This window comes from Pseudonocardia yunnanensis, from assembly GCF_039534065.1.
Classification (GTDB): Bacteria; Actinomycetota; Actinomycetes; order Mycobacteriales; family Pseudonocardiaceae; genus Pseudonocardia; species Pseudonocardia yunnanensis.
In genome coordinates this window covers 495,138-540,105 of record NZ_BAAAUS010000024.1, presented here as the reverse complement: position 1 = coordinate 540,105, position 44,968 = coordinate 495,138, and the positions used below count along the sequence as shown (strand labels likewise).

48 protein-coding genes are annotated in these 44,968 nt (G+C 71.0%); 29 read left to right on the top strand and 19 right to left on the bottom strand.

Annotation, left to right across the window (positions count from 1 at the left end):
* Positions 1-211 precede the first annotated feature (211 nt).
* Together ABD743_RS24200 and ABD743_RS24195 are read right to left on the bottom strand one after the other, a co-directional pair.
* Complete coding sequence (locus ABD743_RS24200) at positions 212-442, bottom strand: hypothetical protein (protein WP_344724444.1); 231 nt, start codon at positions 440-442, stop codon at positions 212-214.
* A 196-nt stretch (positions 443-638) separates the two neighbouring features.
* Positions 639-872, bottom strand: a complete 234-nt coding sequence (locus ABD743_RS24195; protein ID WP_344724443.1) for a LapA family protein — start codon at positions 870-872, stop codon at positions 639-641.
* Between the two features lie 482 nt (positions 873-1,354).
* Between ABD743_RS24195 and ABD743_RS24190 the strand changes: the two genes are divergently transcribed.
* Positions 1,355-1,927, top strand: coding sequence for a TetR/AcrR family transcriptional regulator (locus ABD743_RS24190; RefSeq protein ID WP_344724442.1), 573 nt, complete (start codon positions 1,355-1,357; stop codon positions 1,925-1,927).
* A gap of 449 nt (positions 1,928-2,376) precedes the next feature.
* Here ABD743_RS24190 and ABD743_RS24185 read toward each other — a convergent pair whose 3' ends face one another.
* A complete protein-coding gene (locus tag ABD743_RS24185) occupies positions 2,377-2,538 on the bottom strand; it encodes a hypothetical protein (RefSeq protein ID WP_344724441.1) in 162 nt (53 codons plus the stop codon).
* Between ABD743_RS24185 and ABD743_RS24180 the strand changes: the two genes are divergently transcribed.
* A complete protein-coding gene (locus tag ABD743_RS24180) occupies positions 2,537-2,893 on the top strand; it encodes a hypothetical protein (RefSeq protein ID WP_344724440.1) in 357 nt (118 codons plus the stop codon). The genes ABD743_RS24185 and ABD743_RS24180 overlap by 2 nt on opposite strands.
* 22 nt (positions 2,894-2,915) lie before the next feature.
* On the opposite strand, the gene nhaA is transcribed toward ABD743_RS24180, so the two are convergent.
* Positions 2,916-4,226: a Na+/H+ antiporter NhaA gene (gene nhaA, locus ABD743_RS24175; protein ID WP_344724439.1), complete on the bottom strand. Its 1,311-nt coding sequence runs from the start codon at positions 4,224-4,226 to the stop codon at positions 2,916-2,918.
* Between the two features lie 434 nt (positions 4,227-4,660).
* On the opposite strand from nhaA, the gene ABD743_RS24170 reads away from it, so the two are divergent.
* The 4 genes from ABD743_RS24170 to ABD743_RS24155 all read left to right on the top strand — a co-directional run bounded on the left by ABD743_RS24170 (position 4,661) and on the right by ABD743_RS24155 (position 9,301).
* Positions 4,661-5,011 carry an STAS domain-containing protein gene (locus tag ABD743_RS24170; RefSeq protein ID WP_344724438.1) on the top strand — a complete coding sequence of 117 codons (351 nt, stop codon included), beginning with the start codon at positions 4,661-4,663 and terminating at the stop codon, positions 5,009-5,011.
* Positions 5,012-5,152: 141 nt separating this feature from the next.
* Positions 5,153-6,295 (top strand): amidohydrolase family protein, encoded by a 1,143-nt coding sequence (locus ABD743_RS24165; RefSeq protein WP_344724437.1) that lies wholly within the window; start codon positions 5,153-5,155, stop codon positions 6,293-6,295.
* Positions 6,292-7,650: a glutamine synthetase family protein gene (locus tag ABD743_RS24160; RefSeq protein ID WP_344724436.1), complete on the top strand. Its 1,359-nt coding sequence runs from the start codon at positions 6,292-6,294 to the stop codon at positions 7,648-7,650. Before ABD743_RS24165 ends, ABD743_RS24160 begins: the two co-directional genes overlap by 4 nt.
* Before the next feature lie 202 nt (positions 7,651-7,852).
* Entirely contained in the window at positions 7,853-9,301 is a 1,449-nt protein-coding gene (locus ABD743_RS24155) for an APC family permease (protein ID WP_344724435.1), read from the top strand.
* A gap of 30 nt (positions 9,302-9,331) precedes the next feature.
* On the opposite strand, the gene ABD743_RS24150 is transcribed toward ABD743_RS24155, so the two are convergent.
* A complete protein-coding gene (locus ABD743_RS24150) occupies positions 9,332-9,517 on the bottom strand; it encodes a DUF1918 domain-containing protein (protein WP_344724434.1) in 186 nt (61 codons plus the stop codon).
* Positions 9,518-9,605: 88 nt separating this feature from the next.
* Positions 9,606-10,397, bottom strand: coding sequence for a universal stress protein (locus ABD743_RS24145; protein ID WP_344724433.1), 792 nt, complete (start codon positions 10,395-10,397; stop codon positions 9,606-9,608).
* Between the two features lie 289 nt (positions 10,398-10,686).
* Between ABD743_RS24145 and ABD743_RS24140 the strand changes: the two genes are divergently transcribed.
* The 7 genes from ABD743_RS24140 to ABD743_RS24110 all read left to right on the top strand — a co-directional run bounded on the left by ABD743_RS24140 (position 10,687) and on the right by ABD743_RS24110 (position 16,420).
* Positions 10,687-11,604: a polysaccharide deacetylase family protein gene (locus ABD743_RS24140; protein WP_344724432.1), complete on the top strand. Its 918-nt coding sequence runs from the start codon at positions 10,687-10,689 to the stop codon at positions 11,602-11,604.
* A 144-nt stretch (positions 11,605-11,748) separates the two neighbouring features.
* Complete coding sequence (locus ABD743_RS24135) at positions 11,749-13,059, top strand: MFS transporter (protein ID WP_344724431.1); 1,311 nt, start codon at positions 11,749-11,751, stop codon at positions 13,057-13,059.
* 49 nt (positions 13,060-13,108) lie between these two features.
* Positions 13,109-14,113 (top strand): ketopantoate reductase family protein, encoded by a 1,005-nt coding sequence (locus tag ABD743_RS24130; RefSeq protein WP_344724430.1) that lies wholly within the window; start codon positions 13,109-13,111, stop codon positions 14,111-14,113.
* Positions 14,110-15,291 carry a M20/M25/M40 family metallo-hydrolase gene (locus ABD743_RS24125; protein ID WP_344724429.1) on the top strand — a complete coding sequence of 394 codons (1,182 nt, stop codon included), beginning with the start codon at positions 14,110-14,112 and terminating at the stop codon, positions 15,289-15,291. The genes ABD743_RS24130 and ABD743_RS24125 overlap by 4 nt, the downstream gene beginning before the upstream one ends.
* A 42-nt stretch (positions 15,292-15,333) precedes the next feature.
* Entirely contained in the window at positions 15,334-15,621 is a 288-nt protein-coding gene (locus ABD743_RS24120; RefSeq protein WP_344724428.1) for a type II toxin-antitoxin system Phd/YefM family antitoxin, read from the top strand.
* The gene (locus ABD743_RS24115) at positions 15,621-16,031 is read left to right on the top strand and encodes a type II toxin-antitoxin system VapC family toxin (RefSeq protein WP_344724427.1); all 411 of its coding nucleotides are present in this window, start codon (positions 15,621-15,623) and stop codon (positions 16,029-16,031) included. The genes ABD743_RS24120 and ABD743_RS24115 overlap by 1 nt, the downstream gene beginning before the upstream one ends.
* Positions 16,032-16,078: 47 nt before the next feature.
* A complete protein-coding gene (locus ABD743_RS24110; protein ID WP_344724426.1) occupies positions 16,079-16,420 on the top strand; it encodes a hypothetical protein in 342 nt (113 codons plus the stop codon).
* Positions 16,421-16,440: 20 nt separating this feature from the next.
* Here ABD743_RS24110 and pdxR read toward each other — a convergent pair whose 3' ends face one another.
* A complete protein-coding gene (gene pdxR / locus ABD743_RS24105) occupies positions 16,441-17,853 on the bottom strand; it encodes a MocR-like pyridoxine biosynthesis transcription factor PdxR (RefSeq protein WP_344724425.1) in 1,413 nt (470 codons plus the stop codon).
* Positions 17,854-18,174: 321 nt separating this feature from the next.
* Here pdxR and ABD743_RS24100 point away from each other — a divergent pair, with 321 nt between their 5' ends.
* Positions 18,175-18,297, top strand: coding sequence for a hypothetical protein (locus tag ABD743_RS24100; RefSeq protein WP_344724424.1), 123 nt, complete (start codon positions 18,175-18,177; stop codon positions 18,295-18,297).
* Between the two features lie 22 nt (positions 18,298-18,319).
* Here the strand turns inward: ABD743_RS24100 and ABD743_RS24095 are convergent, their stop codons facing one another.
* Complete coding sequence (locus ABD743_RS24095) at positions 18,320-19,810, bottom strand: carboxyl transferase domain-containing protein (RefSeq protein WP_344724423.1); 1,491 nt, start codon at positions 19,808-19,810, stop codon at positions 18,320-18,322.
* Between the two features lie 5 nt (positions 19,811-19,815).
* Positions 19,816-21,108 (bottom strand): CaiB/BaiF CoA transferase family protein, encoded by a 1,293-nt coding sequence (locus ABD743_RS24090; RefSeq protein WP_344724422.1) that lies wholly within the window; start codon positions 21,106-21,108, stop codon positions 19,816-19,818.
* A gap of 47 nt (positions 21,109-21,155) precedes the next feature.
* Here ABD743_RS24090 and ABD743_RS24085 point away from each other — a divergent pair, with 47 nt between their 5' ends.
* The 7 genes from ABD743_RS24085 to ABD743_RS24055 all read left to right on the top strand — a co-directional run bounded on the left by ABD743_RS24085 (position 21,156) and on the right by ABD743_RS24055 (position 27,924).
* Positions 21,156-21,869 (top strand): FadR/GntR family transcriptional regulator, encoded by a 714-nt coding sequence (locus ABD743_RS24085; RefSeq protein WP_344724421.1) that lies wholly within the window; start codon positions 21,156-21,158, stop codon positions 21,867-21,869.
* A 79-nt stretch (positions 21,870-21,948) separates the two neighbouring features.
* Entirely contained in the window at positions 21,949-22,407 is a 459-nt protein-coding gene (locus ABD743_RS24080) for a DUF5709 domain-containing protein (RefSeq protein ID WP_344724420.1), read from the top strand.
* 73 nt (positions 22,408-22,480) lie between these two features.
* Complete coding sequence (locus ABD743_RS24075; protein ID WP_344724419.1) at positions 22,481-23,422, top strand: LysR family transcriptional regulator; 942 nt, start codon at positions 22,481-22,483, stop codon at positions 23,420-23,422.
* A gap of 84 nt (positions 23,423-23,506) precedes the next feature.
* Positions 23,507-24,799: an FAD-dependent oxidoreductase gene (locus ABD743_RS24070; RefSeq protein ID WP_344724418.1), complete on the top strand. Its 1,293-nt coding sequence runs from the start codon at positions 23,507-23,509 to the stop codon at positions 24,797-24,799.
* Positions 24,800-24,872: 73 nt separating this feature from the next.
* Entirely contained in the window at positions 24,873-26,219 is a 1,347-nt protein-coding gene (locus ABD743_RS24065) for an MFS transporter (RefSeq protein WP_344724417.1), read from the top strand.
* A complete protein-coding gene (locus tag ABD743_RS24060) occupies positions 26,216-27,496 on the top strand; it encodes an aconitase X (RefSeq protein WP_344724416.1) in 1,281 nt (426 codons plus the stop codon). Before ABD743_RS24065 ends, ABD743_RS24060 begins: the two co-directional genes overlap by 4 nt.
* Positions 27,493-27,924 (top strand): aconitase X swivel domain-containing protein, encoded by a 432-nt coding sequence (locus ABD743_RS24055; protein WP_344724415.1) that lies wholly within the window; start codon positions 27,493-27,495, stop codon positions 27,922-27,924. The genes ABD743_RS24060 and ABD743_RS24055 overlap by 4 nt, the downstream gene beginning before the upstream one ends.
* 14 nt (positions 27,925-27,938) lie before the next feature.
* Here ABD743_RS24055 and ABD743_RS24050 read toward each other — a convergent pair whose 3' ends face one another.
* Positions 27,939-28,511 carry a TetR/AcrR family transcriptional regulator gene (locus ABD743_RS24050; protein WP_344724414.1) on the bottom strand — a complete coding sequence of 191 codons (573 nt, stop codon included), beginning with the start codon at positions 28,509-28,511 and terminating at the stop codon, positions 27,939-27,941.
* Between the two features lie 100 nt (positions 28,512-28,611).
* Between ABD743_RS24050 and ABD743_RS24045 the strand changes: the two genes are divergently transcribed.
* A complete protein-coding gene (locus ABD743_RS24045) occupies positions 28,612-29,349 on the top strand; it encodes an SDR family NAD(P)-dependent oxidoreductase (RefSeq protein WP_344724413.1) in 738 nt (245 codons plus the stop codon).
* 43 nt (positions 29,350-29,392) lie between these two features.
* Here the strand turns inward: ABD743_RS24045 and ABD743_RS24040 are convergent, their stop codons facing one another.
* The 3 genes from ABD743_RS24040 to ABD743_RS24030 form a co-directional block, all read right to left on the bottom strand.
* Positions 29,393-29,641 carry a non-oxidative hydroxyarylic acid decarboxylases subunit D gene (locus tag ABD743_RS24040; RefSeq protein WP_344724412.1) on the bottom strand — a complete coding sequence of 83 codons (249 nt, stop codon included), beginning with the start codon at positions 29,639-29,641 and terminating at the stop codon, positions 29,393-29,395.
* Positions 29,642-29,702: 61 nt separating this feature from the next.
* A complete protein-coding gene (locus ABD743_RS24035; RefSeq protein ID WP_344724411.1) occupies positions 29,703-31,127 on the bottom strand; it encodes a non-oxidative hydroxyarylic acid decarboxylases subunit C in 1,425 nt (474 codons plus the stop codon).
* Between the two features lie 48 nt (positions 31,128-31,175).
* Positions 31,176-31,766 (bottom strand): non-oxidative hydroxyarylic acid decarboxylases subunit B, encoded by a 591-nt coding sequence (locus ABD743_RS24030; RefSeq protein ID WP_344724410.1) that lies wholly within the window; start codon positions 31,764-31,766, stop codon positions 31,176-31,178.
* Between the two features lie 180 nt (positions 31,767-31,946).
* On the opposite strand from ABD743_RS24030, the gene ABD743_RS24025 reads away from it, so the two are divergent.
* The 3 genes from ABD743_RS24025 (at position 31,947) to ABD743_RS24015 (ending at position 34,842) form a co-directional block, all read left to right on the top strand.
* Positions 31,947-32,840 (top strand): helix-turn-helix domain-containing protein, encoded by an 894-nt coding sequence (locus tag ABD743_RS24025; protein ID WP_344724409.1) that lies wholly within the window; start codon positions 31,947-31,949, stop codon positions 32,838-32,840.
* A 165-nt stretch (positions 32,841-33,005) separates the two neighbouring features.
* Positions 33,006-33,512 carry a MarR family winged helix-turn-helix transcriptional regulator gene (locus ABD743_RS24020; protein WP_344724408.1) on the top strand — a complete coding sequence of 169 codons (507 nt, stop codon included), beginning with the start codon at positions 33,006-33,008 and terminating at the stop codon, positions 33,510-33,512.
* A 367-nt stretch (positions 33,513-33,879) separates the two neighbouring features.
* Entirely contained in the window at positions 33,880-34,842 is a 963-nt protein-coding gene (locus tag ABD743_RS24015; RefSeq protein ID WP_344724407.1) for an NmrA family NAD(P)-binding protein, read from the top strand.
* Here ABD743_RS24015 and ABD743_RS24010 read toward each other — a convergent pair.
* The 6 genes from ABD743_RS24010 to ABD743_RS23985 all read right to left on the bottom strand — a co-directional run bounded on the left by ABD743_RS24010 (position 34,830) and on the right by ABD743_RS23985 (position 40,732).
* Complete coding sequence (locus ABD743_RS24010) at positions 34,830-36,008, bottom strand: hypothetical protein (protein ID WP_344724406.1); 1,179 nt, start codon at positions 36,006-36,008, stop codon at positions 34,830-34,832. The two genes, ABD743_RS24015 and ABD743_RS24010, sit on opposite strands and share 13 nt — an antisense overlap.
* A 94-nt stretch (positions 36,009-36,102) precedes the next feature.
* Positions 36,103-37,770, bottom strand: a complete 1,668-nt coding sequence (locus ABD743_RS24005; RefSeq protein WP_344724405.1) for a thiamine pyrophosphate-requiring protein — start codon at positions 37,768-37,770, stop codon at positions 36,103-36,105.
* Positions 37,771-37,840: 70 nt separating this feature from the next.
* Positions 37,841-38,545, bottom strand: a complete 705-nt coding sequence (locus tag ABD743_RS24000) for an alpha/beta fold hydrolase (RefSeq protein ID WP_344724404.1) — start codon at positions 38,543-38,545, stop codon at positions 37,841-37,843.
* 2 nt (positions 38,546-38,547) lie between these two features.
* Positions 38,548-38,823 carry a muconolactone Delta-isomerase gene (locus tag ABD743_RS23995; RefSeq protein WP_344724403.1) on the bottom strand — a complete coding sequence of 92 codons (276 nt, stop codon included), beginning with the start codon at positions 38,821-38,823 and terminating at the stop codon, positions 38,548-38,550.
* A 47-nt stretch (positions 38,824-38,870) separates the two neighbouring features.
* Positions 38,871-40,007 carry a cobalamin-independent methionine synthase II family protein gene (locus tag ABD743_RS23990; RefSeq protein ID WP_344724402.1) on the bottom strand — a complete coding sequence of 379 codons (1,137 nt, stop codon included), beginning with the start codon at positions 40,005-40,007 and terminating at the stop codon, positions 38,871-38,873.
* A gap of 53 nt (positions 40,008-40,060) precedes the next feature.
* The gene (locus ABD743_RS23985; RefSeq protein ID WP_344724401.1) at positions 40,061-40,732 is read right to left on the bottom strand and encodes a GntR family transcriptional regulator; all 672 of its coding nucleotides are present in this window, start codon (positions 40,730-40,732) and stop codon (positions 40,061-40,063) included.
* A gap of 150 nt (positions 40,733-40,882) precedes the next feature.
* Here ABD743_RS23985 and ABD743_RS23980 point away from each other — a divergent pair, with 150 nt between their 5' ends.
* The 4 genes from ABD743_RS23980 to ABD743_RS23965 all read left to right on the top strand — a co-directional run bounded on the left by ABD743_RS23980 (position 40,883) and on the right by ABD743_RS23965 (position 44,949).
* A complete protein-coding gene (locus ABD743_RS23980) occupies positions 40,883-41,626 on the top strand; it encodes a PIG-L deacetylase family protein (RefSeq protein WP_344724400.1) in 744 nt (247 codons plus the stop codon).
* Entirely contained in the window at positions 41,620-42,372 is a 753-nt protein-coding gene (locus ABD743_RS23975) for a 4-carboxy-4-hydroxy-2-oxoadipate aldolase/oxaloacetate decarboxylase (protein ID WP_379659202.1), read from the top strand. Before ABD743_RS23980 ends, ABD743_RS23975 begins: the two co-directional genes overlap by 7 nt.
* Positions 42,365-43,537 (top strand): DODA-type extradiol aromatic ring-opening family dioxygenase, encoded by a 1,173-nt coding sequence (locus ABD743_RS23970; protein ID WP_344724399.1) that lies wholly within the window; start codon positions 42,365-42,367, stop codon positions 43,535-43,537. The genes ABD743_RS23975 and ABD743_RS23970 overlap by 8 nt, the downstream gene beginning before the upstream one ends.
* A gap of 68 nt (positions 43,538-43,605) precedes the next feature.
* Positions 43,606-44,949 carry a Rieske 2Fe-2S domain-containing protein gene (locus ABD743_RS23965; protein WP_344724398.1) on the top strand — a complete coding sequence of 448 codons (1,344 nt, stop codon included), beginning with the start codon at positions 43,606-43,608 and terminating at the stop codon, positions 44,947-44,949.
* Positions 44,950-44,968 lie beyond the last annotated feature (19 nt).

The following is a 44,968-nucleotide window of genomic DNA, read 5'->3' as shown; positions in this document are numbered from 1 at the left end:
GGCGAGCACTCTGATCGTGTCGACCGCCCTCCTGTCGAGATCGGTCCAGTCGCTGGGCACGTCGGCTCGGGTCAACGCCTCGATGTCGATATCGGTCACAGAAGTCCTTACAAGTGAGTGGCAGGAGGGCCGCGCGCGCGTGGCCTCACTTGGACGGGAACGCTCACCGCGCCCCTCGGGGCGCGGGACGGACGGCGGACGTTCAGGCGCCCTAGGCGCCGAGATCGATCGGGCTCGGCTCGGGCGGGCTCCCCGGGACATCGCCGGACGAGATGCGGCTCCTCGTGCTGCTCAGCTGTCGGGCGATCACGCCGGTGATGCGATGGGCGTCGGCAGCCCAGCGCTGCGGGCGCTCGCTCTCGGGCAGCGCCTGGTAGGTGATCAGCAGACCCTCGAGGGTCGCGAAGAGTTCTGCGATCGCATCTGCGCGACGCGTATTCATCTGGTCACTCGATTCCGTTCAGGTCCGGCGGATGCGCAGCGGTCCCGTTCCAGCGGGGTGCCTCGAATCCACCGTCACCCCGGCACCAGCGCGTCGCACCCGTGAAAGTCCCCGGCCCTGAGACGAGCGATCGGACCCCGAGTTCCGTGGAGGCGTCGGTCCGCGTGGTTACCCGCGGCACCGGCGACCGGAATGATCAGCGGCGCCTGAACCACAGCGCACCGACGGCGAAACCGACGACCAACATGCTGGTGAGCGCCGCCCACAGCGGCATGACCACGAGCGGGATGATCACCCGGATCGTCGTCGGCTCGCGGTTCTCGATGATGAAGATGAACGCGAGTACCACCAGCACCGCACCGACGATCACCCGCGTCGTGGGTCGCCGTCGGCTCGACCGCACCGTCTTGCCCGTTCCGGTGTCGCTCATCGTCGACCTCCTCGGCGTCCGTCGCCGTTCCGTGCGTCTGCCCCGGCGTGCTCCGCCGGGGTGTGGTGACACCATCTCCCCATGGCGGGGACGCCGGATCACCCGTGGCGTGTGATCCGATGTCGTGAGCCGGCTTCTGCTGAGTCGGTGTGGGCGGCAGCGCCGGGTTCTGCAAGTGACTGCGACGATCGGGAAAATGAATCCTCGGGCGAGAAGTTCCGTCGATCTCCTGGGTTCGGGTGACCCTGCGGGGCCACGAATGCACTCTCACCTCCTGCGGGTGAGACGCGAGGAGTGGTGTCGCATGAACTCTCCGTCATTCGGACGTCGCTGAATGTCGCCGGTTGCACCCGGCCGCGGCGCGGCCCCTGCCCGTCGTGATTCGGACACTCGCGCCTGATCGAGGGCATGCGCACCGAACTGAATGTGTGGAAGTCGTGCTTGTCTTGACGTCGCCGAGACGACTGGTCATGTTCAGTGGCATGCCACGCGTCGGAGTCCGGGAGGTGCTCGTGGAGGCGGCCGTCACGGAGTTCCACCGCCACGGCTACGCGGCCTGCTCCGTGGACACCATCACCAAAGCTGCCGGCGTTCCGAAGGGTTCGTTCTACAACCATTTCGCGAGCAAGGAGCACCTCGGTGCGGAGGTGGTCGCCCGCTACGCCGCCGGCTCGGCGTGGTGGCAAGAGGTGGATCCCGGCCTCTCCCCGCTCCAGCAACTGCGCGCCCGGTTCCGAGCGGTCGTCGACGTGCTGGCCGAGAGCCGGTTCACCCGTGGCTGCCTGCTGGGCAACATGGGTACGGAGGTGGCGGACCGCAGCGACGTGATCCGGGAGCAGGTCGGCACCAGTCTCTGCCAGTGGTCGGAGGACATCGTGGCGATCCTGCGGGCGGCCCGGGCGGCGGGTGAGATCAGTGCTGGTCCTGACGTGGAGCGCCTCGGCCCCTTCCTCCTCGACGCTTTCCAGGGCGCGATCATGCACAGCAAGGTCGTGAAAGACGTTGAACCGCTCGAAGATTTCCTCAGTGTCGTTTTCGACACCGTCCTTCGCTGACCAGCGGGTGCGCCCGCTGCCGGATCGTCCCGGACATGGCGGCTGAGCTCGCCGCCCGCGATGAGCCCGGGCTGCCTACCCCTCGGGCAGCCCGGGCTCGCTACATTCCCGACCCGGACCGGTGAAGGCGGTTATCAGCGGGATCCGGTTGCGGCCGCGCAATCTCAGGGGCTCGTGCAAATCCTAGGAATAGTCACCGCTTTGGTCAGTGTTGTCCCATTAACCCGATAATTGCCGGGTTGTTCCGCGGCTTCTTCGTCATGTTTTCAACCGTAGGTGGGCGACGGTAGAGCGACCAATGAATGTTTTGCATGACGCGCCGCGGGGCCTGCATGGGTGGCCTCGTCGCCCTGTCACGCGCGTTCGCCGGCGATCGACAGGCCCCGTGTGGCGGCCTGGGCTGGGTTTTCTGCGGACAGTGCCTGATCGTGAGCCGAGGGTGAACCCGCTCACACCCGAAACGTTTCCGCAGGTCCGGAGCTCTTCTGCTTCGGGCTGGGCATGGCTATAGTTTCTCTGCGGTTTTCTTTGTCTTTGCTGGAGTTGTCATGGCTGACGATCTCGCCGAGCTGTGGATGATCGCAACCATTCACGCGCCGGGAGAAGATCATGGATAGTCCTACCCACCTGCGTGAGCGTTCTGTGCTAACCGCACAGATTGCTGAGCTGCAGGTCCGGAAGGATGTCGCAAGCCCCGAGTTCCGCCACGGCGCTGTCGACGCCTTGCACTGGCTGTGCGTCGGAGGGCCGGGTCCGTTGAGTGGCGTGCTCGCGGGCCTGCCGGTGCGGTCTCAGGCGATCGTCCGTGAGCTGGCCGCCGCCGAGGCGATCATCTACGGGGAGCCGTCGGCGTGCCGGGACTACGCCTGCGGGCTGGAGCACGCGCTGATGTGGGCCGAGTGCGCCACCCCGGCGCCTCCCGTGCCCGAACGGCGTAGGCCCGCCGGGGCGGGCACAGGTTTCTGACCCCGGCCGGAACCGTGCGCCCTCAGGTGGGCGGAGGATCCGCCTGGTACACGTCAGGCACGCCGTCAGCGTCGGCGTCACGCTCCTCCTCCGCGCACATCCGCCGGTAGTGGGAATTGCGGATTCGCAGCACCACAGTGGCGAGGAGGGCTGCGAGCAGCGAGCCGAGCAGCACCCCGACCTTGACGTGGTCGTCGCGCTCGGTGCCCGCGCCGAACCCGAGCTCGCCGATGAGCAGGGAGACGGTGAACCCGATCCCGGCGAGCAGCGCGAGCCCGAGCACGTCCCACCAGGACAGGTCCTCCGCGAGGTCGGCGCGGGTGAACCGCTGCACGGCCCAGGTCGCGCCGAGAACCCCACACGGTTTGCCCACCAGCAGGGCGGCGATGACGCCGATGGTGACGGTGTCGGTGAGGCCGGACCCGAACCCGCCCGACCCGGTCACGGACACACCTGCTGCGAAGAAGGCGAACACCGGCACGGCGAAACCCGCCGAGATCGGGCGGAACCGGTGCTCGAAGTGCTCCGCGAGCCCGGGGCCCGGACCTTCGGCGCGCCGGCGCACCGGAACGGCGAACCCGAGCAGTACCCCGGCGACGGTGGCGTGCACGCCGGAGGCGTGGACGAGCGCCCAGGTGGCCGCGGCAAGGGGCAGGAGCAGCCACCACGACCGCACGCGGCGCTGCACCAGCAGCGTGAAGAGCCCGAGCGGGAGCAGCGCCAGCGCAAGGGGGACGAAGTGCAGCGAGCGCGTGTAGAAGACGGCGATGATCGTGATGGCGAGGAGGTCGTCGACCACGGCCAGCGTGAGCAGGAACGTGCGCAGCGCCGCCGGCAGATGGGTGGCGATGACGGCGAGCACGGCGAGGGCGAACGCGATGTCGGTGGCGGTCGGTACGGCCCAGCCGGCCAGTGCTCCCTCGGCTGCGCGGGCGTTGACGGCGACATAGATCAGAGCGGGTGCCACCATGCCGCCGACGGCGGCCGCGACCGGCAGGGCGGCGAGCCGGGGATCGCGCAGGTCACCGGCGACGAACTCGCGTTTGAGCTCCAGCCCGGCCACGAAGAAGAAGATCGCCAGCAGGCCGTCGCCCGCCCACTGCGCCAACGTCAGGTCGAGATGCAGCGCGGCCGGACCGACCTGCAGCTCGCTGAGACCCTCGTAGATGCCCGACCAGGGGGAGTTCGCCCAGACCAGCGCGATCGCCGCGGCACCGACCAGCAGCGCGCCACCCACGGTCTCGGTGCGCAGGATGTCGGCTATCCGGCTGACCTCCGGCCAGCTGCCCCGGCCGAACAGGCGAGGTGCGGAGCGGCCGGGCGGCACGGTCACAGTTCCTCCGCAAAGGTCGGGGACGACATCGCCGACCAGACTTCCCGGCACACCGGGCGTCATCTTACCGGTCGCCCCATGTCCGACACCGTCCCGCGCGGCCCGCTGCGCCCTGTTCAGGCCGCCCCGTCGCCGTTAGAGTTCGACACGACGCAGGCCCGGTCCCTGCTCCGCGTCCACACGGCAAGGCCCCCGGACCAGCACGTTCGGGGCGCTCGCCCGGCACAGAGCTCGCCGGTGACACGCAGTCCCGGCTCGCCACCGCTGATGCTGGCGACAGCTTCTGGCCTTCTCGCGTAGGACGACGGCCTCCATGGCGGGGCGGGAAGTGCGGGTATTGCATGGATGGGTCCCCTGGCGCGCAGGACGCGCCGTCATCGGAGCTGGCGCGCTTCAGGCTCACCCGCCGGGGTGGGTCTCCGACGGAGGTCACCGTGCACGTCATCGGAGAGATCGACCTCCTCACCGAGCCTGCGCTGACCCGTTGCCTCGCCGAGCAGCTGCGGCCCCCGCGCGAGATCGGAAGCCTGGTCGTCGACCTGACGTCGGTGACCTTCGTCGGCGCCCGCGGCCTCTCGGCGCTGCTTGCGTTCGCGAACAGCGCCACGAGCCGCGACGTCGAGTTCCGGGTGGCGGGTTGCAGCCCGCAGGTTCTCCGGTGCCTGGACATCATCGACCCCCATGACACCTTGCCGAGGCAGGCCAGGCCGCGCCGCTCCGGCAGCCCCCGGCAGTGCCTCGACGGCGTCCGCGGCCGTCTGCGCGCGGAGAACCGGGGATGGTGACGGCCCGCCCGCGCGACCTCGGGAGCGCGAACAGGCCCGGCCACAGGGGGTAGTCGTCCCGGCGCGTCCTTGACGTGATCGGCGCCTCCCTGTCTGCTGAATCCCCGGGTCGTCGATTCAGGGGACATCAGGGGGAGTGGCATGACCGAGCCGGTGGCGGCGGCCGTGGAGTCGTTGCGGCTCGTGGACCATCACGTCCACGGCGCTGCGCGAGGTGACCTCGACGCCGAGGGGTTCGCCGCCGGCCTCTCGGAGTCGCCCTTCCCCGCGCCGCCGGGCACCTCCCAGCTGGACTCTCAGGTCGGTTTCGCGGTGCGCCGCTGGTGCGCCCCGGTGCTCGACCTGCCTCCGCACACCGACGTGCCGACGTACCTGCGGCGGCGCCGCGAGCTGGGCGCGGACGAGGTGGCACGCCGGTTCCTGGCCGCGAGCGGCATCGGCTGCTTCCTCGTGGAGACGGGCTACCGCGCCGACGAGATCCTCTCGCCCGCGGAGATGGCCAGGTCGGCGGCCACGCCCGCCCACCCCGCGTCGGCGGAGGAGGTGGTCCGGCTGGAGTCGGTGGCCGAGGACGTGGCGGCCACGGGGCCCGACGCGAGCGGCTTCGCCGAGGCGTTCGCCGCCGCTCTGGGCAAGCAGGTGCAGGGGGCTGTGGGGCTCAAGTCGGTGATCGCCTACCGGTACGGCCTCGACTTCGACCCGGAGCCACCGGATGCCGGCGAGGTGCGCCGCGCGGCCGGGCAGTGGCTGCGCGACGGGGGGCGGCTGTCCGATCCGGTGCTGCTGCGCCACCTGCTCTGGGCGGGCGTGGAACACGGGCTCCCACTGCAGTTCCACGTGGGGTTCGGCGACACCGACCTCACGATGCACCGCTGCGACCCCTCGAAGATGACGGGGTTCCTGCGACGGGTGCAGGACCGCGGTGTGCCGATCATGCTGCTGCACTGCTACCCCTACCACCGCACCGCGGGCTACCTGGCCGCCGTGTTCCCGCACGTGTACTTCGATGTCGGGCTGGCGGTGAACTACAGCGGTGCACGCAGCGCGGCGGTGATCGCCGAGTCGCTCGAGGTGGCCCCGTTCGCCAAGGTGCTCTTCTCCTCCGACGCGTGGGGACCTCCTGAGCTGCACCACCTCGGGGCGCTGCTGTGGCGCCGCGCCATGACCGCGCTGCTCGGCGAGTGGGTGGAATCCGGGGACTGGTCGCAGGCCGACGCGCTGCGCGTCGCCGAGCTCATCGGGGCGGGCAACGCGCGTCGCGTCTACCGGCTGGAGGAGCGATGAGCGATGACCTGGCCGCGCTGCTCGAGCGCATCGAGTCCGACGACGTGCGGTTGCTGCGGTTCCTGTACTGCGATCCGAGCGGTGTCATCCGCGGCAAACAGGCGCACGTCGGGCGCCTCGGCGGCGCACTGCGCTCGGGTCTCGGGCTGACCAGGGCGCAGAACGCGGTCAACGTGCTGGACGACCTGGTGCCGGTGGCCGACATGGAACCGGTCGGCGAGATCCGCATCGTCCCGGACCTCGCCACGTACGTCCGGCTGCCCTGGCTCGACGGGGTGGGCAGCGTGCTGTGCGACCAGGTCGGCCACGACGGGCGCGACTGGGGCTGCTGCCCGCGGGCGTTCCTGCAGCGCGCTGTGGCGGCGGCGGCCGACGCGGGGCTGCGGGTGCGTGCGTCCTTCGAGAACGAGTTCTACCTGGCCGAACGCACGCCCGACGGGCCACGGCCGTGGGGCGACGGCCCGGTGTACTCCTCGGCGGGGCTGGACCGGGCCGCCCCTGTGCTCAACGACATCGTCGACGCTCTGACCGAGCAGGGCCTCGTGGTCGAGCAGGCGATCAACGAGTACGGGCCGGGACAGCAGGAGATCTCCGTCCGCTACGCCGACGCGCTCACCGCCGCCGACAACCAGCTGCGGCTGCGCGACACCGTCCGGGGCGTCGCCGAGTGCTCGCACGGCCTGCTGGCCTCGTTCGCGCCCCGGCCGTGGCCGGACGGGATCGGCAGCGGTACGCACATCCACTTCTCCTTGTGGGACGCCGACGGCGCCACGAACCTGATGCCCGATGCGGCCGACCCGTTCGCGGTGTCGGAGAAGGGCGGCGCGTTCCTCGCGGGCGTGCTCGACCACCTGCCCGCGCTGGTCGCGCTTACCTGCCCGTCCTACCTGTCCTACGACCGGCTGCGGCCGAGTGCCTGGGCGGGGTCGACGGTGTCCTGGGGCTACGACAACCGGGAGGCCGCGCTGCGCGTCGCGTCGCCGTTCCGGGGCCGGGAGCGGGAGAGCGCCAACGCGGAGCTGAAGGCATGCGACGCCAGTAGCAACCCCTACCTGGCGCTCGGTGGGCTCATCCTCGCCGGGCTCGACGGCGTGGAGCGTGGGCTCGACCTGCCCGAGCCCGCCACGGTGGACCCGGCGACACTCGGCCCGGAAGAGGCCCGCCGGTGCGGCGTGCGCCCGCTGCCGGCGGACCAGCGGGAGGCGCTCGCGCGGCTGGAGGCCGACCCGGTCCTGATGAAGGGACTCGGTGACCTGCTCGGCCGGTGCATCCTCGCCACCCGGCGCGCGGAGTACGACCGGTGCGTCCGCATGGGCGACGCCGCGGTGCGGGAGGCCACTTTCAGCGTGTTCTAGCGGCCCCATGCCGCGCGACTGCGCACTCGTCTCTTACCCGATCAGGATCGAGGACGGGACGATCTGGGTTGCCGTGCCCGGTTGGGGCCACAACAGCCGCGCCTGGGGGCCTCTGCTGCGTCCGGACGGGCGACGTCTGCGCATGTTCGGTGACATCGGACCGGTTGTGACCGACCATCTCCTGATCAACCGAGGAGGCGCCATGGCGCAGAGGTCGATCTCCGGTACCCGGCTCCGTCGTGAACTGAGCGTGTGGGAGGCGATCGGCCTCTCGCTGGCGCTGATGGCGCCGTCCATGGCCGCCAACATCAACCCTCAGGGCACCGCGGGCACGGTGGGCCGTGCCGTGCCGCTCGCGTTCGCGCTGGCCACCGTCGGGGTGCTGCTCATCGCGTACACGTTCGTGCGGCTCAGCCAGCGGTTCAACCACGCCGGCAGCGTCTACGGCTTCGTCGGGGCGACGCTGGGCCCGCGCGCCGGCGTGGTGGCCGGGTGGTCGCTGCTCGGCACCTACATCTTCTATGGCGTCGTGACGTCCACGGCGGCCGGGATCTTCGGCGCCGCCGCTCTGGACACGTTGGGCATCTGGCCGAACCAGCCCTCGTGGGCCGGCTTCGCCGTCGGTGCCGTCGCCCTGCTCGGGGTGCTGGCGCTCGCCGTGGCACCCGTGCGCGGGGGCACGCGGGTGCTGCTGACGATCGAGGTTGCCACCGTGGCGCTGATCCTCGTGGTCTCCGTGATCATCCTCGCCCGGTTGGCCACGGGCACGGCGCCGGGCGGGCGGGGCGTCGACTTCTCGGTGTTCACGGTGGCGCCCGGCACCGAGGTCTCGGCGGTGTTCCTCGGCGTCGTCTTCGGGTTCCTGTCCTTCGCCGGTTTCGAGGCCGCCGCGACCCTGGGCGAGGAGGCCAAGGACCCACGCCGGAGCATCCCGCGCGCGATCCTCGGCACGGCCATCTTCGGTGGGGTCTACTTCGTGTTCGTCACGGCCGTGGAGGTGATGGGCTTCGGCACCGACGACGCGGGTGTCGCTGCCTTCATCTCGTCGTCGTCACTGCTCGGGGACCTCGGGTCCCAGTACGTGGCCGCCTGGGTGGGCGACCTCATCACGGTGGGCGCAGCGATCAGCGCGTTCGGGTGCGCGCTGGCCTGCGCGGTGGGTGCCGCCCGCATGCTCTTCGCCCTCTCCCGCGACGGCATCGGCCCCGCTGCGTTCGCGGAGATCTCCCCGGCGCGCGCCACTCCCACCCGGGCGACGGCCGCGGTCGTCGCCGTGATGTACGTGATCATCGCCATCACGTGGTTCGTGCTCGGTGGGGAACCGTTCGCTCTGTTCGTGGCCTCCGGGACGATCGGCACGCTGATCCTGCTGGTCGTGTACGCGCTGGCGACGATCGGTGCGGCCCGCCTGCTGTTCTTCTCCGGACGGCGCGAGGTAGCCGTGTGGGAGGTGGTCGTACCGGCGCTCGCCCTGGTGCTGATCGGGTACACGCTCTTCCGCAACGGGGCGCCGTACCCGGAGGGCGCCGCGGGCGTGTACCCGCTCGTGTCGGCCGCCTGGATCCTGGTCGGCGTCGTCGCGGTGCTGGTGCTGCCGGGCGCCGCCCGCCGGGCAGGGCAGCGGCTCACCGCGAACGAGGGCCTGGGCTGAGATCACGCCCCCAGGAATCAGCTCCAGCGGTCAGCCGCGGGGGAGCACCCGCGCGTCCGGGCCGGGAAAGTAAACCGACTCGTGGCCGTCCTGCCAGCGGACCCGGTAGTGCTCCCGCTCGCCCTGGCCGATCACCTCGATCACCTCGCCCCGGCGGCGTGGCGTGTCCAGAGTGGCGGTTTCGATGACGATCTGGTCACCGGTGCAGCAGCGCATGGCTCGTCCTCCTCCGCTCCTCGCGTGTCAAGTCTGTAGCCGTGCCCGGTTGCCGACAAGGCCCGCCAGGGCCACCGTGCGGTGGAAATCAGGAGTAGACGTCCGGGAGGAACTCCGGCCGGGGCGCCCGCGGGGTGAGCAGCACCGAGCACGGGGCGTGGTGAAGAGCGCTGTGGGCGACGAGCCCGAGCGGGCCGGGTGGGAACGTGCGTGGGCCGCCGATGACGAGGAGGTCGGCGTCCAGTCCCTCACCGACCATCTCGTACGGGCGGACCCGCAGCAGGAGAGGCACCACGGTGAGGTCCGGGGCCGTCGCGTGCGCGGCCGCGACGGAGGTGCCGAGCAGCCGGTGCGCGTGGTCGAGCGCGGCGTCGAGCCCGACGCTGCGCTCCGCGAACGACGTGGGCACGCCGTGGGCGACGACCAGGTCGGCGTGCCTGTGCAGGGCGGCCGTCGCGGCCGCGGCCAGCACCGGCCCGTCGTCGGGGAGGGCCTGTACCGCCGCGACCACCTGCGGCCGCCCGGAGCGCGGCGGCGACACCGTCGATGACACGACGAGGACGGAACTGTCCTGGCGGGCGGCGGCCGAGGCGATCTCGGCGATGGTGCCGACCCGCTGCGCCGCGGCCGTGAAGTCGTCGGCGGAGGCGGCAGGCAACTCGTGGCGACGCAGCCACCGTCCGGACCGCCGGCACCAGTCCACCACCCAGTCGGGTGCACCTTCGCTTTCGCAGACCACGACGACGCCGCCGCGTTCCACCGGATCGGGGCGTCGGATCGAGAGTGTCGTGCCATGGACGGTCACCACCCCGACCCAACTCCGGAGGATGCCGCCGGTCCAGTACATGATGGTGGGAAATCCCCTGGACGGGGCGGTCACCGGCCGCAGCAACGGACGCCGTTCGGGCGGGCCGATCGGGTGAACCCGAGTGGTGCGGCCACGTTGTGCCCAGCGGCGTGACCGCAGGGTGTGACGCCCGGCCTTCGGGCGCGTCCCGGGTGGGTGGGTTAGGGGCGGCCAGGTCGTCGTGGCATTCACCTCGCACGGGTGAGGTGTGCGGGGGTACGCGGACCGGCGCGCAATCGGCCCGCCGGTCGTGGTCGGCACACCGATCGCGGACCGCGCGAGAACCCTGTCCGACGCGCGGATCGCCAGTAGGGTGATCAGGATGGGTGGCCCCATCGAGCTTCAGCCGTGGCAATGGGACGAGCCGACCTGGCGCGGACACGTCGAACGTGTGCGCGCCGGAGACCGGCTGGTACCGGACAGCTGGCCGGGGGGTGCCACGGTCGCGGTGGCGATCTCCTTCGACCCCGACCACGAGACGATCCCGCTACGTGACGCCGAGACCCGTCCGGGGAAGCTGTCACAGGGCGAGTACGGCGCGCGGGTCGCGGTTCCGAAGGTGCTCGCGCTGCTCGCCGAGTTCGGCGTCCCGGCCAGCTTCTTCATGCCCGCGGTGTCCGCGCTGCTGCACCCCGACGAGGTCACGGCCTACGTCGCCGGCGGCCACGAGGTGGCGGTGCACGGCTGGATCCACGAGCGCAACATGCTGCTGGAAGGCGCCGCCGAGCTCGACCTCACCGGCCGCGCGGTCGAGGTGCTGGAGAAGCTCAGCGGCGTGCGCCCGGTCGGCATCCGCACCCCGAGCTGGGATTTCTCCGACCACACCCTCGCGATCATCGAGCAGCTCGGGCTGCGCTACGACTCGTCGCTGATGGCCGACGACGAGCCCTACGAGCTCGTGGCCGCCGGCCGGCCCACCGGGATCGTGGAGATCCCGGTGGAGTGGATCCGCGACGACGCGCCCTACCTGATGATGGAGCGCTACTCCTCGCTCCGGCCCTACACGCCACCGCGCGCCCTGCTGGAGATCTGGCGCGACGAGTTCGACGCCGCGTACGCCGAGGGCGGGCTCTTCCAGCTCACCCTGCATCCGCACGTCATCGGCCACCGCTCCCGGCTGGTGGTCCTGCGCGAGCTGCTCGCGCACATCGCGGGACACTCCGGGGTCTGGTTCGCCACGCATGCCCAGCTGGCCGAGGTGGCTCGCACGCTGCTCAGGCCGGGCCCAGAGCGGTCATGAGCGAGCTTGCGAGCGAATCATCGGTACAGCGCTTTCGCGCAGCGCTGACCGAGCGCAGCGAGGGATTGCGATGAGCGAGCTTGCGAGCGAATCATCGGTACAGCGCTTTCGCGCAGCGCTGACCGAGCGCAGCGAGGGATTGCGATGAGCGGGGTGGCGGCGTCGGCGGACGCCCCGTCCGGCACCCGGCTCACCCGCGGTCAGCGCAAGGCGATCGTCGCCGGTTCGATCGGCAACACCGTCGAGTGGGTCGACTGGGCGGTCTACGGCACGCTCGCGCCGATCTTCGCGTCCCAGTTCTTCCCGAGCGGCAACCCCACCGCCGCCCTCCTCTCGACGCTCGCGGTGTTCGCCGTCGGGTTCGTCATGCGGCCGATCGGCGGTGCCCTGCTCGGCGCCTACGCCGACCGGCACGGCCGCAAGAAGGGCCTCACGCTGACGATCGGGCTGATGGCGGGCGCGGGTTTCGTGATCGCGATCTGCCCCACCTACGAGGCGATCGGGATCGCCGCGCCGGTGGTACTGCTGCTCGCCCGGCTCGTGCAGGGCTTCTCGGCGGGTGGGGAGTTCGGATCGTCCTCGTCGTTCCTCGTGGAGTCGGCCGCGCCGCGCCGACGGGCCTTCGCGGGCTCGTGGCAGCAGGTGTCGGTGGGCGCGGGCGCGTTGATCGCCTCGCTCATGGGGTTCGTGCTCACCTCGGCGCTCAGTGACGCCGCGATGCAGGCCTGGGGCTGGCGGATCGCCTTCGGGATCGGGGGCGTGCTCGGGCTGGTGGGGCTCTGGCTGCGGGTCACCGTGGAGGAGACCGAGAGCTTCCGGCGTGCCAGCGACGAGGGCCGCACGCGGCGGCGCAACCCGATCGTCGGGATGCTCACCGATCACCCGGCGGCCGCGCTGCGCGTCATTGGCATCACGATCGCCGGCACGCTCACGTACTACGTGTGGATCAGCTACATGCCCGGATACGCCCACGCGGCCGTCGGCATCCCGCTGTCGGAGGCACTGCTCGCCAACACGATCGCGATCGCGTACTTCCTCTGCCTGCTGCCGTTCGTCGCGCTGCTGTCGGACCACTACGGGCGCAAGCCCACACTGCTCGCCTTCGCGATCGGCTTCGTCGTGCTCGCCTACCCGGCGTTCCGGCTGCTCGAAGTCGGTGGGTTCTGGCCGCTGCTGGTGGTCGAACTGGTCGGCGTCACGTTCCTGGCCGGCTACTCGGCCAACTGCGCCGTGGTGATGGCCGAGCAGTTCCCCGCCGAGGTGCGCAGCACGGGCATCGGGCTGCCGTACGCGCTCGCCGTGGCCGTCTTCGGCGGCACCGCCCCGTACATCACCACGTGGATGAGCGCGAGCGGGCTGCGCGGCTGGGTCTGGCTGTACGTGGCGGTCGCCGCACTGATCGGCGTGGTCGTCTACGCCACGATGCCCGAGACGAAGGGCCGGGAGCTCACGTGAGACACGGCCGTCGACGACGGTTCGGCGGGGCGGAGAGGAGCTGTCAGCAGTGGGCTATGTGATCGTGGGGGCCGGTGCCATCGGTGGCACCCTCGGCCATCACCTCGCGCGTGCCGGGCACGAGATCACCGTCGTCGACGCCGATGCCGAGCACGTGCGCAGCATCCGTGAGCGGGGGATCGTGGTGCGACGGGGTGACGAGCACACCGCCGCTCCCGTGGCGGCGGCGTTCACGCCGGACGAGGGCGGGCCGCAGGAGGTCTCCCGTGTCCTGCTGGCGGTCAAGGCCCAGGCCACGGGGCGGGCGCTGGACTGGATCGCGCCACGGCTGGCGGCCGACGGGTTCGTCGTCTCCGTGCAGAACGGGTTGAACGAGCCGGAGATCGCCGCACGCGTCGGCGCGGCCCGCACCGTCGGCGCCTTCGTCAACCTGTTCGCCGATGTCGTGGCGCCGGGCGAGATCCGCGACGGCGGGCTCGGCGCCCTCGTGGTCGGCGAGGTGGACGGGCGGGAGTCGGCGCGGGTGCGGGAGGTCGTCGCCGACCTGCAGGCGTGGGGCCCGGCGCGTGCCACCGCGAACGTCAACGGGTACCTGTGGTCCAAGCTGGGCTTCGGCGCGATGCTCGTGGCCACCGCGCTCGCCGACGCGTCCATGGCGGACCTCATCCACCGGCATCGCGCGGTGATGCACGCGCTCGCGGCGGAGGTGTATGGGGTGGCGGCCGCTGACGGGATCACGCTGGAGCCGTTCGACGCGTTCGATCCCGCGCCCTACGCGAGCGGCGACGGGGCGGCGGCGGATGCGGCCACCGACGCGCTGGTGGCGTGGCTGCGCACCCAGACGAAGGACCGCAGCGGCATCTGGCGTGACATCGCGGTACGCCGCAGGCCCACCGAGGTACCCACGCACTACGGACCGGTGCTCCATCGGGCCGCGCAGCTCGGGATAGCTGTCCCGGGCCTCGAGCGGCTGGTGGCGCAGATCGGGGAACTGGAGGGTGGAGCGCCGATGACCGAACAGCGGATCGACGACCTTGCGGGAGCCCTGCGATGACCGTGCCCACGCCCGCCGTCCTCGACGGGGTCGATGTCGCGGCGCTGCACGGCCGGCTGGCCGGCCACCGCGACGATCTCGTCGCCGACCTCGTGGCCTACGCCGAGCAGGAGACCCCGAGCGACGACGTCGCATTGCTCGCGGCCGGATTGGCGCACCTCGAGTCCTGGGTGGGTGAGCGGCTCGGTGCACCGCGCTCCCGAGCGCTGCACCGGTCGGACGAGTACGGAGACGTCCTCGAACTCGAGTACGACGGCACGGGCGACCGGCTCCTCACCTTCCTCGCGCACTACGACACGGTCTGGAGCGCGGGCACCCTCGCCGACTGGCCCGTGCAGATCGACGGCGACCGGCTCAGCGGGCCGGGCGTGTTCGACATGAAGGCCGGGCTGGTCCAGGCCGTCTGGGCGGTCCGGGCGCTGCGCGAGGCCGGCCTGCCGCATCCGCCGCTGCGCCTGCTACTCAATGGCGACGAGGAGATCGGCAGCCCGTTCTCGCGGCCGCTGATCGAGAAGGCCGCCGTGGACGCCGCGGCCGTGCTGGTGTTCGAGGCGAGCGCGGACGGCGCGCTGAAGACATCGCGCAAGGGTGTGGGCCTGTTCGACGTGCACGTGCGGGGCGTCGAAGCGCATGCCGGACTCGACCCGACGGCGGGGGCGAGCGCGATCGACGAGATCGCCCGCATCGTGCGCACGCTGCACGCGGCCACGGACCTCGCGGAGGGCACCACCGTGAACGTCGGGGTGCTCCACGGCGGCACCCGCCGCAACGTCACGGCCGCAGCCGCGACGGCCGGCGTCGACGTACGGGTCGCCAGGCTGGCGGCGCAGGACAGGATCGACGAGCTGCTGGGGTCGCTGCGGCCGCACGACCCGCGGGTCGAGGTGACGGTGGAGGGCGGGTGGAACCGGCCGGTGATGGAACGCAGCGCCGCGGTCGCCGCCATGTACGCCCTGGCCCGCCGGGCAGGCGAGCATCTGGGCGTCGACTTGCGGGAGACCTCGGTGGGCGGAGCGAGCGACGGCAACTTCGTCGCGGCCATGGGCCGCCCGGTGCTCGACGGCCTCGGCGCCGTCGGCGATGGCGCCCACGCGCGCCACGAGCACGTCAGCATCGCCGGGTTGGTCGAGCGGGCGGCGGTGGCGGCCGCGGTGATCAGCGCCTTCGCCCACCGATGACGGCATGCCCAGCATTTTGTACATAGACGTACACTCGTGTACGTGGCGGAGTTGAGTGTCAGCGAGGCCCGGGCGAGGCTGCCCGAGGTGCTCGATCGCGTGGAGGCCGGTGAGGAGATCACGATCACCCGTCATGGCAGGGCAGTGGCCGTGCTCCTGCGTCCTGAAGCGGTAAGGGCGCGCCGAGCGGAACGAACGATTGAACGCGGGCGCGAGATCGGGGCACTGTTGGCGAGCGCGCGGGAGCGGCCGCTGGATCCGGCCGCGGTCTCCGCGGACCGGGCGGAAGAACTGATCGACGCCGTGCGCGCTGATCGCGACCGGTCCTGATGGATGCCTTCGACGCGGACGTCCTGATCTATGCCGGAGTCGGGGGGCACCCGCTGGGGCGGCGGGTGCGCGCGTTGTTCGAGGTGAAGGCGGGAACCACGGCAGGCATCGGCTCGGTTCTGCTCCTCCCCGAAGTCCTCGCGAAGCCGATGCGCGACGGCGCGACCGACGAAGTCGGCGCGCTCGTCGGTCTGCTCAGTCGGTTGGAGCTGCGTCCGGTCGATCCGGCGACAGCCGAGGTGGCCACGTCGCTCGCAGCGTCCCATCGTCTGCGTGCGGCCGATGCTGTGCATCTGGCCACCGCGGTGATGGCCGGTGCCGACCGGTTCATCACCAACAACCGCCGGGACTTCCCGGAGGCCATCTCCGAGATCGACGTCACCTATCCGGACGCCCTCGGCGACCCCTGATCGGGCGTCGGCCGGTTCCCGGGGTCGCCGAGGGGGTACGCGGCGCCATGAGCGACCCCGTCGAGCACGACCTCGAGCTCACGACCAGCGCGTTGCAGTCCGGTCCGCTGGCGCTCGGCATCGCAGGCGGGCTCGTGGAGATCCGGCGCTGGCAGGACCGGATCGACGGCACCGGTGCCGCCGCGCTGGAGGAGATCGGGGCGGCGCTGGCCGAGCTGCGCGGCGAGCTGGAGAGCGACGCACCGGACCCCGCTGTCCTCGCCGACCTGATGCGCCGCCTCGGCGAGCGCACTCTCGCCGTCGCCCAGGACCAGCCCGAGGGCAACGTGCGATCCCGGCTCGAGGAGCTCGGCCACCTGCTGCAGCAGGGTGGCGCCGAGGCCGACTGAGCCGGGGCGCACGTGACGTGTCAGGTGTGGTCGGCCAGCACCCGGCACAACGCGTCGAGCGCCGGACCGTACGCGTGGTCGGACGGCGCGGCGTAACCGACGACGAGACCGTCCGTCGGGGCCACCGTGGCGTCCGGGTGGCGGAACGCCGCCAAGCCGTCGAGGGCGATGCCCGCCGCGGTGGCGCTCTCGACGAGCGTCTGCTCCGTGCCCGGAGGCAGCCGCAAGGCGACGTGCAGGCCCGCGGCGATGCCGGTGGGCTGCAGGTCCCGCTCCGCGACGGCCGTGACCAGCTGGTCACGGCGTCGGCGGTAGCGCTGCCGCATCCGGCGGATGTGGCGGTCGTAGGCCCCCGACGAGATGAAATGCGCGAGCGTGAGCTGGGCCAGGACGTTCGCCCATCCCTCACGCTCACCCTTGACGGCGAGGACGGGATCCACGAGCTGATCAGGGAGCGCCATCCAGCCCAGGCGCAGGGCGGGGGAGAGACTCGTGCTCACCGACCCGACGTAGACGACGTGGTCGGGATCGAGGCCCTGCAGCGCCCCGATCGGCTGGCGGTCGTAGCGGAACTCGCCGTCGTAGTCGTCCTCCACGAGCATGCCGCCGCGGGACCGGGCCCAGTCGAGCACGGCAGGCCGCCGGGCCGGTGCCAGCGGGCCACCGGTGGGGAACTGGTGCGCCGGCGTGAGCAGCACGGCCCGCACCTGGTCGTAGCGGGCGAGCTCGTCGATCCGCGCGCCGTTCTCGTCGAGGGTCAGTGGGACGGTGCGCACCGAGGCTGCGGCCAGCACGGCGCGGTGGTGCGCGAGCCCGTAGGACTCCACGGCCAGCGGGCCGCTCAACACCCCGTCGAACAATAGGCGCAGGGCGTGGGAGAACCCCGAGCACACCACGAGCCGTTCCGGCGTGGTGCGTACGCCTCGTGCGCGGGCGAGGTACTCGGCAAGGGCCTCTCGAAGCTCGATGCGACCGCGTGGGTCACCAGGACCGAAAGCGTCGTTCGGTGCGTCCATCAACGCCCGTCGAGCCGACGCGAGCCAGGCCCGGCGCGGGAACGAGGACGCGTCCGGCTGCCCCTGTTCGAGGTTGTGCACCGGGAGCGCTCGTACTGTCCGTGCGGGCGGGTGGACCGGAGGTGGTCCGACCGCCTGGGCGCGGTGTGCAACCTGGGTACCCGCCCCCTGGCGGGCGGTGAGCCAGCCCTCGGCCACGAGTTCGGCGTAGGCGTCGGCGACAGTGTTACGGGCCAGGCCGAGTTCGGCCGCGACGGCGCGATACGGCGGAAGCCGCGTACCTGGAGCCAGCCGGCCCGAGCGAACGGCCTCCCGGAGAGCCCGGATGAGTGCCGCGCGCCGGCTCCCCGGCCTGGCCAGCTCCACATGCACCGCCGCGCCGAGCTCTTCGGCAAGATTGACCCACGAATTCCCCACAGAATTGCACCTACAAAAGGTCGATTCATCCCCCACGTTTATGACATGACGAACGCCAAGCCATTTCGGTTCAATGCCGAGACCTAGTAAGGGCTGCGCGGAGACCCGAGCTTGCTCCGAGTGGCGGGCCCAGGTGGTCCCGGCAGAGCATCGCGGCGAAGGCGGCCGGCCGGATCCACCTGGTGCACGAGACCTCCGGTGACGCCCAGCAGGGGTGGTTCGTGCCCACCTACGCGCTCCAGCCGCCAGCCGCTCGCCGGGGTGCGCCGCGCGATCCTCGTTCACCTCTACCACCCGCATTGGGTGTTCGAGGAGTGCGACATGACCGGGCTTGAAGAACCCGAGCCCTACCGGCCCGACTGCTTCACGACCGGGAACGGGGGCCTGCGCCCTGCCGGCCTACTCCGCGTGGACCGCGGTCGGCGGGGCGCTGCAGAGTCCTGAGTCGGCTCCCAGCGGCCCGATGTCAGCTCGGCAGCCCGAGCCGCCGCAGCCGGTCCACGCGGGCCGTGAGACGGGCGTCATCGGTCTGGCGTAGTCGGTGTAGCTCGTACTCGACCGCAGCGGCGATCCGCCGGCTGAACGCGCCGGGCTCGACCGCGGCGTCGGGATGTTCGAGGACGACGGCGTCGACGGCGCCCGCGCGATGGAGGTCACCGGCCCGGACGCCCTGCAGCTCCGCCACCTCGGGGGCGCGCTCGGGGTCGCCGTGCAGGATCGCGGCAGCGCCTTCCGGGGGCAACGGCGAGAGCCACGCGTTGCCCGCGGCGAGCACCCGGTCGGCAGGCAGCAGGGCCAGCGCCGCGCCGCCGGTGCCCTGCCCCAGCAGCAGCGACAGCGTGGGCACCGGCAGGGCGATGAGATCGGCGAGGCAGCGGGCGATCTCGCCGGCGAGACCGCCTTCCTCCGCCTCCGGGTGCAGAGCGGCACCGGGGGTGTCGATCATGGTGACGAGGGGCAGCCGCAGCTCGGTGGCGAGGCGCATTCCGCGGCGGGCGATACGCAGGTCGGCGGGCCCCAGCGGAGTGCGGGCCTGAGCGCGGCGGTCCTGCCCGATCAGCACGCAGGACTGCGTGCCGAACCGGGTGAGCGCGAGCAGCAGCCCGTCACTCGCCTCGCCTTCGCCGGTGCCGGCCAGCGTGACGTGGTCGACCGCGGCGAGCCGCAGCACGTCGTGCACGCCGGGGCGGCCCGGCCTGCGGGTGGCGGTGATCGCCTGCCAGGCCGGGGGGTCGGACGCCACCGGCCCCTGCGAGGGGACGGGGGCCGGTGGCGATCCGGGCTGGGGAGGGTCCAGTAACGAGAGGACGTGCGAGGTGACTCTCGCGAGGTCGCCGGTCGGCAGCACCGCATCGACGAGCCCGTGGGCGTGCAGGTTCTCCGCGGTCTGCACGCCGGACGGGAACGGTTCCCCGTGCAGCGCGGCGTAGACCTTGGGACCGAGGAAGCCGATCAGCGCGCCGGGTTCGGCGAGCGTGATCTGGCCGAGCGAGCCCCACGACGCGAACACCCCGCCGGTCGTGGGGTGGCGCAGGTGGACCAGGTAGGACAGGCCTGCCGCCTTGTGAGCGGTCACGGCAGCGGTGATGGCGGCCATGCGCAGGAACGCGAGGGTGCCTTCCTGCATGCGCGTGCCGCCGGACGCGGTGACGGCGAGCAGCGGGAGCCGTTCTGCCGTGGCCCGCTCGACGGCCCGGACGATCCGATCCGAGGCGGCCACCCCGATGGAGCCACCGAGGAAGGCGAACTCGCTGCACACCACCGCGACCCGGCGCCCGTCGACGCGGCCCTCGCCGGTGATCACGGACTCGTCCGCGCCGCTGCGGGCCGCGGCGGCAGCCAGCGCGGCGCGGTAGCTCGGGTCGGCGGGCACGGCGACCGGCGCCGAGTCCCAGCTGCGGAACGACCCGGCGTCGAACACGGTGGCGATCACGGCGGCCGCCCCGGTCGAGGTCATGGCAGTCACTGTGCCGCCCCCTCGGCCGAGGTGCTCCGGTCCAGCCTGAGCTCGGCGCGCAGCGCGGGGCCGTGCTGGTCGAGGGTCGGCGGGGCGCTGTGGCTCCTGCGCGGCCGTTCCTGGTCGTCGCCGTCGAAGAACCGCAGCGGCGGACCGGGCAGGGTGAGCGTGCCGAGCGTGGCGTGCTCGACGTCGACCAGCAGACCCTGGCTGGCGGTCTGCTCCCACGCATAGACCTCGTCGATCGTGCGGAGCCGGCCTGCGGGCACGCCTGCCCGGGAAAGGCGAACGAGCAACGTGTCGGGCTCGTCGACGGCGAAGGCGTCCTCGACGACCGTGCGGACCAGGTCGGGATGGCGGACGCGCTCCTCGTTGGTCCGCAGCCCGTCGGCAGCAGGGTCGAGCCCGAACTCCGCGCACAGCCGGCGCCAGAGGCCCTCGCTGCCGCACGAGATCTGGACCGCGCCCCCCTTGCAGCGGAAGAGGCCGTAGGGAGAGATCGACGGGTGGTGGTTGCCGCGGGCATGGCCCACCTCACCGGCGACGGTCCAGGCCGTGCCCTGGAACCCGTGGACTCCGACCACGGCCGCGAGCAGCGAGGTGCGCACCACGGTGCCTACGCCGGTGCGGTCGCGCTCGCGCAACGCGGCGAGCACCCCGTATGCCCCGTACATGCCCGCGAGGATGTCGGCGATCGGGACCCCGACGCGCTGCGGGTCGTCGGGACCCGACCCGGTGACGGACATCAGCCCGGCCTCGCCCTGCGCGATCTGGTCGTAGCCGGCGCGCCCGCCCTCGGGCCCGTCGTGGCCGAAGCCGGAGATCGACAGGACGACCAGCCGTGGGTTGAGCCGGTGCAGCTCGGGGACTCCGAAGCCGAGGCGGTCCAGCACGCCGGTGCGGAAGTTCTCCACCAGCACGTCGGCGCGGCGGACGAGGGAGACGAGCGCGGCGTGCCCCTCGTCGGACTTGAGGTCGAGCGCGACCGACTCCTTGTTGCGGTTGGCCGACAGGAAGTAGGTCGACTCGACGCCGTGCTCGGGATCACCGACGAAGGGCGGCCCCCAGCCTCGGGTGTCGTCGCCGCCGTGCGGCGTCTCGATCTTGATGACGCGGGCGCCCAGGTCGCCCAGCATCATCGTCGCGTGCGGGCCCGCGAGGGCCCGGCTGAGGTCGACGACGAGTAGGCCGTCGAGCGGGGCGGACATGCGTTGCGCCTCCCGTCGATGCAGAACGCTCCGGCCGGCCACGCCGAGAGTGCGGCGCTCGAACCCGAGGTGGCTCAGTGGACTAGCCAATAAGAGGACTATAGTCCCGGCGAGCTGTCAGTGGAGGTGTGATTCCTGTGTCCGCTGCGCCGAAGCGCGGTCCCCGGCCCCTGCGGCCCTTCAACCGGCCCCGTCTCTACGAGCAGTTGGTGGAGCGCCTGCTCGACCACATGCAGGTCGAAGGCCTGGCGGCAGGCGACCGCCTGCCCCCGGAGCGGGAGCTCGCGTCGCAGCTCGGGGTGAGCCGAGCTTCGGTGAGCCAGGCTCTCATCGCGCTCGAGGTGCAGGGCATCATCGACGTCCGCCACGGCGACGGTGCGGTGATCCTCGACGTGCCGCCGCAGCAGCAGGTGCTCGCCGCCCTCGACGCCCGGCGCAACCAGCTCCGCGAGGTGATCGAGGCCCGGGAGGCGCTGGAGGTGCAGCTCGCCGCGCTGGCGGCGAAGCGGCGCACGGAGGACGACCTCGCCGCGATCGACGACGCCCTCGACGGGATGGCCCTCGAGATCTCGCGTGGTGGTCGCGGGGTCACCGGCGACGAGCGCTTCCACGCCGCCGTCACCGCCGCCGCACACTCCGGCCTGCTCGCGGACCTCATGACCAAGATCTCGGAGCTGGTCCGCGAGAGCCGCATCGAGTCGCTCTCCCAGCCCGGCCGTCCCGACCAGTCGCTGGCCGGGCACCGCAAGGTGGCCGAGGCGATCCGTTCGGGCGACGCGGGCGCAGCGGCAGCCGCGATGGGCGAGCACATCGCGGCGGTGTCGGACGTCGCCCTGCTGCGCAAGAGCTGACACACGACCGGACCCTCCGCCCGGCGAGCGCCACGACCTGGCAGGCTGGAGTCGTCGACGAGCGACCAGGAGGGGTGACGTGAGCAGCGACGACGACCGCACTGACGGCTACGACAACGACTCCGGGCTCCTCGAGCCCGAGGACAGCCTCGAGGACCGCGGGGTGGAGGACGTCCTCGACGAGGGCTACTCGCCTCCCGAGCGGCCGCTCGGACTCGACGAGTGGGGCACCACGCCGCGTGAGGAGCACGACGGCGAGACCCTCGACCACCTGCTCGCCCGTGAGGTGCCCGAGCGCGAGGACCCCCCGTGGGACGGGCTGGGCGACACCTCCGACACCGACGGGGAGCTGCTCGATGACGAGGTCGGCGACGCCCGCTCGGGGCGGCTCGTGGCCTTCGACGACGGTGGCCTGTCCAACTTCGACGAGGAGCTCTTCGCGGAGGACGCGGGGATCGACGGCGGCGCCGCGTCGGCGGAGGAGGCGGCCGTGCACATCGTCGGCGATCGGGATCGCGTCCTCGACGACGAGCGCTGACGACCACGAGCCGACCACGCACCAGGGCCACCGCGGCGCGTCCGCGGACCCGATGCGGGTTATCGTCCGAAGTGTGGCGAGGCCCCCCTCTGCCCGACTGGCGAACCTGGACCTGAACCTGCTGGTCGCGCTTCGTGAGCTGATCCGCGAGCGAAACGTCACCCGCGCCGCGGCCCGGATCGGCGTCTCCCAGCCCGCGGCGAGCGCTGCACTCTCCCGGCTGCGCCGCCACTTCGACGACGAGCTGCTCGCCCGCGGCCGGGGCGGGTACGTGCTCACCCCGCTGGCGATGCAGCTCGCCGACCAGGTCGAGGCGGTGTGCGCCGCCGCCGAGCGGCTCTTCGCCACCGGCACGTCCTTCGAACCGGGATCCACCCGGCGCGAGTTCACGCTCCTCATGGCCGACTACACCGTCGCGGTGCTGGGCAGGCGGCTGGCGGCCGAGCTGGCCACCCGTGCTCCCGGTGTCGATCTGCACGTGCGGCTGGTGCGCGAGCACTTCTCGACGGACGCCGCGACGATCGTCCGGCTCGTCGACGGCATGATCGCGCCGCCGGTGCGCGGGTTCGACCTGCCTGGTGTGCGGTCGGTGGAGCTGTTCACCGACCGCTGGGTGTGCGTGGTCGACGCGGCCAACCCGCACGTAGGCCACACCCTGAGCCTCGACCAGCTCGCCGCGATGTGCTGGGTGGCACCCTTCCAACCCGACCGCGGCTTCCCCGGCGCCGCGCCCATGAGCCGGCAGCTGACCCGCTTCGGAATCCAGCCGCGGATCCGCGTGCGGGTGGAGAGCTACCAGGCGGTGCCGTACTTCGTGGCCGGCACCGACCACGTGGCGTTGCTGCAGGAGCGGCTCGCCGGGCAGGTGGCCGAGCGCCTCGGCCTGCGGGTGCTGCCCTGCCCGGGGGAGCCCGAGCCGATCGTGGAGAAGTTCTGGTGGCACGCCGACCTCGACGGCGACCCGGCCCACCGCTGGTTCCGCGAGGCGCTCGTCACGCTGGCGGCAAAGCCCTGACCTAGGCCTATAGGTCCGATTGATGGTCCGGCAGGCTGAATCTCTATTTCCGGCGCCCGTCGCCTGCTGCCTAGCGTGTGATCCATGCCGCACGCGCTCACCGACCTGAAGGTCCGGACCGTCACCAAGCCTGCCGGGTCCGTCGGGCACGACGTCGACGCGGACGTCTGCATCATCGGCGCGGGCATCGCGGGGCTCTCCGCGGCCGTCGAGTCGGCCCGGCTGGGGCGGCGTGTGGTGCTCGTCGACGCGCTGCCCGTGCTCGGCGGCCAGATGGTCAACTCGCTGATCGGGCTGTTCTGCGGCGTGTTCGGCAACGCACCGGAGCACCGCAGGCTCACCCACGGGATCTTCGACGACATCTTCCGGGACCTGGAGGCCACCGGCGACCTCTACTACCGCCGCCACCACACCACCGTCGTGGGATACGACGAGGTGGCGCTCGGCCGCTGGGTGGAGAACACGGTGGCGGGGCTGGGCATCACCGTCATCACCGGCGCGGTGCTGGCCGGCGTCACCCGCGACGACGAGCGCGTCCGGGCCGTCCGGCTCGGCACCCGGTACGGCACGGTCGAAGTCACGGCCACCGGGTTCGTCGACGCCAGCGGTGACGCCTCGCTGGCCTGGGAAGCCGGGCTGCCGTGCCGGCTGCCCGAGCGGGAGATCTACGGCTCACAGCAGCTCGTCGTCGAGAACCTGGACGAGGGCCAGCGGCCCGACCCGCAGGACCTGGCCGCCCGTGTCTCGGAGAAGGCCGAGCAGTACGGGCTGCTGCGCCGCGACGGGCTCGCCTTCTTCTTCCCCGGCCGCGGCATCGCGGTGCTCAACATGACCCACATCGAGGCGCCGCTGGACCCGATGGGCGCGTCGCGGGCGCAGCTGCAGGGCAAGGTGCAGGCCGACCGGGCGGTGGAGCTCCTGCGCGCCGAGTACCCGGAGGTGTTCGGCAAGGCCCGGGTGCGCGCCTACGGCTTCCCGGGCAGGCGGCAGACGCGCTGGGTGCAGGCCGTGCACCAGCTGACGCTCGAGGAGGTGCGGGCGGGCACGCGCTTCCCCGACGCGGTCGCGCGCACGGCGTGGCCGATCGAGCTGCACGACAGCCCACAGGGCTACGTCTGGGAGACCTTCGGCCCCGACCACGTCCACTACGTGCCACTGCGCTCGATGACGCCGCCCGGCGTGCACAACCTGGTCGTCGCAGGCCGTTGCGTCGACGGGGACGCCGCCGCGCTCTCGAGCATCCGCGTGATGGGCCCCTGCGCGGCGATGGGCGCCGGAGCGGCCCACGCACTGGCGCTCGCCGGCGTGCACGGCAGCGTCCACGAGGTCGACCACGCCGAGCTCGCCGGCCGGCTGTCCCACAACCTCGACGGCTGAACCGACTCACGGACGGTCCGAAGCTCGAGAGCTTCCCGTCCTGACGCTCCCACCACTTCCCAGGAGGCCGGCGATGACGCTGTCCGAAGTCCGACGCACCACCATCACCGAGGCCGACGAACGGAGATCCGCCCGCGGCGGAGCGTTCTCGATGTTCGTCGACAGCTTCGACGTCTATCTGCCAGCGCTGGTGCTGCCAGCGGCGATGGCCTACTTCATGCCGGCAGGCCTACCGGCGGAGATCCGCGCGACGATCACCACGCTGCTCTTCACGGTCGGGCTCCTGGGCCGTCCGATCGGCAGCGTGCTGCTGGGCAACCTGTCCGACCGGATCGGGCGCAAGCGCGTCACGATGATCAGCGGCTGGGCCTTCACGATCCTCACCCTGCTCATGGGGCTGATGCCCGGCTACGCGCAGTGGGGCTACGGCGCGATCGTCGTGTTCGCCGTGCTGCGGCTGGTGGGCGGCATCTTCCTGGCGGGCGGCTACGCGGCGCCGATCCCGCTGGCGCTGGAGCAGGCCCAGGTGTCGCGCCGGGGCCGCGTCGGCGGCCTCATCGCCATCGGGGCACCGGCGGCCCTGCTCGTCATGAACGCCCTGCTGCTCGGGGTGCTCGACGGGGTGCCGGAGGAGGGCTTCCTGACCTGGGGCTGGCGGATCCCGTTCTTCCTCGGGTTCGTGCTCGGCCTGGTGTACCTGTGGCACTACCGCAAGGTCGTCGAGGACGAGTCGGTGTACGAGGAGCGCCGGGCCACGGCCCGGCGCCAGCCCGTGGCCGAGCTGTTCATCGAACACCGCGCCCTGATCACCAGTGTCTTCCTGTTCACCTGCGGCTACTGGTTCGCGACGCAGATGTCGGTGTCCTTCCTCCCCACGCTGCTCGTGCAGGTGCTGGGTCGCAGCGCGCAACTGAGCTCCACGCTGGAGATCGTCTCCTCCGTCGTGACGATCGGGATGATCATGCTGCTCGCCGCGGTGGGGCAGCGGATCGGGCGCCGCGCACTGCTGATGCGCTGGGCGCTCGTGATGACCGTCGTCGTCGCCGGGGCGTTCCTGCTGCTCGCCGTCACCGGGCGCGCCGGTGCGCCGGACTGGGTGGTGGGGCTGCTGTACGTGATCGCCAAGGTGATCCCCTCGGCGCCGCTCGGGGTGATCCTGGTCTACCTCAACGAGCGGTTCCCGGCGTCGGTGCGAGCAAGCGGCTACGGCATCGGCTACATGTTCGGCCTGGTGCTGCCGGGGCTCTACAGCTTCTGGCTGCTGGGGCTCAGCGCGATCATGCCGTACGAGTACGGGCCGATCGTGCTGATCGTCGGGGGCGGGTTGCTGATGTTCGCCGCGGTGCGCAAGGGCCCGGAGACGAACCCCGTGGCAGGCCCGGCCGCCGTGGCGTCCGCGCCGAAGGAGACCACCGGATGATCCTCACCGACGACGAGAAGGCCATGCGCGACGGCGCGGAGGGCCCGGCCGTCGCGGCGGCGATGGACCTGCTGATCCGCTACGGCGAGGCGCTGGACGCCGAGCGGTTCTGCGACACGCGCAACGTGGCCGGCACCACCACCCAGCCCTCTCCCGCCAAGGCACGGCTGGTGGCCGAAGGCGGCTGGAACAAGGCGTTCGCGGTGATCAACCTCGACTGCGACGAGCCGCTCGAGATCCCGGACATGAAGGTGCCGACCTGCCAGCTGCAGCACGGCTTCGGGCCGGACTCGGTGGGCACGGTGCCCTACCCGAAGGAGTTCGTGGAGCTGCAGACCGACGCCGAGGCGTTCTACGGGCGGCGTGGGGTCAACATCCTCGCCACCTGCACGCCGTACCAGGTGGGGAACCTGCCGGTGCGTGGCGAGCACATCGCCTGGATGGAGTCCTCCGCGGTCGTCTACGCCAACTCCGTGATCGGCGCGCGCACCAACTGCGAAGGCGGCGCCTCCACCGGGGCCGCGAGCCTCACGGGCAAGATCCCGTGCTGGGGCAACCACCTCACCGAGAACCGGCACGGCACGCATCTCGTGCACGTCGACGGGCCGGTGCGCGACTTCATGGACTGGGGGATGCTCGGCTACTTCGCGGGCGGCCTCGTGCAGGACCAGCGCCCCGTGGTCGTCGGCGAGTACGCCCACCCGGACCTCGTCGACCTCAAGCACTTCGGCGCCGCGGCCGCGTCGTCGGGCGGGGTGGAGCTCTACCACCTGCCGGGCATCACCCCGGAGGCCCCGACCGTCGAGGCCGCATTCGGCGCTGGACCCGTGCCCGAGGCCGTGCATTACGGGCCGGCGGAGCGCCGCGCGATGTACGAGACGCTCAACGACCAGGGCTCGTCCACGGACGTCGACTTCGTCCTGCTCGGCTGCCCGCACGCCTCGATCGACCAGATCAGGGCAGCGGCCCGGGCGCTCGACGGGAAGCGGCTGCACTCCGGGACGCAGCTGTGGATCATGGCGCCCCGCGCGCTCAAGGACGTGGCCGACCGCAGCGGCTACACCGCCGTGATCGAGGCGGCCGGAGGGAAGATCCTCGCCGACTCCTGTCCTGCCATGTCCCGCACCGCGCCTGCCGGCACCAAGGTGTTCGCCACCGACTCGGCGAAGCAGGCGCACTACCTGCCCGCGATCCTCGGCATCGAGGCCTGGTTCGGGACGCTCGACGACTGCGTGGACGCGGCCGTCACCGGGCGCTGGAGGGGAGAGCTGCGATGACCCAGGAGACGCGCGCGCCGTTCGTGCTGCGTGGGCGCACGGTCGTGCCGGGCGTGGTGGAGGGGGAGGCGCTGGTCTCGCACGAGACGATCTCCGGCTGGGGCGGGATCGACCCCGCCACCGGCACCATCGTCGAGCGCCGCCACGAACTCCACGGCGTCTGCTTCACCGGCAAGATCCTGGTGTTCCCGGGAGCCAAGGGCTCCTCGGGCTGGTCCGGGTTCTTCCAGACCACCCGCCTGCTCGGCACGGCGCCGATCGGGATGATCTTCACGGTGACCACCACCAAGGCCGCGCTGGGCGCGGTGGTCACGCGCGTCCCGGCGGTGACGGACCTGGATCAGGACCCGGTCACGGTGATCCGCACCGGCGACCATGTCCGGATCGACGCCGGACGCGGCATCGTCGAGGTGACGCCCGCGTCCTGACGCCGAGCGGCGTGTCAGCCGCCCGCTGTGGCAGGAGCGGCGCGCAGCCCGGCGAGAGCGAGTTCGAAGACCCGCTTGCGTTGGGCGTCATCGACGTATTCGACGGCGCTGATGCCGGAGATCATGCGCAGGATGTCGTCGATCGACGGCACCGGGGACGCGACGCCGGCTCGCTGCGCGCGTTCGAGCAGGGGGCCACCGGCGTCGCGCATCGCCTTGCGGCATGCCTGAAAGCTGTCGGTGGTGCGATTGAGTGCGTCGGCCAAGGCGAGCTTGGTGCCGATGTAGTCGACGAAGCGGCGCAGCCACGTGACGAGTGCGTCCCACGGCTCGAGGTCGTCGAGCCGGCCGGCCGTGCGGCACAGCGCGTCGACCTCGTCGCGGTGGACCTCCTCCACGAGGTCCTCGCGGGTGGGGAAGTTGCGGTAGAGAGTGGCGATGCTCACCCCGGACCGCCGGGCGATGTCCTCCAGGGAGGCGTGCGCGCCGTTCTCGGCGAACGAGTCCCGGGCCGCCGTGAGCAGGGCGTCGAAGTTGCGGCGGGCGTCCGCACGCCTCGGGCGCCGCGACGGGAGGGCGGGCTCCATCTCACCTTCCAGGATTGACAAGCGTAGGACCCCTACGGTTAAAGTCGAGGGGCACTCTCAGTTCGGAGTCTACGTGTCATGACACAGGGAAACGGGGAGAATGTCCGCCGAAACGATCGCTCTGGTCACGGGTGCCAACAAGGGCGTAGGCCTGGCCACGGCCCGTCAGCTGGCCGAGCGTGGCCTCACCGTGCTCCTCGGGAGCCGGGATGCCGAGCGCGGCGCCGGGGCGGCCGGGGAGCTCGCCGAAGCCGGGATAGTGGTGCGGCCCGTGGAGATCGATGTCAGCGACGACGCGTCGGTCGACAGGGCGGCCGAGTTCGTCGGCCGGGAGTACGGCCGCCTGGACGTCCTGGTGAACAACGCCGGGGCTCTCGTCCGCAAGCAGGCGACCGCGGTGTCGGCCGATGACATGCGTCTGGAGTTCGAGACGAACGTGTTCGGATTGGTCCGGGTCGTCCACGCGATGCTGCCGCTGCTGCGCAGGTCCCCGGCGGCGCGGGTCGTCAACGTCTCCAGCGATTCCGCCATGTTCGCCAAGGCCACCGAGAAGGGCTCGATGTTCGCCCGCTCGCACGAGTCGTTCGCCTACTCCGCAACGAAAACTGCGGTGAACATGCTGACCGTCAAGTACGCCAACGCGTTCCTCGACGATCCGGAGCTGGCCCATGTGAAGATCAACGCGGTGACACCGGGCTACGTCGCCACCGATCTGAACGGCTTTCGTGGCGTGCGCAGCACGGACGAGGGCGCCCGATCCTCGGTGTACTGGGCCACTGTCGGCGACGACGGCGAGACCGGCGGATTCTTCGACGACAACGGCCCGGTGCCGTGGTGAGGCGGCGGGCCTTCGGCCGACGGCTTCCACGGAATCGCGGTGATCATCGGCCGGTGGTGCTTCGCAACGGCGCGACGGTGGGCATCGCGGGCGCGTTCTCCATGTCCTCGGCAGTCATCCTGAAGGCCTCGGGATACGCGTCGCGCCGGGTGCGGCGGGCGGGTTCGCTGGTGCGCCACATGTAGAGGCACTGTCGGCACTGCAGGACGTCCCAGGCGCCGGCGACTGGTGAGGAGAACACCGTCTCGACGGTCTCGTGTGCGCAGCGCGGGCAGATCGTGGTGTCCGCCATGGCGGCACTTCCTTCCGTGAAGGCGGGTCGGTGAGAGCGGAGCCGGGTCCGGCCGGCCGGGTCAGCGTCGCGCGGCCAGCTGTTGCAGCTTGGTGACCCACGTACCCATCTCCGGCAGGTCGCTGACCTGGGTGCTGTAGTGGCCGCGGTCGTCAGGAGCGATCGGCGCGGTGGCGTCGATGACGAGCTTGTCGATGATGCCGGGCGTCCGGGCAGCCGGGTCCAGCGCCACCACCGACAGGTTGGGGATGCGGATCAGGTCGTCGGCCGGGTTCATCCGGACGGACAGCGCCCACATCACCTGGGGCAGGTCGAAGGGGTTGACGTCCTCGTCCACCACGATCACGGTGGCGGCGTACCCGAGGCCGTGCGGTGTGGTCAGCACGCGCATGCCGACGGCCTTGGCGAAGCCGCCGTACCGCTTCTTCGTGGAGACGATGACCACGAGGCCGTGGGTGTACATCGCGTTCACGGCCTGGACTTCGGGGAAGTCGGCCGTGAGCTGCTTGTACAGAGGTACGCACGTGTTGGCGGCCATCAGGTAGTCGATCTCGGTCCACGGCATACCGAGGTAGAGGTGCTCGAAGATGGGATTCGTGCGATAGGAGATCTTGTCGATGCGGATGACGGGCATCCTCCGGCCGCCGGAGTAGTGGCCCGTGAACTCGCCGAACGGGCCCTCGATCTCGCGCTTGCGGCCCTCGATGACGCCCTCGATGACGACCTCGGATCCCCACGGCACCGGCAACCCGGTGAGCGGAGCAGCCGTGACCGGGGCGGGCGCGCCGCGTAAGGCACCGGCCAGGCCGTACTCGTTCTCCTCGTACCTCAAGGGGGTGGAGGCGACGATGGAGATCACCGGGTCGTTGCCGAGGGTGATGGCGACGGGCAGGTCCTCGCCCCTCTCCTCAGCCTTACGCAGGTGCTGGGCGATGTCGTGCATCGGCACGGGCTGCAGAGACAGCCTCGCCTTGCCCATGACCTGGATGCGGTAGATGCCGACGTTCTGCTTGGCGCTGTCGTCCGGGTCGTCGGGGTCCTTCGAGACGGTCGCCGCCTTGTCGATGTAGAAGCCGCCGTCGCCGTCGTTGAGGCGGACCAGCGGGAGCACCTCGAAGATGTCGACGTCGTCGCCGTCCATGGTGTTCTCGGCCCACGGCGGGTTCTCGCGCCACTCGGGCTCCACCGGGAAGTCCGTCCAGCGCCGGATGAACTCCTCGATCTGCTCCCTGGTGCCCGTCTCCTTGGGCAGGCCCAGCGCCAGCGCGTGGTTGGCCCACGAGCCGTGAACGTTCATCGCGATCTTCGCGTCGGTGAAGCCGGTGACGTTGTCGAAGAGGAGGGCGGGGGCCGCCTCGCCCAGGCGCGGGGCGGCGTTCGCGGCGGCGGCGATGTCCGGCTCCGGCATCACCTGCTCGGTGATCCGCAGGAGCTGGCCTTCCTTGTCGAGGGTGTCGAGGAAGCTTCGCAGGTCGTCGTATGCCATGGGGGGTCCTTTCACAGGTCATCCGGCTCGCACCGGCACACGCAGCGGCTATGCGGTGGGACGGAGTTTGCGAGCGGGCCGCATGCCCTCCCACCGCTTGGCGGCGGGCGCGGGCAGATCGAACTGGTCGAGGATCCGGGCGGTGATGTGGTCGACGATGTCGTCCACCGACCGAGGGTGGTTGTAGAAGGCCGGCATGGGTGGCAGCAGCTGTACGCCCCGGCGGCTGAGCGCGAGCATGTTCTCCAGGTGGATCTCGCTCAGTGGGGTCTCGCGCGGTACGAGAACGAGCTTGCGCCGTTCCTTGAGGACCACGTCAGCGGCGCGGACCACCAGTCCGTCGGCGTATCCGGTGCGAATCCCGGCGAGCGTCTTCATCGAGCACGGCACGATCACCATGCCGTCCGTTGTGAAGGAGCCCGAGGAGATGGCTGCGCCCTGGTCCTCGGGTTGGTAGGTGGCGTCGGCGAGCGCGTTGACCTCGGCGAGGCTGCGACCGGTCTCCAGCTCGATCGTGGCCCGGGCCCAGCGGCTGACCACCAGGTGCGTTTCCACCTCCGGTATCTCGGCCAGGTTCTCCAACAGCCGGACGCCGAACACGGCGCCCGTCGCGCCTGTCATGCCCACGATCAGTCGCACGGTTCACGACCCCCTCGGTTTCGTCGGATGAGGCGAGCAGGCAGATGACGCGGACAGTTTCGGTCATCGTGCTGTCGCGGCGGACCGTGATCACGGCGATCTGTGCGCGCCGTGGCCGCTTCCGTCGCTCTTGACGCTAGATGCCGGCCGGCGTCAGAGGTCGTAGGCTGGAGACAGATCATGGACAGAAACGGACACGCCGACGTCACGAAAGTCCCTTATCGGACTTCCGCGGGCGCCCCGCCGGGTGTGGAGGTTCTCGACTTCACCGGCCTGGCCGAGCGCGCCCGTGGTCATGACGTGGACCCGTACGCCCCCAAGCGGCTGGCCTTCCACGAGCTCATCACGGTGCGCTCGGGCACCCTGCGCTGCTCCGTGGACTTCACCGAGCACGAGCTGAGCGAGGGTGCCTGGATGTGGGTGCGTCCCGGCCAGATCTACCAGCTCTGCTCGCACCTTCACTCGGCCGAGGGCGCGGTCGTGCTCTTCGAGCCCGGTTTCCTGAGCCGCGCCACCGTGGACATCGCCCGCGTCGACCAGCCGGCCGGGCAGCAACCACTGATCCCCACTGGCGCAGATCAGGACAAGGTTCGGCGCGTGCTGGATCTGCTGGAGAGCGAGTTCCGCGGGCTGGCGGATCTGTCTCTCGAGTCCCACATCGAGGTCGTCCGCCATCTGCTCGCCGTCCTCGTCCTGCGCCTGGCTCATGTCCAGGGCGTCCAGGCTGGGGACGACGCGAGCGGCAACGAGGCATTCCGCCGCTTCCAGAAGGCGGTGGAGCGAGACTTCTCGCGAACTCATCGCGTGGCGGACTACGCGAGGGGCCTGGGCTACAGCGTCCGCACCCTCACCCGAGCGACACGTACGGCCACGGGGCGCGGCGCCAAGAGCTTCATCGACGACCGGGTCCTTCTCGAGGCCAAGCGTCAGCTCGTGCATACCGATGCGGCCGCCGGCGCGATCGGCGAGCGACTCGGTTTTCCCGACGCCGTCGTGTTCACCAAGTTCTTCCGACAGCGCGCCGGAGAGACCCCGACCGCCTTCCGTAACCGCGCCAGGGGTGCGCCGGCATAACGGTGGATTTGCCTGTGCGGGCCGGCATCGGCCAGAAGGGCGCAACCGTCGCGGACGGCCATAGCGTCATCACAGTGGCGCACCGTCTATTCGCGACGTACCCACTAAACTTCCCGCGAAGGGTGGCTGTGTTCGGCCCCTGAGTGGAGCCTGAGGAGGCATCAGATGGTCGCCCGGGCCGAACGGAACAGCATCGACACCACCATCACCCCCGACCTCGGGGTGCTGGCTGGGCGCCTGTTGTTCGCCGTGCAGAACGAACTCTTCTCGACACTGGCGGCGAAAGGCTTCGGCGACCTGCATCCCCGGCACGGCGCGGTGATGGCCTATGTAGAAGCTGCCGGTGTCCGGGCGACGGAGCTGGCCCGGCTCTCCGGTCAGCACAAGCAAGTGGTCGGCACCGTGATCGACGAACTGGAGGCACTCGGCTACGTCGAGCGCAAGCCCGACCCTGCCGACCGCAGAGCCAAACTGGTCTGCCCCACGGAGCGTGGGCTGGAGCAGATGCGTACCGCCGAGAAGATCATGACGTCGATCCAGGAGCGGCACGCGCTCCGCCTCGGACACGACGCGTTCACCCGGTTCAAGGAAGCGCTGATCGACGTCACCGAGCATCAGCGCCGGCATCAGGCTCGTCAGCGCGACGGAGATTCTGCGGCACATTCGGATTAACTGCCCGTCGTGATCTTTTCGGCCAGATTGACTGTAAACGGTCGTTCATATGATGATCGCCGTTTTCGATCGGGCGGTCGGCTTCGAAAACTTGCCCTCGTCGCGGGCATTGGGCTACCGTGGATTCAGTAATAAACTGTGACTATCAAGATATGTGATCGCTCGCGCACCGCCGCCGATGGCGTCGCGGAGCGCATGGCAGAGCCGCCCAGTTTCGCGAGACCACGTCGCACAGCATCCGTACCGCACGGCGAGGAGAACCCCATGGCTCTGAACCTGATCGAGGAGCGATGAAGAACTGCCGGAACGTGGATTGCCGAAGCTCGCGCGATTCAGTCACTTCACCTGAGGCGCAGGAGCTCGCTCAATGTCAGTCCTGGTAATCGGTTCGACCGGAATCGTCGGACCGCATGTGGTCCGGGCGCTGCGTGCTCGTGGCGTGTGCACCCGCGTCTTCACCAGAGACCCGCAGCGCGCACTGCGGCTGTTCCCTGACGGGGTCGATATCCGCTGCTGTACGCCACATCTGCAGTCCTCGCTGCTCGACGCGGCCGACGGGCTCGACGCGGCCTTTCTCCTCACACCCCATGATCCCCGATCGGCCGACATCCAGTTGGAAATGATCCGGGTGCTACGCCGAACCGGCGTCCGGATCGTCAAGGTCTCCGGCACCACCGCGGCCGTGACGCCGGACGGGCCCGAGGCGACGCGCAGGCACTGGGAGGTCGAGCAGGTGCTGACGCACTCCGGTCAGCCTTTTGTGATCCTGCAGCCTTGCACGTTCATGCAGTTCCTGATCGACCGGATAGTGTTGCCGATCCTTCGCGACACCGGGAAGATCATCGATCCTCTCGGGCCTGCCGGCATCAATTACGTCGACGTCCGGGACATCGGCGAATGCGGTGCGGAAGCGCTCACGGATCCCCGGTGGGCGGGTCAGACCCTGGCGCTCACCGGTCCCCGTGCCGTGACCTTCGACGAGATCGCGGAGCAGGTCGGCGCCCGGATCGGGCGAACAGTGGAGACCGTGCAGCTCAACCCGTGGGAGGTGCGCCGGCAGTTCCAGAAGCGAGGCATGGCGTGGTGGGAGGCGGACCATTTCCGGGAGCTCTTCGGCCTGTTCCGGCAAGGGCTTGCCGAATCCGTCAGCCCCGACGTGGACCGCCTGATCGGACGGCAACCCATCGGACTCGACGATTACCTGCGGACGCACCCGGCGTTCGAATCGGCCGACACGATCGCCGCATGGAGGGACGCGGAGGCCTGGCCGACGGACGGTGGCGCAATCCATTCGGTGGGCCGCGAACACGGGCGCGGTCAGATGGCGTAGGGCCAGATCGTGAGGGCGTACGCGCCGAACCACGCCGACGCGAAGGCTGCCGCCACGACGACCGCCACGGCTGTGGCCCTCCGGCGCCCGGCGAGACCGATCGCGACCGGGAGCAGCAGCACGAACGCGGGGAGCAGCACCCGGAGCTTGGAGTTCATCAGGCCGTCCGTGCCCCACGTGGTGACGAGCACGAGCCCGCCGTACACGAGCAGCGGCCACGGCATCCGCATGACCACGGCCACCACGAACAGCACGACGCTGCCCACCAGGCTGAGCACGGTGAGCAGGTCGAACACGTTCTGGCTCGACGTCAGGACCTCGGCGAGCCAGCGGACGGTCGCGACGCCGCCATCGAGGTGCCAGCCCCATCCCTCCCGCTGGATCACGAACCAGCCGCCGAGGACGCCCGTGCGGACGGCGACGTAGCCGACGTAGCCGAGGGCGCCCGTGGCGGCCAGCGCCCCCGCGACCCACGGCCGCCACCCGCCGCGCCGCTGGATCACGGCGGCCAGCGCCGCCAACCCGACCGCAGCCACGACCGAGCTGCCGGTGGGCCGCACCAGCCCCGCGCCCGCTGCGCACAGCCCTGCGAGCATCCACTGCTCGCGCAGTACGCCGACCAGCGCCCACACCGCGAGCGCACAGAACAGCGCCTCGGTGTAGGTCATCGAGAGGGCGACGGCCATCGGCGAGGCGGCGAACAGGCAGGTGAGAAGCAGCCCGGCCCGCCGCGATCCGCCGGGCACCGACTCGCCGAGACGGGTGAGGCCGAACGCCGCTGCCACGCCCGCGACCGTGCTGACGAGCAGACCGGCGGCCACGAGGTTGCCGCCGGTCAGCAGGCGGGCCGCGGCGACGAGGCCCGGGTACCCCGGGAAGAAACCAAGTGGCGTCTCGGGGGTGCGGTGGCCGGTGGCGTCGACCATGTCGGCCGGGACGGCCGCGTAGCCGTGCTCGGCGATGGCGAGCAGCCAGTGGCCGTCCCAGCTCGTCAGCGCGCCGAGCAGCGATGCCCCGTCGTGTGCGGCCATCGCGGCGAGCACGCCGACCCCGGCGAGACGCACCAGCAGGTAGACGACCGCAGGGGCCAACGCGTCGAGAACCCGGCGGGCGCGCGCCACGTCGATCGAGATGGCGGCAGAGCCCGCCCCGCGCGCGACGGCCATCGTCGGGCTCCTTGATCCTCTACGGACTGCGGCGTCATTCTCGCGGATCTCGCGATCCGCGTTACCCGGCGCGCCGAGGATCGAGCCGATCAGGTCAGGCGCACTCCACATCGACAAGTACGTGCCGGCGTTCGTCCTGCACGGTGCGCAGTGCGCGCTGCAGGGCGGGCACCAGCTCCGCGCGCTCGGTGACGTGCAGGCCGAGGCCACCGGATGCCTCCGCGTAGGCGGCGAACCGGGGCGCCGGGTCCAGCCGGGCGAGCGGGGACAGCTCGGGGGCACCCGCCGCATGACCGTCCGGGTACATCCGCAGGGCCGACGACTGCACCGCGCCCCAGTGCGCGTTGGTGCACACCACCGTGAGGACCGGCAGGTGGTGCATGGCCATCGCCTGGTGGCACGCGGCCGGGTTGGCGAACATGTAGGCGCCGTCGCCGAGCGTGGCGATCACGGTGGCCGTCGGGCGCGCGAGCTGCACACCCATGGCCGCGGGAAGCCCCCAGCCGAGCCCACCGGCGGGCGGCGTGCCGAAGTACGTGCCGGGCACGGTCGAGCCGAGGATCTCGGGGGAGGCCCAGTACTCGTTGACGACGACCGCGTCGGACGGACGCACCTGTGCGAGCGCCGTGTTGAGGAACGCCTTGGTGATGGGCCCGCCGGCGGCGGACTCCGTGTCGAGCAGCCGGGCCCGCCGCTCCCGCCAGCCGCCCACGCGGGCGGCGAGGCGATCGGCCCGGCCGGGGTCGACCGCGCGCTCGGCCAGCGCTTCGGTGAGCGCAGGCAGCAGGGCCGTGACGTTCGCGGTGATCGTCAGATCCGTGCGGTGGGTGCGCATCGGGTATCGCGAGAAGCTGGGGTCGGGCCCGCACTGCACGACCACGGCGTCGGCGCGGGGAGTCGTGGATCCGGGCAGCCACGGCACGTCGAGGTCGAGGACGCAGACGACGTCGGCCTCGGCGAGCACCTCGCCGACGGCGTAACCGGCGTGCAGCGGATGGTCGGCGGGGATGTTGACGTGGCGCACCCCGCTCTCGACCACGGCGATGCCGAACCGCTCGCAGAGCTCGGCGAGAAGCGGTACCGCCCGCCGGTCGGCGCCGGCGTCGCCGGTGACGATCACGGGGAACGTGGCCGAGGCCAGGTGGTCGGCCAGCCGGGCGACGGCAGCGGGGTCCGGGTGCGCGGTGGTCGGCACGGCGGGCGCGGCGGCGTCCTGGGGGCCGAAGACCGGACCGGCCAGCACCTCCCGCGGGAGCGACAGGTAGACCGGACCGCGCGGTTCCGTGGTGGCGATGTCGAGCGCCCGGTCGACGACGTCCTGTACGTGGGCGCCGTCGCGCAGCTCGTAGTCCCACTTCACGAGCTCGCGCAGCATCCCGGCCTGGTCGAACATCTCCTGCGCCCAGTGGATCGGGGCGTCGCGGGAGCCGAGCATCGAGTGCTCGAACAGCGGTGTGCGGCCCGCGGTCAGCAGCACGGGCACCCGGCTGCGGGCGGCGTTGAACACCGCGCACACCGCGTTGGCGGTGCCGACGCTCGTGTGCAGCATGACCGCCTGCACCCGCCCGTCGCCGAGGTAGGAACCGTGGGCCATCGACACGGCGAGGTTCTCGTGGGCGCAGACGACCACGTCGGGCAGGTCGAGGCCGGAGTCCTTACGCCGGGCGTAGGCCTCCACGAGTGACGCGAAGTCGGTGCCGCTGTTGACGAAAAGCCGCTCGACCCCGCGCCGGCGCAGCTGCACCAGGAAGGCCTCGGCCACTGTCTCAGCGCCTTGTGTTGGTGTTTGCAACTCCATCGTCGCCTTCCCGGTGCAGTGCTCGGTGTGTGTTTCAGGCCGCCGCGTCGATCAGGATCTTGGACAGTGCCTCCGGAGCGGTCACCATCGCTTCGTGGCCGGTGGGGACGCTGAGCACGGGCCAGCCCGCGTTCTCGGCCCGTTCGCTGTGGGCGCGGAAGACCCGCATCCAGTCGGTGCACTCGACGAAGACCGCCGGGACCTCGTCCTGACGGCCGCTCAGCGCGAGCGGCTCCGTGTAGGTGCGCCACGGGTGCGGCGTGAGCCGTGCGGTCAGCCACTCGGTGTCGGCCTCGTCGGTGACGCCGAGCGCCTGCAGCGACCGCACCGGGATGAGCCAGCCGAAGCCGGGCCCGGCCACCGACTCGCGGTAGTGCTCGGCGACATGCGGCGGGAGCAGGTCGATGGCGGCCTCGCCGTCGTTGCCGACGAACGCGTCGAGGTACACACGCCGCCGTAGTGCCTCGGGCCTGCGGTCGGCGACACCCGTGACCACCTGGCCCGCGTAGCTGTGGCCGACGAGGACGACGTCGGTGGCGCCCTCGGCGTCGAGCAATGCGACGACGTCGGTGACGTGGGTGTCGAGGCCGACGGCCGGGCTGAGCAGGTGGGCCCGGTCACTGACCCCCGTGAGGGTGGGGGTCAGCACCTCGTGCCCCGCGGAGCGCAGGTACGGCTCCACTTTCCGCCAGGCCCAGCCGCCGTGCCACGCGCCGTGCAGGAGGACGAACGTTGCCACTGTCACTGCTCCTGTGGGTGGGTCGCGACGGGTTCGACGGTGATGTCCATCCACGGGAACATCGGCAGCGAGGACAGCAGGTCGTGCAGCTCCGTGGCGTCGGCGCACTCGTACAGGCCGATCGTCGCGTTGCGGCCCGGTACCCGCCACAGCCGCTTGAGGTTCCCGGCCGCGCGTAGTTCGTCCGCCCGCGCCCGTTCACCCTTCTTGAGGCGGCTGCGCTCCTCCTCGGGGGTCTCCGGGGGCAAGCGGTTCTCCGCGCGTACCAGGAACTCCATGTCGTGCCTCCTACGTTCGGGTGATCACAGGGGGGTCGGGACGGTGGTCACCAGAGCTTTTCGGTCGCGATGGCGGCGCCGTCGCGGAGCGAGCGGAGCTTCTCCCAGGCCAGCTCGGGCACCACGCCGCCCCAGCCGGCGAAGGTGCCGAAGCCACAGTCGGTGCTGGCGATCACCCGCTCGCGACCGACGATGTCGGTGTAGCGGAGGATGCGCTCGGCGACGAGGCCCGGGTGCTCCACGAAGTTGGTGGTGGTGTCGATCACGCCGGGCGCGAAGACCTTGTCGTCGGGGATCTTCGCCGCAGCCCAGCCTGCCCAGTCGTGGCCGTGGCGGGGGTTGGCCGCCTCGCACAGGATCGTTGCCGGCTTGGCGCGCAGCACCAGGTCGGCCACCTTCTCCACCGCGATGTCGAAGGTGTGCGGGCCCTCGTAGTTGCCCCAGCACAGGTGGATGCGGGCGCGATCGGCCGGCACGTCGCGCAGCGCGTGGTTGAGGACCTCGACGAGCACCTCGGCGCGGACGAGGAACTCCTCGTCGGAGAGCGCCTTGTACTTGTTGTGCCGGCCCATCCCGAGGTCGGGGGAGTCGACCTGCAGATCGAAGCCCGCCGCGACGATGCGGTCGTACTCCACCTTCAGCGCGTCGGCGATCGCGTTGAGGTAGGTGTCCTCGTCGGGGTAGTACTCGTTGGGCTGGAACAGCGCGACGATGCCCGGCGACGGAGCGTTCATGAACGCGGTCTCGACGCCCGCGGCGTTCATGGCGGACCGCAGCGTGGTGAGGTCGGTCTCGAGCGGCTCGAAGTTCTCGTACTCGATGGGGCCTCGGCAGATCGGGCGCAGGTAGGCCACGGTGGCCCCGGAGCGGTGCAGCTGCTCCTTGTAGTCGGGGTAGGCGTCGAGGTCGGCCGGGGTGGCGCGGGGGGCGTCGCCGATCTCGAAGCCACTCATCCGGTGGCGGATGTAGGTGGCGTAGCCGATCTTGCTCATCTCGCCGTCGCTGACGATGTCGATCCCGGTCTCGGCCTGGAGACGCACCTGGTCGTGAACGGCCGACTCGACGGTGGCCGCGAGAGCGGCCTCGTCCACCGGTTCCCCACGGTCGCTGGCGTTGATCAGTGCCAGCAGGTCCGCAGGTCGCGGCAGACTACCGACGTGCGTGGTGCGGATTCGATCGGACATGTTCCGGCCTCCTCGTCGAGTACTCGGGCAGTGCACGGTCGAGCGGTCGGCGCTCACCACTGGTGCAGGTTGGCGTCGAGCTGGTGGAGTGCGTCGACCACGCTGAGCAGATGGGCACGCATCCGCTGCTCGGCGACCTCGGGGTCGCCTGCGCAGACGGTCTCGATCACCTCGAGGTGCTCCTGCAGGCCGACCGATGGACGGCCCGGGAGCAGCGCGACGGTGTAGTGGTAACGGACACTCTGCGTGCGCAGCCGGTCGAGCATTCGGCCGGCCGTCTCGTGCCCGGACAGATCACGGATGGCGCGATGGATCTGCTGGTTGACCTGGCTGTAGGCCACGACGTCGGAGTTCTCGACGGTGGCGGCCAGCTCCACGCCCAGCTCGCGCAGCTTCCGGTGGTCGTCGGGGGTGGCCTTGACCGCGGCCTTGGCCGCGCACAGCCCTTCGACGACGGCGCGGGCCTCGGTGATCTCGACTGCCTCCTGGAGCGAGATCGGGCGCACCCTTGCGCCGCGGTTGCGCTCCCGCTCGACGATGCCCTCGTTCTCCAACTGCGCCAGTGCGGCGCGCACGGCTCCCCGCGACGCGTCGTACAGGGCGACGAGGTCGGCCTCGGGGAGTCGTTGTCCCGGGGCGAACCGGCCCTGCATGATGCCGTCGCGAACGGCGCTCACCACTACGGCGACCGCGTCGGTCGTCGCAGTTCCACCGCCTGCGGTCATGCACGTCCTCTCGCCCCGCGCCGTCCCGGTGGCCGGCGATTCCGGGGCTGAGCGTAACTGGCAACGGGATTGTTAACAATCTGGTTGCCACTTCCGAGTGGCGGAGTTATGGTCCACACCACTCGACCCCGACGCCTGGAGGAGCAGCACATGGTTCCATCCAGCCGAGACGACGGGCCGTCCGTCGTCGTGGTCAGCGCACATGCCGCTGACTTCGTCTGGCGGGCGGGCGGGGCGATCGCACGGTGCGCCGAGGACGGCGCCCCTGTCACGGTGCTGTGCCTCACCTACGGCGAGCGCGGCGAGTCCGCGGCGCTGTGGCGGTCCCCGGACGCCACGCTGGAGTCGGTGAAGACCATCCGGGCCGAGGAGTCCGCCGCGGCGGCCCAGACACTCGGGGCCGACATCATGTTCTTCGACGCAGGTGACTATCCCCTTCGTGCCACCGACGACCTGGTCGACGGGATCGTCGCGCAGCTGCGCAGGCTGCAGCCCACCGTTCTGCTCACCCACGCCGAGCGCGACCCGTACAACCTGGACCACGCGCTCACCCACGAGATCGTGCTGCGGTGCCGGATGATCGCGCAGGCGGCCGGCCTCCCCGACCGGAACACGCCGCCGCTGGGCGCGTCCCAGGTGATGGCGTTCGAGCCGCACCAGCCCGAGCAGTGCGGGTTCGTGCCCAACCGCTTCCTGGACATCTCACCGGTGATCGAGCGAAAGCGAGCGGCCATGAAGTGCATGGACGCCGCGCAAGGACATCTGATCGACTACTACGAGGACCTGGCCGTACGGCGCGGGGTGCAGGCGGTGCGCAACGGCGCACCGCGCACGGTCACCCACGCCGAGGCGTTCCAGATGGTCTTCCCCACTGTCGGGAGCACGCTGTGGTGAATCGGCCGGACGCGCACCTCGTCGTGCGCAGTGATCTCGCACCAGACGCCGACGCGGTGGCGCAACTGGGCCGCCAGGGCGTCGCCACGGTCCACGAGGCGCAGGGCAGGCGCGGGCTCCTCGGCCCGCAGATCCGCCCGGTGCAGGAGGGCGCGGTGATCGCAGGACGGGCCGTCACCGTGCTCTCCCATCCCGGCGACAACCTGATGCTCCACGCCGCCGTCGAACAGTGCCGGCCCGGTGACGTGGTGGTCGTGTCCACCACCTCGGAGTCCACCGACGGCATGTTCGGTGAGCTGCTCGCGGTCTCGATGCGCAGCCGCGGGGTGATCGGCCTGGTCACCGGCGCCGGTGTACGCGACGTCTCGGACCTGCGCCGGATGGGTTTCCCGGTCTGGACGAGAGCGGTCAGCGCGCAGGGCACGGTCAAGGCGAGCCCTGGTTCGGTGAACGTGCCGGTGATCGTGGGCGGCACCCTCGTGGAGCCGGGCGACGTCGTGGTCGCCGACGACGACGGCGTGGTCGTCGTTCCCCGCGCCCAGGCCCCGGCCGTGGCCGCCGCGGGAGAGGCGCGGCTGCGCAACGAGGCGGACAAGCGGGCCCGGCTCGCAGCAGGAGAGCTGGGCCTGGACATGTACGGGCTGCGCGCCGAGCTCGAGCGGCTCGGCGTCCGGTACGTGGATCGTGAAGAGCACACCGATGACGACAGGGACGGCGTCGTCCCGGAGGGAGCGCTCCATGGCTGAGATCGTGGCCGCCGCCGCGGCTGTGCACGCCCCACAGCTGCTGAGCCGTCCGCCCCATGAGGACCCCGCGAAGCTCGACGGCAGCACCGACGCGCTGCGCCGCTTCGGGCAGGTCCTCGACGAGACGCGGCCGGACGCGCTGGTGGTGATCGGCATCGACCACCTCGAGACGTTCTGGCTGGAGGCGGTGCCGACCTTCACCCTCATCCTCTCCCCGGAGGCCGAGGCGCACTACATGCAGAAGGAGCGCCGGATCCCGGTGCACACCGAGCTCGCCACGCACCTGCTGCACGGCGTGGTCGGGCGCGACATCGACCTCACCTACTCGCAGGAGGCCAAGCTCGGACACGCGTTCCTCACGCCGTTCGAGTACGTGCTGGGTGACCGGGACATCCCCGTGATCCCGCTGCTGGTCAACGCCTATCTGCCGCCGCTGCCCAGCCCGCGCCGCTGCTTCGCGCTGGGCAAGGCGATCGCGGAGGCGCTCGCCGACCGCCCTGAGCGCGTCGCGGTACTCGCGAGCGGCGGGATGTCGCACTTCCCCGGCACCGCCCGCTACACCGCGCCGCAGTTCTCGTTCGACGAGTGGGTGCTGCAGGAGGTGGCGGCCGGTCGCTACGAGGAACTGCTGGACCTCACGCCCGTGCAGCTCGACGAGGTGGGCGAGAGCGAGCTGCTCACGTGGTTCGTGATGCTGGGTGTGCTCGCGGGCTCCGATGGCACCGTCCCCGGTTCGCTGCTCTCCTACCAGCACCTGAGCCACCACGGCCACGGCGTCGTGCAGTTCGTGCCCCCCGTGCCCGCCGGCACCGAGCCCACTGTGGACGAGCCGCTCGCGACCCCCGTGCCCAAGTTCGGCGGCTACGAGTTCACCTCCACCGACTTCATCTACTACCGGTTCCCCGAACCGTCGAGCTTCCCGCTCAACCGGCTGCTGCACCGCGTCATCACCGACGAGGAGGTGCGCAGCGAGTTCGTGCGCGATCCTGCGAGTGTGGCGGCGCGGGCAGAGCTCACCGACGAACAGCGCGACGCGCTGCTCGCCGACGGGTTCGACAAGCTCACCGAGGTCGGAGCCCATCCGCTGCTCGCGCTCTCCGCCCGCCAAGTTGCGTTGCTGGAGCAGCAACGCCAGGCGGCTGCCGCCGCAGTCAGCACCACCTGATCCACCGATCCCACTGATTTGATCGATCCACCTGCGACACCAACCACCACTCTGGAGAGAGGCCGACGATGCTGTCAGCGCAGGACAACGAGCTCCTGACCCGTGTGGGGCCCGGAACTCCTATGGGCGAGCTGTTGCGCCGTTACTGGACGCCGGCTCTGCTGATCAGTGAAGTGCCCACACCGGACAGCGATCCTGTTCGCGTGCGGTTGCTCGGTGAGGACCTCGTCGCGTTCCGCGACACGAACGGCCGGGTCGGCCTGATCCAGGAGAACTGCCCGCACCGCGGTGCGTCGCTCTACTTCGGCCGCAACGAGGAGTGCGGGCTGCGTTGCCCGTACCACGGCTGGAAGTTCGACGCCGACGGCGCGTGCGTCGACATGCCCAGTGAGCCGCCGAACAGCGTGTTCAAGGACAAGGTGACGGCCAAGGCCTACCCGACGCACGAGTCGGGCGGGATCGTCTGGACCTACATGGGCCCGGCCGACAAGATGACGCCGTTCCGCGACTTCGGCACCGAGTCCCTCGAGCCCGACCAGGTCGCCGCCACCAAGCTGAACACCCCGTGCAACTGGGTGCAGGCGATGGAGGGCAACCTCGACACCTCCCACATCTCGTGGCTGCACCAGTGGAACGGCGTCGACGACATCCCCGACGACGGCAGCGACAAGCCCGGCTACCCGTCGAACGCGATGTCGTGGAAGTTCTGGAAGCACGACCGCGCGCCGCGCCTGGAGATCGAGGACACCTGGTACGGGTTCAAGTACGTCGGCATCCGCGACACCCCCAACGGGCACAAGCACGTCCGGATGAGCGCGTTCTGCTTCCCGTACAACACCGTGATCGCGTCGGTGCCCTTCAGCACCCAGCACGGTCTGTTCGTGCCGATCGACGACCACAACACGTGGCGCTACAGCTTCTCCACGCGGGTCAACCCGGGCCTGCAGGAGGTCGGCGGCACCAACCTCTTCGCGCTGAGCCCGTTCGAGTTCGGGCCGGCCGAGGTGGGCCGCAACGGGATCATCCCGCGGCGCTACACGGCCGAGAATGACTACGGGATCGACCGCGCGGAGCAGCGCGACGTCACCTACTCCGGCGTGCGTGAGTTCATCAGCCAGGACTTCATGGTCACCGAGTCGATGGGCCCGATCTACGACCGCACCCAGGAGCGGCTGGGCACCTCCGACAAGGCGATCATCCGGATGCGCCGGCTGCTGATGGCCGCGGCCAGGAGTGTGGCCGAGGGCGGCGAGCCGCCCGCGGTCTCTCCCGAGCTCGACTACCGCAGCATCCGTTCGGCGGAGAAGATCCTCGATCCGGACGAGGACTGGCGTGTGCTCGGCACCAGCGAGGACCCGATGGTGCAGAAGTACGACGCCGGCAACTCGCGCGTTCCGGTCGCCGGATCCTGACCCCTCGGCCGCCGCCCCG

Bases quoted from the DNA above. Each gene is read 5' to 3' on its own strand.
- ABD743_RS24200 (WP_344724444.1), bottom strand. From the start codon at position 442: ATGAATACGCGTCGCGCAGATGCGATCGCAGAACTCTTCGCGACCCTC.
- ABD743_RS24195 (WP_344724443.1), bottom strand. From the start codon at position 872: ATGAGCGACACCGGAACGGGCAAGACGGTGCGGTCGAGCCGACGGCGA.
- ABD743_RS24190 (WP_344724442.1), top strand. From the start codon at position 1,355: ATGCCACGCGTCGGAGTCCGGGAGGTGCTCGTGGAGGCGGCCGTCACG.
- ABD743_RS24180 (WP_344724440.1), top strand. From the start codon at position 2,537: ATGGATAGTCCTACCCACCTGCGTGAGCGTTCTGTGCTAACCGCACAG.
- ABD743_RS24185 (WP_344724441.1), bottom strand. From the start codon at position 2,538: ATGATCTTCTCCCGGCGCGTGAATGGTTGCGATCATCCACAGCTCGGC.
- ABD743_RS24165 (WP_344724437.1), top strand. From the start codon at position 5,153: ATGACCGAGCCGGTGGCGGCGGCCGTGGAGTCGTTGCGGCTCGTGGAC.
- ABD743_RS24160 (WP_344724436.1), top strand. From the start codon at position 6,292: ATGAGCGATGACCTGGCCGCGCTGCTCGAGCGCATCGAGTCCGACGAC.
- ABD743_RS24155 (WP_344724435.1), top strand. From the start codon at position 7,853: ATGGCGCAGAGGTCGATCTCCGGTACCCGGCTCCGTCGTGAACTGAGC.
- ABD743_RS24150 (WP_344724434.1), bottom strand. From the start codon at position 9,517: ATGCGCTGCTGCACCGGTGACCAGATCGTCATCGAAACCGCCACTCTG.
- ABD743_RS24140 (WP_344724432.1), top strand. From the start codon at position 10,687: ATGGGTGGCCCCATCGAGCTTCAGCCGTGGCAATGGGACGAGCCGACC.
- ABD743_RS24135 (WP_344724431.1), top strand. From the start codon at position 11,749: ATGAGCGGGGTGGCGGCGTCGGCGGACGCCCCGTCCGGCACCCGGCTC.
- ABD743_RS24125 (WP_344724429.1), top strand. From the start codon at position 14,110: ATGACCGTGCCCACGCCCGCCGTCCTCGACGGGGTCGATGTCGCGGCG.
- ABD743_RS24115 (WP_344724427.1), top strand. From the start codon at position 15,621: ATGGATGCCTTCGACGCGGACGTCCTGATCTATGCCGGAGTCGGGGGG.
- ABD743_RS24110 (WP_344724426.1), top strand. From the start codon at position 16,079: ATGAGCGACCCCGTCGAGCACGACCTCGAGCTCACGACCAGCGCGTTG.
- ABD743_RS24100 (WP_344724424.1), top strand. From the start codon at position 18,175: ATGACCGGGCTTGAAGAACCCGAGCCCTACCGGCCCGACTGCTTCACG.
- ABD743_RS24095 (WP_344724423.1), bottom strand. From the start codon at position 19,810: ATGACCTCGACCGGGGCGGCCGCCGTGATCGCCACCGTGTTCGACGCC.
- ABD743_RS24070 (WP_344724418.1), top strand. From the start codon at position 23,507: ATGCCGCACGCGCTCACCGACCTGAAGGTCCGGACCGTCACCAAGCCT.
- ABD743_RS24065 (WP_344724417.1), top strand. From the start codon at position 24,873: ATGACGCTGTCCGAAGTCCGACGCACCACCATCACCGAGGCCGACGAA.
- ABD743_RS24060 (WP_344724416.1), top strand. From the start codon at position 26,216: ATGATCCTCACCGACGACGAGAAGGCCATGCGCGACGGCGCGGAGGGC.
- ABD743_RS24055 (WP_344724415.1), top strand. From the start codon at position 27,493: ATGACCCAGGAGACGCGCGCGCCGTTCGTGCTGCGTGGGCGCACGGTC.
- ABD743_RS24050 (WP_344724414.1), bottom strand. From the start codon at position 28,511: ATGGAGCCCGCCCTCCCGTCGCGGCGCCCGAGGCGTGCGGACGCCCGC.
- ABD743_RS24045 (WP_344724413.1), top strand. From the start codon at position 28,612: ATGTCCGCCGAAACGATCGCTCTGGTCACGGGTGCCAACAAGGGCGTA.
- ABD743_RS24040 (WP_344724412.1), bottom strand. From the start codon at position 29,641: ATGGCGGACACCACGATCTGCCCGCGCTGCGCACACGAGACCGTCGAG.
- ABD743_RS24035 (WP_344724411.1), bottom strand. From the start codon at position 31,127: ATGGCATACGACGACCTGCGAAGCTTCCTCGACACCCTCGACAAGGAA.
- ABD743_RS24025 (WP_344724409.1), top strand. From the start codon at position 31,947: ATGGACAGAAACGGACACGCCGACGTCACGAAAGTCCCTTATCGGACT.
- ABD743_RS24020 (WP_344724408.1), top strand. From the start codon at position 33,006: ATGGTCGCCCGGGCCGAACGGAACAGCATCGACACCACCATCACCCCC.
- ABD743_RS24015 (WP_344724407.1), top strand. From the start codon at position 33,880: ATGTCAGTCCTGGTAATCGGTTCGACCGGAATCGTCGGACCGCATGTG.
- ABD743_RS24010 (WP_344724406.1), bottom strand. From the start codon at position 36,008: ATGGCCGTCGCGCGCGGGGCGGGCTCTGCCGCCATCTCGATCGACGTG.
- ABD743_RS23995 (WP_344724403.1), bottom strand. From the start codon at position 38,823: ATGGAGTTCCTGGTACGCGCGGAGAACCGCTTGCCCCCGGAGACCCCC.
- ABD743_RS23990 (WP_344724402.1), bottom strand. From the start codon at position 40,007: ATGTCCGATCGAATCCGCACCACGCACGTCGGTAGTCTGCCGCGACCT.
- ABD743_RS23985 (WP_344724401.1), bottom strand. From the start codon at position 40,732: ATGACCGCAGGCGGTGGAACTGCGACGACCGACGCGGTCGCCGTAGTG.
- ABD743_RS23980 (WP_344724400.1), top strand. From the start codon at position 40,883: ATGGTTCCATCCAGCCGAGACGACGGGCCGTCCGTCGTCGTGGTCAGC.
- ABD743_RS23970 (WP_344724399.1), top strand. From the start codon at position 42,365: ATGGCTGAGATCGTGGCCGCCGCCGCGGCTGTGCACGCCCCACAGCTG.
- ABD743_RS23965 (WP_344724398.1), top strand. From the start codon at position 43,606: ATGCTGTCAGCGCAGGACAACGAGCTCCTGACCCGTGTGGGGCCCGGA.